The following is a 57,671-nucleotide window of genomic DNA, read 5'->3' as shown; positions in this document are numbered from 1 at the left end:
ACACAGATATATGTGGTTACCGTAGCCGACCTGGGGGGATATGACGCTTCCGATTACGCTATCCGCCTAGGCGAGAAATGGGAGATCGGACAGAGGAGCAAGGATAACGGGGCCGTCATTCTTATCAAACCTAAAATCGGGAATAGCCGGGGACAGGCATTTATTGCCACCGGTTACGGTCTGGAAGCCTATATTACTGATATCTACGCAGGGCGTATTGTACGCAATGAGATGATTCCCTATTTTATGGAAGATGATTATTTCGGAGGGGTGAATGCGGCCATTGACGCCATGATTGTCCGCCTCTCCGGAGAATATGCTGCCGATAGTGAAGAGGGTGAAGGAATTCCGGTTTTCGTCATCATCCTTATCCTGATTGCCATCTTTCTGCTAATTTCTTTCCTTTCTAAAGGAGGAGATCAACATATCGGCGGAGGTGGTCATCACCGGACAAGCAGACCTCCTATTTTCTTCCCGCCCATGACAGGAGGCCGCAGAAGCGGAGGCTTCGGAGGAGAAAGTGGTTGGAGCGGTGGCTTCGGGGGCGGTGGAATGGGCGGTTTCGGAGGAGGTGGCGGTGGTCGATTCGGTGGAGGAGGCGCCGGAGGAAGCTGGTAACATGGAAAAGAACACATTAATTACCGTACTCGGACCGACGGCAAGCGGAAAAACAGCCTTTGCCGCACAATTGGCATACGTGCTCGAAGGTGAGATCATAAGTGCCGACTCCCGGCAAATATACCGAAGAATGGATATCGGTACGGGGAAAGACCTTTCTGAATACACTCTCAACGGAACATTCATCCCTTATCACCTGATCGACATCCGGGAACCGGGTGAAAAATATACTCTTTTCAATTATCAGCATGACTTCCACAAAGCCTACCAGGATATTCTTAACCGCTGTAAGATTCCTATCCTCTGCGGTGGTACAGGACTCTATATTGAATCGGTACTAAAAGGCTACAACCTCCCTGACGTACCCATCAATCCGGAATTGCGATCTGCACTCGAAAAAAAATCGCTGGAGGAACTCACCTTGATCCTGCAAAACTACCGTCCACTACATAACATTACAGATACCGATACTAAAAAGAGAGCTGTCCGGGCCATAGAAATAGAAAACTACAAATCGAAACAGGAGAGTGGAGCCACAACATTTCCTGCTGTCGAAAGTATCATTTTAGGTCTCGATATCGACAGGGAACTTCGTAGAGAAAAGATTACCGCACGTCTGCACACACGCCTTCAGGAAGGTATGATCGAAGAGATACGGGCTATTCTCGATTCCGGAGTTACACCTGAAGATTTGATTTATTACGGCCTTGAATACAAATTTGTAACACTTTACGTAACCGGTCGAATGAGTTACGAAGAGATGTCCAATCAGTTGGAAATTGCCATCCATCAGTTTGCCAAACGGCAAATGACATGGTTCAGAGGTATGGAACGCCGCGGATTCACTATCCATTGGATAGATGCAGCCCTTCCTGTCGAACAAAAAATACAAATGGCACTTTCTTTTGTGGAGACAGGACAAGGAAGAACAAAGAGTGAGGAGTAAAAATATTTTTATCCTATAATCTGGCTGCTACAGAAGAAAAACAGGACAAACATATGCAGATCGGCGAAAAAAATCGTAATTTTGTCTTTCAAATAGAGAAAAGCACCAGGCGATAATTTCTCCGGGGAGCTTTTACCAATTCTCCATCTTTAGAAATTAACACCAAATGATTAAAGGTATATTTCCTGTTGAGAAGTTCGAACAGCTCGATACACCGTTTTATTATTACGATATAGAGTTGCTACGGTCAACCCTTGAAACAATAAAAAAAGAGACAGAAAACAAACCCTTTCATGTGCATTATGCTGTGAAAGCCAATGCCAATGCGCGTATTCTGAAAGAAATCGCCTCTTATGGGTTGGGAGCCGACTGTGTAAGCGGAAACGAGATACTGGCAGCATTGGAAGCCGGCTTTACACCAGACAGGATCGTTTTTGCAGGCGTGGGTAAAACGGATCGTGAAATAAAGATCGGACTCGATAACGATATCTTTTGTTTTAACGTAGAATCGATCCCCGAACTCGAGGTGCTCAACCAATTAGCATCTGCGAAGAGCAAAACAGCAAGGATCGCATTCAGAATCAACCCGAACGTAGACGCACATACCCACAAATATATTACCACCGGGCTGACGGAAAATAAATTCGGCATTAACGAACAGGACTTACCGCAAATCCTGGCAGTCCTGAAGGATTCTTCAAATCTACAACTTATAGGTATCCATTTTCATATCGGATCTCAGATCACCGATCTCAAATCGTTCGAAGATCTCTGTGTTAAAGCGAAGGAATTGCAGGAATGGTTCAACGCCCAAGAAATTCAATTGCCCGTTATTAACGTAGGAGGGGGACTGGGAATAAACTATCAACACCCCAATCATATTCCGATGGCCGATTTTGAATCCTATTTCCGGCTCTTTGATAAGAATCTGCAATTACAGGAAAGACAGGAATTGCATTTCGAACTGGGTCGTGCAGTGGTAGCCCCTTGTGGATCGCTTATTTCCCGTGCATTATTCGTGAAGGAGGGTCTTCAAAAGAAATTCCTGATCATTGATGCAGGAATGACCGACCTGATACGTCCGGCACTCTACCAGGCTTTTCATCATATTGAAAACATTAGCTCCGACAAAGACGCTGCGGCATACGACGTAGTAGGACCTATCTGCGAATCGAGCGATGTCTTCGCCGAAGAGATCATACTCAACAAAAGCGCCAGGGGAGACCTTATTGCCATCCGTTCCGCCGGTGCATACGGAGAAGTTATGGCATCACAATACAACTGTCGGAATTTGCCTCTTTCCTATTTTTCCGACCAAATCTAAATATATATCTTCAACTGGGATTCCGTAAAGGCATGCCCCCTTAATAGAAGATATAATAATCGTATCAATCAATATGGAAGGTCTTAATACGATATTCATCCAATTCACCCCGATAGAATGGATACTCGGGGGCACATTATTACTTTGCTTCTTGATACAACTCTTTTTTTATCTCTTTTTCTATAAGCGTCCCTATAGTTACCAGAAAAAAAAAGGAGAACTATCCGTTCCCGACAAATCACTTCCCCCCATTTCGGTGATTGTCACCTCGAAGAACAGTGCCGAAGAACTGGAACAAAACCTTCCGTTCATCATAGAACAGGATTACCCTGATTTTGAAGTGATTGTAGTGAACAGAGGATCGACTGACGATACCGATATGGTTTTAAAGGCTGCCAGACAAAAATACCCTCAACTTTATCATACCTACGTACCTGTTGAAGCTGAAGGACTTAATGAAAAGAAACTAGCCCTCACATTGGGTATCAAGGCGGCAAAGAATGAATATCTTCTATTCACCGAGGCCTATTGCAAGCCTTGCTCCAAAGAATGGATCAAAGAATTCGGCAAGGAATTCTCCCAGGGTAAGGAAGTAATCTTGGGCTTCAGTCGTTTAGAAATACCCAGAAAGACAGGTCTGAGGGGATTTATGCTTTATGACAATCTTATCCATCATCTGAAATTTCTATCTATGGCCATCCTCCACAGGTCATTCATGGGAATCGGACGCAACCTTGCCTACAAAAAAGAACTTTTTTTCAGATACAAAGGATTCTCATCCGTACTAAACATGGAAGGAGGAGAAGATGACCTGTATATCAACAGGATCGCACCCCGGGAGAAAACAGGTGTAGTATTATCCCCAAACAGCATGACGGAGACAAGTAGTGTAACACAGTTCTCCACTTGGCGCGCATTGAAATCAGGCTACCTCTATTCTAAACAGTATTATAAAGGATTTTTTTTTCGTATATTTGGCATGGAAACATTTTCCAAATATCTCTTTTATCTGTTATCGATCTGTGCTATCACATTCGGGATAATGACCCAACACTATTTCGTCGCAGCTTTTACTTTATTGCTCTTTCTGATCAGATATGCAGTTCAGTGGAGAGTGATCATACAGAACAGTAGGCTTTTCAATGCCGGTAAATACCATATTAATCTTCTATTTTACGATATCTTTCAACCACTAAACAATACCCGCTTCAGAAGGTATGCAGCCAGAAGAAACAGGGCGAGAGGATAGAGAGGAACAGTGACATGACAAGACTGACATAACCGGAATAGGTCACTAAAAAAAACCGGAATATAGACCGGCAAGTAGGAATACCGACAATCTGTCATATGAAAAAATGCTCTGAATGAACTCAATGGGGTTAAATCGGGTTAATCACTCTATGTTTGCGTTAAAAGTGTTAAAAAGGCAATCTGCAGGCAAAAAAGTTGCATATTATTTGTCATATATTTGCTGAATATAAGATAGGGCCCGGAGGTGCTCAAACAGGTTTTAGCTTGCCTCCCAGCCTTGATCATATTAGTAAAAAATAATGATAAACAACAACACGGAAAGAATATGAACACAGGTAAAAGCAAAAATGTAATCTTCATCGTATTGGTGGCAATTGTAAGCTCTGTAGTCACCTTGTTAGGTTATAATGCACTAAGTAAAAATAACGGAAAGAATCTTTTTTCCGATTCAGCAAGTGAAAAAACATCAGAACATGTAGGTGTCTATGCCGAATCATTCGATCAGGACAAGAATGTAGTTCTCACAAATCTCACTACCTCAGAGGGGTATCCCGATTTCACGGAAGCAGCTGCCAAATCGGTCGACGGAGTAGTACATGTGAAAACGAAAACTGTAACCCAACAGCAATACATCAATCCGTTCGATTTCTTCTTCGGATTTGGAGACCGTATGCCTTCACAACCACGCGAACAGGTAGGTTTCGGTTCCGGAGTGATTATCTCTAAAGACGGATATATCATTACCAATAACCACGTTGTGGCTAATGCTACGGAAGTTTCCGTCACATTGAATGACAACCGGGAATTTATAGCCAAAGTGGCAGGTACAGACCCAAATAGCGATATTGCGCTGTTGAAGATAGAAGGTGATAATTTTCCTTATCTCACTTTTGGTAATTCCGACGCCTTACGTGTCGGCGAGTGGGTATTGGCGGTAGGAAACCCATTCAACCTGACCTCTACGGTCACTGCAGGTATTGTAAGTGCCAAGAACAGAGGCAATGTGATGGGAGGAGGACGAGACGACATTCAGGCGTTTATCCAGATAGATGCGGCAGTCAACCCCGGAAATAGTGGTGGAGCTCTGGTCAATACACGTGGAGAACTGGTAGGGATCAATACGTTGATCTATTCCCGTACAGGTGATTTCGCCGGGTATGCATTTGCAGTACCCATCTCCATCGCCGGAAAAATTGCAGCCGACCTGAAAGAATACGGAACAGTACAACGGGCATTTTTGGGTATCTCTGCGCCTAATATTGATAACATCCGACGCGAGGACCCCGACAAAGCGCGTGAATTGTCACAAATCAAAGGTGTCCTGATAAGTGATTTTGGAGACCGGAGCGCCGCGAAGGCCGCTGGTATTCAGAAGGGAGACATTATTAAGGCTATCAATAATGTACCTATCCACAACTTTGCCGAATTGCAGAATCAGTTGACCAAGTACCGCCCTGGAGAAAAAGTCAATGTAACAGTTGAACGAGATGGAAGCAACCGCTCCTTTACCGTCGAATTAACGAACAACGAGGGCAGTACCGAGATTACACGCAGCACAAATGCTGTGAATTCCTTGGGCGCCACATTCAAACCAATCTCTGAAGAAAGGAAAAGAGCGCTGGGTATCTCAAGTGGTATCGAAGTGGAAAGTGTAGAGAGCAACGGACTCTTTAGAAAAGAGGGTATCAACAAAGGATTTATAATAATGAGAATCAACAATATAGCCATAAACAGTGAAAGTGACGTGGCCAATATCGTAGCCTCTACCAACAACCGCGAGCAGGACAAAGTACTGCTTGTAGCTGGCTTTTATCCGAATGGAAGAACGCAATACATAGCCATCGATTTGACAAACAAACGATGAAGCTTAGTTAATAAAAATTAATATCAGCTTTTTTAGTAACAAAAAAGCGGTTATTCGTGTTTTATAGCAAAGGGATTGGGTTTCGGACCGGATTCCTTTGTTATAATTATTGAGAAGAGTCTTTATTTCCGTATCAGAAATATTTTGTACTTTTGCACCCCCAAAAGTCACAAGATAAAGATAATTTAGAAGGATTAAGCATAAATGAGACAATTAAAGATTACAAAGTCAATCACAAACCGGGAAAGTGCTTCTTTGGATAAATACCTTCAGGAGATCGGCCGTGAAGACCTGATTACTGTGGAAGAAGAGGTAGAATTGGCACAAGCCATCAAGAGGGGTGATCGCCAGGCATTGGAAAAACTCACCAGGGCCAATCTCCGATTTGTGGTATCAGTAGCCAAACAATACCAAAACCAGGGATTGAGTCTTCCCGACTTGATCAATGAGGGCAATCTTGGACTGATAAAAGCTGCTGAAAAATTTGACGAAACGAGAGGATTTAAATTCATCAGTTATGCCGTTTGGTGGATTCGTCAATCAATCCTGCAAGCACTGGCCGAACAGTCCAGAATTGTCAGACTACCACTCAACCAGGTGGGGTCACTCAACAAAATAAGTAAAGCCTTCCAAAAGTTTGAACAGGAGAACGAGCGGAGGCCTTCTGCTGAAGAGTTAGCCCAGGAACTGGATCTCTCGGTAGAAAAAGTAACAGACTCCCTGAAGGTATCAGGACGACATATCTCTATGGATGCTCCTTTCGTGGAAGGAGAAGACAACAGTCTTTTAGACGTATTGGTGAATGATGATGCTCCTGTAGCTGATCGTACACTGATCAACGAATCACTCCAAAAAGAAATCGACCGAGCACTCTCGACCCTGACAGAAAGAGAAAGCGATATCATCAAAATGTTTTTCGGAATTGGATGTCAGGAAATGACCCTCGAGGAGATTGGGGATAAATTCCAACTTACGCGTGAACGCGTTCGTCAAATCAAGGAAAAAGCAATCCGGAGATTAAGACAGGATTCCCGAAGTAAATTACTGAAAACCTATCTGGGATAATAGGAAGGGGTTCTTAGCGAAAAGAGGAAAAAAATGAAGAAAAAACCCTTATAACGACGTTTTTTTGGTGATTTTTTACACAAAATAGAGCATATGTAAAATTTAAGTTTTATATTTGTGATCCGAAGTGAGAAAGAATTTACTTTGGTGAACATTATTTTAAAGGAAATGTTATACTTGAAATAGTAAAAAGTTGTACTGAGACAGTACTTATACTCAATCGGACAACAAAAAAAGAATATCGAGTTATTGTAATAAAATGTTTAATTAGAATTTAAATTTATGAAAAAGTTTGGTTTACTTTTATTCTCTGCTCTTGTTGCTTTTAGCATCAGTGCACAAGAAGTACAAAACGTTTCTCATGGTACAGTGTATCTGAAGAACAAAGGAAGTGATAATTGGTATATCGGTCTTGGTGGTGGAACGAACCTTTACATGACTAAAGGCGAAAATGATGCCGGTGCGAATTTCGGCGATCGTCTGGGATGGATGGGGCAAATTGAAATCGGACGCTGGAACTCACCTAACTGGGGTGCCCGTGTGGTAATTGACGCTGGCCATATCAAACATGTGGTTACAGGATTAAATCCCGAACAAAACTGGGGAGGCGCTCATCTGGATTTGTTGTACAATGTTACCAACGCATGGGGCAGCTACAATCCCGACAGGGTTTACAGCTTGGTTCCTTACCTCGGTATCGGTTACATGTATGGACTGGACGCAGACTGGAAAAAACCCAATCCCAACAACTCGTTCTTCAAAAGCCAAAATCAGACATTGACCTACAATGTAGGTTTGATCAACAACTTCCAACTCTCCAAGAGTGTTGCCCTCTTCCTCGAACTGGGATGGAGAGCATTCCAGGAAACTTTTGACGGTAGCGGATTAGGTGGTGACTTTGAATATGACAGCATGTTCACAGGTACTGCAGGTATCAAATTCGGTCTTGGTGGAAAACAAGATTTCACTCCTGCCGAACTGATGGATTACAACCTGATCAACGATTTGAACAGCCAGATCAACAGACTGCGTGCTGAAAACGAAAAACTCAGACTCAGACCGGAATCTTGCCCGGATTGTCCTGAAGTTAAGCCGACCGTTGTAACTGAAGGCGTATACGTTCCTAACGTAGTGTTCTTCCGCATTAACTCTGCGAAGATCGACAAAGGTCAGCAAGTAAGCGTGTACAACACTGCTGAATACTTGAAATCCAACCCGAATGCGAAAGTAAATATCGTTGCTTATGCCGACAAACAAACAGGAACACCTGCTTACAACTTTGCACTTTCTGAAAAACGTGCAAGAGCGGTTGCCGATGCATTGACTAACGAATACGGAATCAGCAGCAGCCGTATCTCTATCGACTGGAAGGGTGATACCGAACAGCCGTACGCAGAAAACGACTGGAACCGTGTTGCTATCTTCTTCGTAGACTAAGAAAAAGATAAAAACAAATAACAATAAAAAAATATCCCGGCGCTTCGCCGGGATATTTTTTTTACACTTCTTCTCACATCAAAAAGGCTTTTAAAATCATTGACTCCTGCTTATTCTTTAATATATACACGTTTTACACGTTGCGAAACTGAAGTCAGGATCTCATAAGGAATGGTATCGATACTTTCCGCAAGCTCAAGTACGGTCAGACCTTCTCCAAATAAAACAACCAGATCTCCTTCCCTGGCATCAATATCTGTCACATCCACCATACAGAGGTCCATACATACATTTCCCACAATAGGCGCATATTGCCCGTTAATCAGAGCTTTCCCAATTCTGTTCCCGAATTTCCTGTCCATCCCATCAGCATAACCAAACCGGATAGTAGCAATACGGGCATCGTGATCTAACTTTTCCTTCCTACCATAACCGATAGTCTCGTTAGAGGAGATCTCTTTTATTTGTAAGATAGTGGTCTTTAAGGTACAAACATTTCTGAGACCGGATAAACCACTCGCACTTATACCATACAGGCCAATTCCAAGACGTGCCATATCCCATTTAGTATCCTGGAAACGCTCCAGACCTGCCGAGTTAAGAATATGCTTATAGACCGGGTAACTGAATGCCTGCTCAATTTCTTCCGCAGCCTTTCTGAATATCTCCATCTGGCGGAGAGTAAAGTCATCGAAATGCCAACTTTCACTCGCAGACAAATGTGAAAATAGAGAACAAACCTTCAGCCCCTTTTGCCTTTTAAGGATAGATATCATCTCCGGTATCTGTTCGGGAAGGAACCCCAGCCGATGCATACCGGTATCAATTTTCACGTGAATCGGATAATCAGTAATACCCCTTCTTTCCGCTTCCTTAATAAATGCCTCCAAAATACGGAAATTGTACACTTCAGGTTCAAGATCTGCAGAGAAAAGTTCCTCAAAACCATTTACTTCGGGATTCAGGACAATCAAAGGCAATGATATACCTTCTTTCCTGAGCTGTATTCCCTCTTCCGCTATAGCCACTGCCAAATAGTCACATCGATGATATTGAAGTGTCTTTGCTATTTCCACAGCACCAGCACCATATCCATTCGCCTTCACCATGCAGACCAGCTTCATATCTGGTTGCAAACGGGATTTATAAAAATTGAAATTATGCACCACGGCATCCAGATCTACTTCCAATACCGTCTCATGAATACGTTCCTCGATAAGGTATGTGATCTGTTCAAAATGATATTTTCTTGCCCCTTTGAGTAAGATCAATTCTTCACTGAATTTTCTCCATTCTCCGGAAGAAATAAACAAATCTGTAGTCTGATAGAAAGATTTCTCGGGCATTGAAAAAAGATACTGATAAGCAGCAATATCACTGCCTATACCTATCATTTTTTCTACCCCACTCTGCTCTACCATATCGGCCAGCTTTTTATAGAGAGACTTTGGAGGTACTCCTGACTGAAGAATATCGGAAATGATCAATGTCTTCTTGAGATGACGCTCTACTTTCCGCTGTTGTTGAAAATCGAGCGCAATTTTTATGGAATTGATATCCGAGTTATAAGTATCGTTGATAATTATACAATTCTCTTTCCCTTTCCGCACATCCAGACGCATGGCAACCGGTTCAAGATTAGCCATTCTGGAAGAAATATCCGAAGGAGAGATATGGAGATAGAGCGCAACGGCAAGACTGCTGATGGCATTCTCAATGGAAGCTTCATCGGTGAAAGGGATCATGAAGGAACCATCCAAATCAAGTAAGGAATAATTAATTATAGTGTTCTCTCCTTCCTTATTGATGGCTGAAATATACAAATGCGCGTCTCTATTCTTTCTCGACCATGTAAAAGTCTTCTGGGAAAGTACCATCTGATCGACGCATTGAGAAACCAAGTCATTATCTTCATCGTAAATGAACACGTCGCAGTTGGCAAAAAGTTCAAGTTTCTCCAATATCTTCTGTTCTAAGGAATTGAAATTCTCCTGATGGGCCTCTCCTATTTTTGTCAATACTCCGATTGTCGGCCGGATAACGGGCTCCAGCTTCTCCATCTCATCCGGAAGCGATATACCCGCTTCAAAAATGCCCAACTCGGTTTCTTCGTCTAATTGCCAGACAGAAAGCGGAACACCGATTTGAGAATTGTAACTTCTGGGTGACCTTACAATGTTATAATTTCCTTCGAGTAGCTGGTAAAGCCACTCTTTCACAATAGTCTTTCCATTACTACCGGTAATGCCAATGATCGGTATATTAAATCTTTTTCGATGATAAGCCGCAACCTTCTGCAAGGCAGACAAGCTATTTTTCACTTTCAGAAAAGCCGCATCAGTAAATCTCTCCCATTCCGGTAAAAATTTGGACACCACAAAACTACGAACACCTTTCTCATACAATTCCTCCACAAAAATATGAGCATCATTATTTTTTGTTTCCAAAGCAAAAAAAAGTGTCTCGGCAGGCAACGTCAACTTACGGCTGTCAGTAAGAAGAATTGTTATTTTACCTACTTGCTTCTTACTAACCGGAACTCCTAATATAGAACCTATCTGTTGAATATTATATTGCATATTTTTTTGTTTAGAACCAAGCATTCCAGAATGTTTTCTCCACTCAAAAAATAGGTTGAAGCACTTGGCCTTTGATTTTGTTTCTTAAGAGAGTCCAGATTCAAGAACCCAGACTTGGAATAACGAATCATCACATCACTGTTTCTCTTTCCTTTCCCACTTCCCCTCTTCTCCACCTTTCCACTTTTCCACACTCATATCGTCACAGGAAATCCAGGGATAATTATGGGCAAAATCCTCCAATTTTTGGAATGTACTTTTTATGAATGCTCGATGGGCATCCGTTCCGGGGTAGAGCGGACGGTGCTCCATTGCCTTTCTGATCTCTTTCCATTCTTCATTGATCCTCATTGTCTCTTCGGAAAAGAATGTATTCCCGAAAAGTTGCCAAATATAATCTACTGCAAAAGAAGAAGGATGCATCATATCTTCATCATAGAACCTGTAATCACGTAATTCATCGATCATCACCTCATACGCGGGAAAATAGCGCACGTTTTCCGGAAAAATGCTTCCCAGATTGTCTATGGCCAGATGTAGTACCGATTTACTGATTTGATTTTCATGCGCCCCTTCCTTCCAATGACGGACCGGACTAACCGTAAACAATAATCGGACATCCGGAATAATAGCCTTGAGATCTGTGATCAACTTTTCCCACTCTTCGGTTATCTCTTCTACCGACAAACGGAATCGGTTGAACAGGCGGGATGGAAACTTGTGACAATTTCCGACAATTTCTCCGCTCTCTTTCCACTGATACACATAAGCAGAACCAAAGGTGACAAGGAAAAGATTCGTATGCTTTATATTATCGGCAGCACCATTAAAAAGCAGAGAAATATTATGCAAACAGGCATCCTTATCGGGATCCGAAAATTGTCCATGATGCATCAAACTGTGATAAATACCGTTATTCGATACAAGGTCGCCTTCCGAAAAAGGTCGTGCCGATAATAGCCTCCTGATGGAAGACAAAATGGAGAAAGGATTATATAAAATACCGAACGGATTCAAATCCACCTGAAATTTCGATTGCACCAACTTCCTGCCTATATTTTCAGAAAAGCAGGAACCAAAAAGCATCATCCGGGTAGAGTGATCTATTCGTATATCCGATACGGGAATATCTACTATTGTCCTAAAATTCATACCATTTTTCCTCTTTTTATCCTGTGAGGAATATTTTAAACGATTTCTATTACAAAAGTAACAATAATGGTACCATTTCTCTTAAACAACTGGTTTATATTTTGTGAAACTAAACAATGTTGATTGGATGAAGTGATAATTCTTCATTTTTTTCGTGGATCAATCCTAAAAATTGTGGAGAGATTTTCATGGTCTCCATAAAAAAGGAAAGGTTGTCTCACGACAACCAATCTTCATTGTTAACCTTAAATCTAATACCATGAAAAACACGTTGCAAATATAAGCGTTTTTCTGTTACTGAACATACTTTCCTGCGATTAAAATCACATATTTCATATTATTTAACCAATATATTATTGGCAAGAATGATCTAAAACATAATTAAACATATTTTCTCATTCATGAAAGAATATTACTCAATCTACCTGAAGCACCAATCCTTTCAGGTATTCACCTTCGGGATGATAAATATTGACAGGATGATCTGCCGGTTGCGTAAGCTGATGTAATATGCGCACTTTCCGAGCCGATATTGCAGCAGCGCTGAAAACAGCTAGCCGGAACTGCTCTGCTGAGATCACCTGTGAGCAGGAGAAAGTAAATAAGAGTCCTCCCGGCGCAATCTTCTCTAAAGCCTGAAGATTCAATTTTTTGTATCCCTGTAATGCGTTATTGATAGCTCCCCTGTGTTTCGCAAAGGCAGGAGGATCCAGGATAATCAGATCTTTTTCTCCATAGGGAAGCTGCTTCAGAAATTTAAAAGCATCTTCCGGACAGGAATTATGTCGTGGTTCATCACCAAAATTGAGTATGACATTCTGGTCGGTAATAGAAACCGCTTTTGCAGAGCTATCCACCGACTCCACAGAAGCGGCACCCCCACGCAACGCGTACACTGAAAAGCCCCCGGTATAGCAGAACATATTCAATACATGGCGGTTCTGGGCATAATGTTCCAGCAGTGCACGATTTTCCCTCTGATCGACGAAAAATCCCGTTTTTTGCCCCTTCAACCAATCAATGCGGAAACGTAAACCATTCTCAATGGCAATCTCATCAACATCTATTCCTCCGGAAAGATAGCTGTTTTCAGGAAAAATTCCGGCTTTATATGGCAACGTCCCCTCCGACTTATAAAAAATATGTTTCACGATATCGGCAGGAAGGACACGCTTTAATGCAGTTATCACAAGTTCCAGATCATTGTGAATCCCCACCGAATGGGCTTGTATCACTGCCGTTTCACCGTATATATCGATAATTAAACCCGGCAAAAAATCACCTTCTCCATGTACTAACCGAAAAATAGTATTATCTTTCCTGACAAGTTTCAATTCAAAGCGCATCCTGTAAGCATTAGCCAGGCTTCTTTCATAAAATGCAGCATCGATCGGCTCATCATGAAAAGACAAGATACGCACTGCAATACTGCCAATCTGAAAATGTCCGACTCCCAAAAAAGTTCCATCGGCGGCCAACACACGTACTGTCTCTCCTTCGGTCAACCCTTCCGGTTTATAAGCGATAGCACCTGAAAAGATCCAGGGATGAAATCGTTGCAGCGAAGCCTCCTTCCCAGGGCGTAATCGTAACTCTTTGTAAACCTTCATATGTCTGTTCGGATTAAATGATTATAAATACGGAGGCAAGCCCAGGCATCGATTGCTGCATAGGACTGTTGTGCTGGAGTAAGAGCTTCTGCTTCCCAATTCGAAACACGTTGATTCTTGGATATTTTTTTACCAAAAAGAATAGCATAAATTTTTTGTAAACTATTATCCTCTATGCCGAACTTATCTACAAAATCCTGCAAATCGATAAAATTCTCCGGTTTCCGTACAGAACGTTTTCTGATAGCAGCAAAATCGTCACGTAACGAAAGTCCCACTTTCCTGATCGCAGGGTCACTCATAATTGTTTCCAGTTCATGCGGATAACCAATTTTATTCAAACGGAACAAGAAACACTCCTTTTCCGTGGAAAGTTGTATTAGCGCTACCTTGTTTTCCTGTCCCCGTTTGAAAGCCGGTTTGGTTTCAGTATCGAAGCCAAGCGTACTCTGGGAAGCGAGATAGTTACAAGCTTTCCTCACTTCTTCCATATGGTCAATAACAACTATTTTACCTTCAAATATCTCTAAAGGCAGTTCGGTAATCTGTTCTTTTGAAATCGTCAATCCCACAATTCATCCTCCGATAAATCCGTATCTTCATTCTCTTTTTCGTTTTCCAGGTACAGACACTTCAACGTGTGCAGCGGACGTAATACGTTTACCAATTTTTGTCCCCAATAGAGACGAAAATTTTCCTTACACTGATACAGCGCATCATTCATTTGCCCGATAAGACCAAACTGATACACCGATACAAAATTCCGTATATCCTGATAAATATCGGCAATATTTTCTGATATATAGAGGGATACAGGGGTATCGCTATATTTCATCTCTTCCACAAATACATCGAGATATACATCCTCTTCACCCATCACTTCCGAGACACCATTCGCAACGCGTGCATAATCTTCCTCACGTACAAAAGTAGCAGGCAACTCTTCTTCCGTAGTCACGGTCTCAGGTAACAAAAGTGCCTTCACATACAGGAGTGGAAGCATTTTCAAAATCCTGTCCACCCACCCCTCACGAGGAGTAGGTTCATTCTTTTCCAAAAACACACAAATTTCCACCGCAATAGTGACAAAATCGATCACACTTTTGTCATATACGATCTTTTCAACCTCTGCTCTCTCCATAATCTCAATCCGTTTAGGGGGTATGCACTTTTTCAAAATCTTCAGGGTACATACTTTTTATGATGACAAAATTACATATTATTTTCCGATAATATCACACGGGGTGTCGCCAAACAGAAGCCCATACAACACAAAAAAAAGCACAAACATTTTGTGAATCCGTTTGAAAATAATATCTTTGCACCCGTAAAGAAGGAGGGAAGCAGGAAACACCGCTTCCTTTTTTGTTCATAAATATTAGAGTAGAGAGCCAGGAATTAAGATACGAGACACAAGACATTGTAATCACATTCTTGTATATAGACTTGAGCTCAGGATACTTCTTCGTAGATATAAATATGATCGAAAAGAAACTGATAGTCGATTTTACAGAGCAGTATCTGGAAGGTTCGCCCAATTATTTGACGGACGTTTCGGTTAGTGCAGATAATACAATCACCGTTGAAATCGATAACGATCATGGTGTAGATATTGACGATTGTGTCGCATTGAGCCGTTATCTGGAATCGAAACTCGACCGTGACATGGAAGATTTCGAATTGACCGTTTCTTCGGCTGGACTCTCGTCTCCTTTCAAGATATTACGCCAATACAAAAAATATGAAGGGAAGGAAGTCGAAGTACTTGGCAAAAATGGGCAGAAAATCACAGGCATACTTAAATCATCTGATGATAAAGGGTTTACCGTCACCCTCACAAAGAAGGTAAAACCCGAAGGAGCCAAACGTAAAATTGAAGTGGAGGAAGATATCCGCTTTGCGTTTGATGAAGTAAAGCATACAAAATATCTTATACGATTTAAATAATATATGGGTAAGAAGAAAGAAACCATCAGTCTCATCGATACATTTTCCGAATTCAACGAGCTGAAGAATATCGATAAAGCCACACTCATCAGCGTGCTTGAAGAATCGTTCCGTAATGTGATCTCTAAAAACAACGGCACGGATGAAAACTATGATATCATCATCAACCCCGACAAAGGTGACCTGGAAATATGGCGCAACAGGGTGGTTGTAGAAGACGATGAACTGGAAGATCCCAACCTGGAAATAAGCTTGTCGGATGCACTGAAGATCGATGAGGACTTCGAGGTAGGGGAAGAGGTGACCGACGAGGTTTCTCTTGATCATTTCGGCCGGCGGACTATTCTAAACCTGAGACAAACACTTGCTTCCAAGATATTAGAATTGGAAAAGGACAACCTTTACAACAAATACAAGGAAAAAGTGGGAGAAATTGTTTCGGGAGAGGTCTATCAGGTATGGAAAAAAGAGTTATTATTGCTCGATGATGAACATAATGAACTGATCCTGCCTAAAACAGAACAGATACCCACCGATTTCTTCCGGAAGGGAGAACATGCACGCGCTGTAGTGGCACGCGTTGAGAACAAGAATAACAACCCGAGAATCATCCTTTCACGTACTTCTCCTGTATTCCTTGAACGGTTATTCGAACAGGAAATTCCGGAAATTGCCGACGGATTGATCACCATTAAAGGTATTGCCCGTATCCCGGGAGAGAGAGCTAAAGTTTCAGTAGAAGCCTATGACGACCGGATCGATCCGGTAGGTGCTTGTGTCGGCATGAAAGGATTCCGGATCCATGGTATCGTGCGTGAATTACGAAATGAGAATATCGACGTTATTAACTATACAAACAACACCAACCTCTATATACAACGTGCATTGAGTCCGGCAAGAATCAATTCTATTACCGTAAGGGAAGAGGAGCGGCGCGCCGAAGTATTTCTTAATCCGGAAGAGGTCTCGCTTGCCATCGGTAAGGGGGGAGCCAACATTAAACTGGCATCCATGCTCACCGGTTATAATATCGAAGTATTCCGCGATATAGATGAGGTAGACGAAGAAGATATCTACCTCGATGAATTCCGTGATGAGATTGATGGTTGGGTTATTGACCAATTGAAAAAGATCGGATGCTCCACTGCCAAAAACGTACTTGCGATGGGGCGTGAAAGGATTATCAGAGAAGCTGACCTGGAGGATAGCACCGTAGATGAAGTACTGGACATCTTACGTTATGAGTTCGAGGAAGAAGATACAGATCCGGAAACAAATACAGATGTGGATGTGGAGGCAGAATCGGATATGAATGGGTATATGAACGAGGATGGACACGAGGATGAAGAAGGGGATGAAGAAGAGGAAGAAAACCTCTAGCCTCTGTACATTCCGGGTCAAACAATACACATACTGTTCACAACATAAAAAGAGAGTAAAGGTTAGGAGAGATATATGCCTGTAAGACTAATAAAAGTATCAAAAAATTTGAATGTGGGGATCAACACTCTGGTTGAATTTCTCCACAAAAAAGGTATTGAAATAGAAGCAAATCCCAATGCAAAAATTGAGGATGAACAGTATGATATACTTATTGCCGAATTTGGCAAAGATAAAAATATTCGTAATGAAGCAACTATCACTCGCGAGAAACTGCATCGTCGCGATGATAAACGCGAAACCATAGCCATAGAAGGTTATGAACTTCCCGAACAGTATGCCCCCAAAAAAAAGACAGAAAAAGAGACCATCGAAACAGAAATCCCGAATGAAATGAGACCTCATTTCAATGTGGTGGGTAGTATTGATCTCGATAACCTTCATAAGAAAAAAAGCGAACCGAAGAGTGAAGAATTGCTCAAGGATAGTCGTACTATACCTGAGCAACCATCTCCCGCAGAAGAGATAATCACTCCGGAGACAAGAGAGACAGAAATGCCCTCGGAGCCTAAAGCAGAAAGAATAACTTCCGTTGAACCGGAATCGGTTGAACCAGTCCAGACTGAATCAACTCCCGCCGAACCTCTCTCCGTTGAATCAGATCCTATTAAAAAGACTCCGGTCGAAGAGGTGTCATCCATTCCGACGAAAATAGAGGAGAATACAGAAGAGGAAAAAGAAAAAGTCGTACAGGAAGAAAAAACCGCTCCAAAAGAAATAAAACCGACGGTATCGGAAGAAGAGGAAACAAAATTAGAGTCCGGACGTGAATCGGAAGAACCCGAAGCGGAGATGGATAAAGATAAATCTGAAACGGAAGAAAAAATCGATGATGTAAAATCGAATACCGTATTCCGTTTACATAAGAATAAGCTTGAATCGAACATTGTTGTGAAAGGTTCTATTGATTTAGATTCTATCAATGACCGTACCCGTCCGCCCAGAAAATCAAGAGCTCAAAGGAAGAAGGAACGCCTTGAACGTGAACAAAAAGCCCTCGATACTAAAAAGCTAAAGGAGGAAAAGGTAAAACAACTGAAGAAAGAGGCTATTGATGAAAAGAAAAAACAGCCGATTTCTTCCGAGAGCGATAATGAAAGTGCAAAGAAAAAGAGAAAACGGATACGCTCCGGACAGGTAAACATAGATAAACCGACGACTTACAATCAGAGTTCCTCCAAGAGTAACAATAAAAAACTGTCACTCCGAAAACCTCTTAAACCCGAGGTTAGTGAAGAGGATGTACAAAAACAGATAAAAGAGACACTCGCACGTCTCACCGAGAAACGAGGTAAAAAAGCGGGTGCCAAATATCGTCGTGAAAAGCGTGAAGCCAGTGCGCAAAGACAACAGGAGGAACTCAAACAGAAGGAAAGGGCAAGCCATGTACTGCAATTGACAGAGTTTGTTACAGCAAACGATCTTGCCAATATGATGAACGTTCCCGTAACCAACGTAATTTCCACCTGTATGAGTCTGGGAGTGATGGTGGCTATCAATCAGCGTCTCGATGCTGAAACCATTAATATCGTGGCCGAGGAATATGGCTTCAAAACCCAATATGTAAGTGCAGATGTAATTGAGGCTATTGCCGATGAAGAGGATGCACCTGAAGACCTGATGCCGCGTCCACCCATTGTTACAGTAATGGGGCACGTGGATCACGGAAAAACTTCTTTACTCGACAGGATTAGAAGTACCAACGTAATTGCGGGTGAAGCAGGGGGTATTACACAGCATATCGGAGCATACAATGTGCAGTTGTCGGACGGACGAAAGATTACTTTCCTCGATACACCGGGACATGAAGCATTTACCGCTATGCGTGCGCGTGGGGCCAAGGTGACCGACGTAGCGATCATCATCGTAGCGGCAGACGACAATGTGATGCCACAGACAGTGGAAGCCATCAACCACGCAGGAGCGGCAGGTGTACCTATTGTATTTGCCATCAATAAGATCGACAAGCCGGGAGCTAATCCGGAAAAAATAAAAGAGAGACTGGCTGAGATGAATTACCTGGTCGAGGACTGGGGTGGAAAATACCAATCGCAGGATATTTCTGCAAAGAGTGGTATCGGTATTGATGAATTGTTGGAAAAAGTGCTGCTGGAAGCAGACCTGTTAGAACTGAAAGCCAACCCCGACCGGAGAGCTACCGGATCCATCATCGAGTCATCACTCGACAAGGGAAGAGGCTATATGGCTACCGTGTTGATACAAAACGGAACACTCAAACAAGGCGATATCGTATTGGCCGGTTCTTATTTCGGCCGCATAAAAGCGATGTTCAACGAGCGTAATCAGCGAATTGAAGAGGCTGGCCCATCGGAACCGGCATTGATCCTCGGTTTGAACGGAGCTCCTCAGGCAGGTGATACATTCAACGTGATGGAGACCGAACAGGAAGCACGCTCTATTGCCAACCGTCGTGAACAGTTGCAACGCGAACAATCGCTACGTACACAAAAGATGCTTACCCTCGATGATATCGGTCGCCGTATTGCTATCGGCAGTTTCCAGCAACTGAACATCATCGTGAAAGGAGACGTAGACGGATCGGTAGAAGCGCTCTCCGACTCGCTTATACGCCTCTCTACCGAAGAAATACAGGTGAATGTAATCCACAAAGCAGCAGGACAGATCTCAGAATCGGACGTCAGCCTTGCCGCTGTTTCCGATGCCATCATCATTGGCTTCCAGGTACGTCCTTCACTCGGGGCACGCAAAGAAGCAGAAAAGGAGGGTGTGGATATCCGTCTCTATTCTATCATCTACGATGCTATCGAAGAGGTGAAAGCTGCAATGGAAGGTATGCTTTCTCCGGATATCAAGGAAGAGATTACCGGTAATGTGGAAGTGCTTGAGGTTTTTAAGATATCTAAAGTGGGAACCGTAGCCGGATGTATGGTACGTGACGGCAAGATAAAACGTTCCAGCCGTATCCGTCTTATCCGCGATGGTATTGTGATCTTCACCGGTGAACTGGAATCACTAAAACGATTCAAGGAAGACGTAAGAGAAGTAACTTCAGGCTACGAATGTGGTGTTACCATACGCAACTTTAATGATATTAAAGTCGGTGACATCGTTGAAGCTTATGAGGAAACAGAAGTAAAGAAAAAATTATAAAAATCCCGGGGGACGGATTACTCTTGATAGAAACAGAACTCCGGGGATTAAAAAAGTAACCAGTTGACATTGTAATTTTAATTCCTACCCTGAGAGCGGCCGCATCTGCTCATTATAAAGTGGATGCGGCCACCACACACAGGTTATAGGAAAAGAAATTACAATAGCAACCAGGGTTATTCACTGAATATTCACTTTTTAAAATAGTTGACAATGACAAAAAAAGTTCTTTTCACGCTTACCCTGCTTATTTCATTGGTCGGTGGAACTGCTTTTTCACAAGTATTGCCACAAGTATCTGTTGCCTATGTAAATACAACAGAACTATTGGATCAAATGCCTGAAAAAGCTCAGGCTACACAACAACTGCTTACATTAAGTGAGAATTACAAAAAAGAGCTTGAATTGATGCAGAACGAATACAATAAAAAGTATTCCGACTATATAACTTATCAGGCTTCTCTTTCGGAAAACATCAAACTGCGCAGGATGCAGGAACTCACCGAATTGGAAAACAAGATAGGAAAGTTCATGGAGTTGGCTCAGGAAGACATCAATAATCAGGAAAAAGGATTATTGGGGCCCTTAAAACAAAAAATAAATGAAGCCATTCGTGCCGTAGGCATCGAACAACGGTACACCGTGATTTACGATCTTGCCAACCCGGGAATTGCTTTTGTGTCACCCGATGCAGTAAATGCTAATCCTCTCGTAATAGCTAAACTGGGTATCAACCGGTAAGTGATCCTCAACAGACGTGGAGGAACAAACTGACCTGACAATCCGAAAAGCGGGGCCAATTGGCATCTTCGATTCGGGTTACGGCGGCCTTACGGTACTTACCGAAATAAGGGCGCTGATGCCGGAGTATGACTATATATATCTAGGAGATAATGCACGTGCACCATATGGCAATCGTTCTTATGAACGGGTATACCAGTTCACTCTTGAAGCTGTGAGATGGTTTTTCAGGAAGGGATGCCATCTGGTAATTCTGGCATGTAATACAGCCTCAGCAAAGGCATTACGGACCATCCAACAAGTCAATCTGCCGAAAATTGATCCAGAAAAGAGAGTATTGGGTGTGATCCGTCCCACAGTAGAGTCAGTGGCATCTCTTTCACAGAGCAACCACATAGGCATTCTGGGAACGGAAGGAACTATCCGGTCAGGATCGTATGAGTTGGAGATTTGCAAGTTATTTCCTGATATAGCCGTAACCGGGGAATCCTGCCCGATGTGGGTACCCCTGGTGGAAAACCGGGAATACGACAAGCCCGGAGCCGATTATTTTGTACAACAACATTTGGATAGGCTCTTCGAAAAGGATCCTCTTATCGATACAATTATTCTGGGATGTACCCATTATCCTCTACTCATGAACAAGATAATCCAATATGTCCCAAAGAATGTGAAAATAATCTCCCAGGGAAAATATGTAGCCGAAAGCCTTAGAGACTATCTCCAAAGGCACCCCGAAATGAACAGGAATTGTACAAAGCAAGGAAGTATACATTATTTTACTACCGATTCGACGGAGAAATTCAAACAACAGGCATCTTTCTTCCTTAATGAACAGGTTGAGGCATTGCAAACCGATCTTGAACAAAAATGATGAACTGGTTCGATCTAACTGTAGGTATATTGCTGCTTATTGCCTTTATTAACGGATACCGTAAAGGGTTGATCATGCAGCTTGTGGGACTGGCAACCATTATTCTGTCAGCCATCTTCGGGGGAAGAGTGGCTCAAATCATCTTACCCGAAATAACCAGGATGATTAATCTCTCTCCGGAAATAGCCAAAGTTTTATCCTTTGTTCTGGCATTTGCAGCCATCGCTATCGTTCTTTCCCTGATAGGCCGGCTATTACAACGATTTATAGATGTGGTACTCCTCAGTTTCATAAACCGCCTGTTGGGAGCTGTTATTGCCTCCGGTACCATGATGGTATTTCTGAGTATTATCCTCAACCTGGTGTTAATGCTCGATAAGAATGAGCAGGTTATCAACAAAAAGGTAAAAGAAGAATCAATCTTTTTCGAACGGATAGAAGCAGTTGTTCCCGCCATCGTCCCCTATCTGGAACCTCAACTCTGGGATGAGATCATACCCGAAAAATATCGGGAGGAAATAGAAAAAAAGAGTGAACCTATCATAGACTCCACTTATCAACAACACCATTTTAAGGTGATGATTTGATGATGTGGATGAAGAAGTCTTGATTCTGACTTCATTTTTCACTTTTAATTTTTCACTTTTAATTTAAAAAATGAAGTTATTACGAATACATAAAGAAGGGAAATTGCCTGTGATCAGGATTGGCATTGTGTTGCTGCTGATCAATGCATTATTTTTGATCCTGTTACCCGACAATATTTTTACTGTCTTGCTGGTGGCTCTTTCAGTACTGCTATACGCCATGGCCCTCAACTTCTACCGCCATCCGGATCGTGCTTATAAAGGGGATCTACACGGATTGGTAAATGCTCCTACTGACGGTAAGGTAGTAGTTATTGAAAAGGTTTTTGAAAAGGAGTTCTTTCATGATGAGCGTATTCAGGTTTCAATCTTTATGTCATTTTTTAATGCCCATTCTAACTGGATACCGGTCACCGGTAAGATCACCCATTTTTCTCATGTAGATGGCAATTTCCATGCGGCATACCTGCCTAAGTCGAGTCATGAAAATGAACACACCAATATTCTCATTGAGACACCCAATCATGGAACAATACTTACGAAACAGATTGCCGGCGCTGTAGCTCGTAGAGTAGTCTCCTACGTGAAAGAGGGAGAGGAGGTACACATAGGGGCACCACTCGGTTTTATCAAACTGGGCTCCCGAATGGATATTTTTCTGCCGGTAGATAGTGAGATACTAGTCGAACAGGGAGAAGAAGTATATGCCAATGTGACATTTTTGGCAAGACTTACCCAAAAGTCAATATAAGTGACTATGCGAAAACAGATACCCAATATCCTTACGCTTTCGAATCTCTTCTCGGGATCTATAGCCATTACCCTGGCTTTTCAGGGTAATTTTAAAGGAGTGGTGATATGGGTTGCGATAGCTGCCCTATTTGATTTTTTCGACGGGATGGCTGCCCGTCTATTGAAAGTATACTCCCCTTTAGGAAAAGAACTGGACTCACTGGCCGATATTGTCAGTTTTGGTGTGGCTCCTGCATCTGCACTATTTATCCTTCTCCGCGATTACTCACTTTTTCCCGCCTTTGTGGAACCTCTACATCAGTTGATCCCATATCTGGCATTTCTGATACCCGTTTTTTCAGCTTACAGGTTGGCTAAATTCAATATTGATGAACGCCAAACCACATCATTTATAGGATTACCAACCCCAGCGAATGGACTCTTCTGGATCAGCTACTGTTACGGGATGGCAGAAGTCGTAACAGGCAATGAGAATATATTCTATCTAACAATAGGTTTAATCATTCTGATGTCGTTAGCGATGATCTCCGAAATTCCAATGTTCTCGCTAAAGATCAAAAAATTAGCAATAAAAGGAAATGAGAGGCAGGCCATTCTGATTATCTTGATGATCCTGCTTGTTACACTACTGGGCATTATCGGTGTCGCCTGGGGAACAGTTACTTACATCCTTCTTTCGATCTTAACCCGCAGCAAAGACGTTAAATAATACAAAGAGATTGATCGCCATTGCATGAATCATTGTATCTTTATTCCTAAATCAAATTATCACATAATAATATGGGATTCCTAATTAAATTTCTTCTGGGTTTTATGGTTGTTTATTTCCTGTTAAGATCAGTCGCGGCTTTCTTAATAGGAAAACGGGGCAAGCAATCTCCAAACTATAGGCAGCAACGTACGCAGCAAACAAAACAACCTGACAACCAACAAGATAGAATCATTGAATATCAGAAAAAGAAATTTGAATCGAGCGATGTGGAAGATGTCGATTTTGTGGAATTAAAAGACAAAAAACAAAATTAATTCAGAATAGCTATTTTTGCATAAAAGGAAAATCAAACCAATCATATTCAATCATGACAGATATTTTTGATCGGCTGAAAAATGCCGAAGGTCCGCTTGAGCAGTATCGTAAAAAAGCGGAAGGATATTTTATTTTTCCCGAATTGGAGGGTGAGATAGGACCCAGAATGAGGTTTCTCGGTAAAGAGGTGATCACCTGGAGCCTGAATAACTACCTGGGTTTGGCCAACCACCCCGAAGTACGTGAAGCAGACGCCAAAGCGGCAGCCGACTGGGGTATGGCATATCCCATGGGGGCCCGCATGATGTCGGGGCAGACGAAATATCACAAAGAACTGGAAGAAAAACTGGCCACATTCGAAAAGAAAGAGGCAGCCTATCTGCTGAATTACGGCTATCAGGGAATGGTATCGATCATCGATTCTCTGGTTTCAAGGAATGACGTCATTGTCTACGACTCCGAGTCACATGCCTGTATCATGGACGGTATATTCCTGCACAAAGCTAAAGGGGGGAAAAGCTTTGTTTATCCCCATAACGACATGGAACGATGCGATAAGATGCTTGGTTTCGCTACCAAAAAGGCGGAGGAGACGGGTGGTGGCATCCTTGTAATTACCGAGGGTGTATTCGGTATGTCAGGCGACTTGGGAAATCTTCCCGGGATTGTTAAACTCCGTGAGAAATATAATTTTCGCCTGATGATCGATGATGCACACGGTTTTGGTACGATGGGAGAAACCGGTGCCGGAGCAAGCGAACATTTCGGGCTAATGGACCAGGTAGACATCTATTTCGGCACTTTCGCCAAATCAATGGCTGGTATCGGTGCCTTTGTCGCTTCCGAAAAACCCATTATCAATTCATTGAAATACAATATGCGGTCGCAAATCTTTGCCAAATCACTCCCCATGCCCATGGTGATCGGTGCATTGAAGCGCCTCGAAATAGTGCAAACGCAACCACAATACAGGGAAAATCTCTGGAAAATCGCCAAATCTCTGCAAGAAGGATTGATCGCGGAAGGATTCAATATCGGAAACACCCAATCGCCGGTAACACCGGTTTATTTCAGTGGTTCCGTACCGGAAGGTACCAATATAGTGATCGACTTGCGTGAAAACCACAACGTTTTCTGCTCAATCGTAGTCTATCCGGTAGTACCCAAAGGGGTGCTGATGCTCAGGTTGATTCCAACAGCGTCTCATACCCAGAAAGAGGTAGATGAGACTATCGAGGTATTCAAAAAGATAAAAATAAACCTCGAAGCTGGAAAATATGTCTCTGACGAGATGAAATCGATGTCCACTACTTAAGAATCCAGAATGCTTCGTATAAAGATTCAGCACAAATACCACTTGGCTTGTACCCAATGCGGACATGTGACTCCCAATTTCTGGACCTGGTTCGAGCAGAACCAACAATGTCCTAAATGTGGGAGCAAGCATTCCGAAGTATGGTACAACCGTCGCTACCAGCGGTTATCAAGGCTCATAGCCCGCCGGAATCCCAGTAGCTTCTGGAATTATTTTACCTTTCTTCCGCTGTTACGAAGACGGCATATCATTTCGAAAGGGGAAGGTGCCATTCCGGTAGAGCGGTGGACATTCCTTGAGGAGCTCGCAAAAAAGAAATACGGTCTCGATCTCAATGTACATGTCTACAGGAACGACCTGAACGGAGGAACAGGTACCTTTAAGGATATCGCCGCTTCGCTGGCTGCCAGCCTCTTCAACGAGATCGGTATAAATCAATATTGTATCGCATCCACAGGGAATTCAGCTACCGCTTACGCCAAATACCTTTCACTTGCAAAAGTAAACTGTTCGGTATTTATGCCGGAAGATGCCATCAAAACATCGGAAGCCACGATCAGTTCCTACGGCCAACAAGTCTTCCGTGTGATGGGAGATTATGCCAAAGCTAAGGAAATCGCGGCAGGATACGCCAAACTTCACAATATCCCGATGTCGACCGGCAATATCGACCCTATCCGGGTAGAGGCAAAGAAAACAATGGTGTTTGAATGGCTCCGGCAAATGGACAAATTCCCCGATGTCTATATCCAGGCTGTAAGTGGCGGTACAGGTCCTATAGCTATCGACAAAGGTATCCGGGAAATCAAACATATCTATCCAGAGTTGAAGAATCCTCGCTTCCTGCTGGTACAGACAGACGGTTGCGACCCGATGGTACAAGCGTGGGAAGATGCCGAAGCTGCCGGATTTCCCGAAGGATTCGAGAAGAAATACCCCATTATCCAAAGCCCCCAAACAGAAGTGCCCACACTGGCGACAGGTAACCCCGCCACCTACCCCATCGTGGCAAAACTAGTAAAAGAGTCGGGGGGAAGCTTCCTGCGGATGCGGGAAAAGAAACTGGTACCTGTGGGCAAACTAACGGCTTATGAACAGAAGGTGATTCCTGGCCCGGCCTCCGCTGTCTCCATTGCCGGATTTTTCCTCGCACTCAGAAAAAACCTGATCAAAAACGGAGAGACAGTGCTTCTCAATATCGGCGAAGGGCCTAACCGTGCACCCTACTTCCTGGAGCAAATGATATATACATCCCATAATGTATACAATGTGGATGAGTGTGCCCCCCACTCCATTGAGGATTACCGGGCACAGTTGTGGAATGAGGTGATGAGGGATTAGGTTAATGTGCCAATATGCCAATGAGACTAATTAAAAAAAAGTTTGAAGAATTCATTGTCAATTATCCATTGTCAATTGTCGATTAAAAAGAAAACCATATGGATTACAGGAGCTTCGTCGGGTATCGGTGAGGCATGTGCCTATCTTTACGCACGGCAGGGAGTCAATCTGATTCTTACGGCGAGTCGAGTAAAGAAATTGGAAGAGGTGCGTGCAAAGTGTATCCGGTTGGGTGCACAATGTGTGATATTGCCTTACGACCTCTCTGACTTGGGACATATCGAAGAACTGACCGATAAAGCCATTGCCGCTTTCGAAAAAATCGACATCGCATTTTTAAATGCCGGTATCAGTCAACGCTCCACAATACTGGAAACAGGCAGTAAGGTGGATGAAAAGATTATGGCAGTGAACTTCTTCGCACCAGTAAAGATCGCGAAACGGTTACTACCGGAAATGATCAAACAGGGAGGGGGTACTATTGCCGTCACGACCAGCATCTCCGGAAAATTCGGTTTCCCGCTACGTTCGGCTTATGCTTCCTCTAAATTCGCCCTCTACGGATTCTTTGAAACGCTTCATGCAGAATACTACGACCGAAATATCCGGGTGGTGATGGTCTGTCCCGGACGGGTAAAGACAAATATATCCTATAACGCTCTGGAAGCCAACGGCAAGAAACATGGAGAGATGGACGACGGACAGAACAGCGGCATTTCTGCGGAAATAGCAGCGGAGAAAATCGTGAAAGCGATAGAAAAACAGAAACCCGAAGTGTTTATCGGCGGCAAAGAATTGATGATGGTACATATCAAAAGGTTCTTTCCCGGATTGGCGAGAAAAATGATCAGAAAGATCAAGGCAACGTAATTGTATCAAATGAGTTTATACATCTTATATCTTGGTTCTTGTGTCTTGGCTCTTGTGTCTAAACTTCAACTCATATGGAAGACAAATATATTATTGCAGGCATTCAACAGGTAGGTATCGGCGTAGAAAACCTCTACCAGGCATGGAAAGAGTATATCGACCTGTTCAATATGGATATCCGCATCCTTGAAGATGATAAAGTAGCAGAATTCATGCTTCCCTACACAGGTGGTAAACCGCAGCGGCGGCACGCCCTGATCGCCATCAACATGCAGGGAGGTGGAGGATTTGAAGTATGGCAATACTCGGAACGAAAGCCTCAACCACTCGGATTTACCCTGAATATGGGAGACTTGGGGGTATTAATCTGCAAAGTAAAAAGCAGGAACGTGGCGCGTGCCTTTGAAGAATTTTCCAAAAATCCGAAAACCAATATCCTCGGAGGACTCCATCAAAATATTGACGGTCATCAGACTTTCTATATGAGAGACAGCTACGGGAATCTCTTCCAACTGGTACAAGACGACTATCTCTTCAAAGATGAAGGAGAGCTGACCGGTGGTGCGGTCGGTGTAACTATCGGCGTGACCGATATCGACAAGGCGATGACTGTCTACCGCGATATCCTGGGTTACGATACCATCATCGCTGATGAGACCGGCTTTTTTCCCGATTTCGAAGCCCTACCCTCAGGGAAACAACAATTCCGCCGTCGTCTGCTGACACATGCACAACCGAGGAAAGGAAGCCTGAGTGAACTGCTGGGCCCTTCCTATATCGAATTGGTGCAGACATTGGAACGCACCCCCAGGAAACTCTACGAAGGACGCTTCTGGGGCGACCCAGGCTTTATCCAGGTATGTTTTGATATCCGCAATATGGATGCACTACGTAAAAAGTGTGAAGCCTTAGGACATCCCTTCACTGTAGATACCACCCAGAATATGATGAATGGTAATTCGTTCGATATGGGTGATGCCGCCGGACAATTCGCCTATATCGAAGATCCGGATGGCACACTGATCGAGTTTGTGGAGACCCACAAAATACCAGTCGTAAAAAAACTGGGCCTAAGCCTCAATTTGAAGAATAGGAATCCCGAGAAACCTCTTCCAAAATGGATGCTTGGTATGCTCCGATTTATGCGGGTAAAACCGGAAAAATTAGGGTAATTACTTTTTTATTCCCTCTTCCCGAAAATGAAGGAACAAAAAGTATATATCGTACATGGAATTCTTGGTGGAGCCTACGAGTATGGGAGCATGAGGAGATTCCTAAAGAAAAATGGCTTTGAAGCGGAGGTGTTTTCTTATAAAAGCAGAAAAACACCTATTTTAAAAGCTGGAAAAAATTTATACGATCGTATAAAAAAGGAGAATCCATCACAAATATCGTTCATTACCCATTCACTGGGAGGGTTAGTTCTTCGTGCCATGCTTCAATACTCCCTGGAAGACTTGAATTTCCCCAAAATTCATCGAATCGTGATGATTGCCCCACCCAACCAGGGAACCATCAGTGCCAATTATATACATAGATACGCCTTTCTTCGTTTTATTATAGGAGTAAATCTGAGAGATATAAAAGATGACAAAGGCTCCTTGGCAAAAAAACTACCTGTAGATTTTTCTACCGATGTAGGAATCATTGCAGGCATATCAGGCCATAAATGGGGATATAACCCCCTTATCGGGGAAGACAACGACGGAGAGATCAGACCCGAAGAAACAAAACTCGGGACAGAAAAAGATTTCATCATCGTAAAAAGCAACCATATTGGCATCTTACACAACAGAAAAACAATCAAGCTTACCGCACAATTCTTGAAAACGGGGAGATTCTAATACAAGTGGTATAGTAATGAATTTAATTGAAGGAGTTGACTGCTTCTCACATTGAAGAAGGTGATGCGAATAATATTTTTGTGTTTGTTGATTTTCACGACTAAATATATTTTACAAATCAACCAACTTACTATATATAAAAAAATTAAATAGTCAACGGGATTATAGGTTACATATAATGTGCTTTTTATCCAATAAAAGCGTTTAGCCCCTTACTCCGGTAACGATACGATGATCTCACACAATTTTTTCGCCGTTTTTCAGTTATAGATATAATGGGAAAACGGTGCTTTTTATGGATATTGCTATTCCTCTTCTGTGGCCTCTTCCACCTGCAGGCACAGTGGGATGATTCGCCCGGCCAATACTGGGCGTTAAAGAGTTATTTCAACCCTTCGTTTGCCGGAGAGAAGGAAGCAATCAACACCAACGTCCTTTATCAATATCCATGGCATGGTATAGAGAATGCACCCCGCCAACTATACCTCACCGCCACCATGCCTTTTGAATTCTTCGGCAAGAGACATGGCGCCGGATTGGCAGTGTACAACGAAAGCATCGGTGAACTCCGCAATTCATTGATGGCAGCACAATACAATTTCAAAAAGGAGATAGGAAAAGGTTTTCTGAATATAGGAATACAGGCGGGAGTATACGACCTACATTTCGATGCAGGAAGTAAACATATCTTGATGGATTCCCTCCAACTCAGGCGAGGTACAATAAGAGTGAAACCGGCTGACAAAAAGGTGATCGATTTGGGAGCAGGTATCTCCTGGACCGGAAAAGCGTTCTTCGCAAGCCTGTCGGCGATGCATGTTAACCAACCCCGATTTTATGTACACAACGACTCTCTCACGATGGATATACAGAATGATTCCACACGTTCTTCCATTCCCCGTTCCTATTATTTGATGGCCGGATACAATATTAGCCTGTTTCATTCGTTAGAAATAGAACCGATGGTATGGGTCTGCACTGATTTGAACACTACCCAAATGCACGCTACCCTTCGATTGGAATACAACAAGAAATTTTCCGGAGGTGCATCCTGGAAGATAAACGACGGATACGTGCTTTTTGCCGGAGCCGTTATTCGCGATGTAGAACTGGGATATGCCTATAGCATACATACCTCGGGGATAGGAAAAAATAGCAAAGGGAGTCATGAACTCCATCTCCGGTATAATTTCCCGTTCGACTATTTCAAACCGAAACGACAGCCACATAAGAGCATAAGGCTGCTGTAAAGTGGTTAGGTGTATAGGTGATTAGGTGGAAAAGTGGATATCTGGAGTTAATAAGCTGTAAATTAGAAATTAGATTGATAAAGATTAATTGAAAGATTGAGAAAATCTATAAGTCTTGGTTCTATAAGTCTTGGTTCTCAAATAATTGATAATTATGAAGAAATATATACTATTGGGACTGATACTGATTTTGATTGTTTCCTGTGGCAGAAGCGGGATCGGGAGCAGTATCGGCGGGGAGCTGACCGGCATACCTGTAGGAAAGGTGTGGGGAGAACCTACGCCTTATAACATGGTACTAGTATCACGGGGTGCCTATATCATGGGACCGGCTGAGGTAGACTCCCTTTGGGGGATTTCCATCCCTACACGTGGGGTATCGGTAGATAACTTCTGGATGGATGAAACTGAGATTACCAATTCACAGTATAAACAGTTTGTCTTTTGGGTACGTGACTCTATCATCCGGGAGCGATTGTCAGACCCTGCATATACGGGTGATGATCTTTACAAGATTACCGAAGATGAATATGGTGATCCTGTCACACCCCGCTTGAACTGGAGAATCCCTATTCCATGGACAAGAAATACAGAAGAGGAAGAAGCGGCTATCAACAGTATTTATGCAACGCATCCCATTACAGGAGAAAAAATGCTGGATGCCCGTCAAATGAATTTCCGCTATGAATGGTTCGATGCGGCGGAGGCTGCACGACGCCAGCATCGTCTCAATCCCTCCGAGAGGACATTGAATAGCGATATATCTATCAATCCGAATGAGGTGATCATGATATCAAAAGATACTGCCTACATAGCTCCCGACGGACGTATCGTTAATGAGACTATTACACGACCGTTGAGCAGCCTGTACGATTTCGTACACACACGTATCGTCAATATTTATCCTGATACGACTTGTTGGGTAAACGATTTCCCAAATGCCGACAACGAACGCTATTTACGCAATTACTTTTCCCATCCTGCATACGCACATCATCCGGTCGTAGGAGTATCTTGGGAACAGGCAACTGCTTTCTGCGAGTGGCGTACCCTGTTCCTGCGCCGAAGCATTAACAAGACAGGGGTTACCATAGAGAAATATAGACTTCCGACCGAGGCGGAATGGGAGATGGCTGCCAGAAATGCCAATTCCGACAACAGATATCCGTGGGATTCCAATGCCACGACAAGTGAAAGTGGCTGTTTTCAGGCCAACTTCAAACCGGGTGATGGAGCCTATGGCGCCGATAATCATCTCATTCCTGCCAAGGTGAGGAGTTTCAAGCCCAATAACTCCGGCCTATACGATATGGCAGGAAATGTGGCGGAATGGACCTCCTCTGCTTATACCGAGTCGGGGAATGAACTGATGGGGGATCTCAATCCCGAATACAGTTACAATGCCACGACGGATGACCCCTATGCGTTGAAACGAAAAGTGGTGAAAGGAGGCTCCTGGAAGGATATATCCACCTTCATCCGTTCAGATATGCGTGACAGCGAACATCAGAACCGGGGACGATCTTACATCGGATTCCGGTGCGTCAGGACACAGGTCAGCTCGGGAAAATAGATTCAAGAGCACCAAGATGCAAGACTTTATCAATTGACAATGGAAAATGGATAATGAGTTCTTAACTTCTAAAAGAAATGAAATGAACGCCTACAAAAGATATAAAAACAGACTTGAACGGTTCCTTCAGACCGAACGGGGAAAACGATTCGTCAACTTTGCCTACAGCTTCGGTGCTGCCGTCGTCATCCTCGGCGCAATGTTCAAACTGCTGCATTTCCCATTCGGTAACGAAATGCTCTTCATCGGTATGGCTACCGAATGTATTGTCTTTATCCTTTCCGCATTCGATACACCGATACGCGACTACAACTGGGAACAGGTGTTTCCCGTGCTTTCCTCGGGTAATATTGAAAATGGGATAGGAACCAATACCGGTACCTTACACCAAACAGAACCAATATCAAATCAACCAACTTATCCCGGTGGTATTGTTACCAATAACACAGGGAAAAAAACAGTTTCGTCCATAATTCAAACCAGTTCACCTGAGGGAGGCGGATATGAAATTCCCTCCGGTTTATCGTCGCACACAGAAGAATATGGTCGACAGATGGAAAATCTGAACCGTACCTTATCGGGACTTAACTCAATCTACGAAGTACAACTCAAAAGCGTAAGCAGTCAGCTGGCGACTATTGAACAAATCAATCAGGGATTAAACCGCCTTAAAGATGTATATGGTGACACCCTCCCCGATGGATCTGCCATTAAGGTAGAGACCGGAAAAATGGCAGATCAGCTTAAGGAATTAAATCAGGTCTATTCCCGTATGTTACATGCCATGACAATCCACAGCCAGGATAACCCAGCCAATCATCATTCATAATCCTATCGCATGGCAGTCAACAGTCCCAATTCCCCCAGGCAGAAAATGATCAACCTGATGTATCTGGTCTTCATTGCGATGCTGGCACTTAACGTGTCGGTTGAAGTGCTTGATGGATTCAAACTGGTGGATAATAGCCTGGGAGATTCATCCGGCACGATGCTGGAACGGAACAGACTTATCATGGATGAATTGGAGACATACCATATACAAAATCCGGAGAAAGCGGACGAATGGTACCACAAAGGGATCAGGGTGCGTTCCATGAGTGATTCTCTGATCCGATATATAGATGACCTGAAACTGCGGATGGTACGTGAAGCTGATGGCAGAAAAGCAGATATCAACGATATCAGGCACAAAGACGATCTGGAAGCCGCTTCCGTGATCATGTTATCGCCAGTTAACGGCGAAGGGAAGAAGTTCAGAAATGCCATTGATACTTATCGCCATTCCATCACGCAATTCGTAACAGACACTACCCGCCGGGCCATTATCGAAAAGAATCTCAGCACACAATCACATTCAGCCAATAAAAGTTGGGAAGCTTCTCTTTTCGAGCAGATGCCATTAGCTGCCGCTATCACTATGCTGACAAAAATAGAAAACGATATCCGATCTTCGGAAGGGGAGGCGCTGGCCAATATCCTGCACAATGTGGATATAGGGGATTTCCGTGTAAACCGGCTGAATGCCTATATCATTCCCGAATCCGATATTGTGATCCAAGGTAGCTCCTATAATGCACGCATAGTGCTTTCTGCGGAGGATTCCACACGGCAACCCCATATTAGAGTCAACGGAGAGGCTCTCAATATGAAGGGGAACGGTTATTTTTCGGTCAGAGCCGATCATACCGGCACATTCCCGGTAGAAGGGTATTTGGAGGTGGCAGGTAACGACGGTAACATAAACCGTCATTCGTTCTCGAGCAGCTATACCGTAATCGAGCCAATAGCCACTATCGCATCTACACTGATGAATGTGCTCTATGCGGGCATCGATAACGAGATCGGTATTTCCGTCCCGGGCATTGCTCCACAGGATGTCAGCGCAACCATCTCCAATGGTACGCTTAACCGTCAGGGCAGCATGTGGATTGCCCGCCCCACAACCATAGGACAGGAGATTACAATAACAGTATCAGCCCGTACGGGAGGTGGAGATATTCGTCGTGTGGCCGTGAAAGAGTTCAGGGTGAGAGCTCTTCCTGATCCTTCTCCCTATATTGAATACAGAGATACCAACGGAAATCCTGTGATGTTCAAGGGTGGAGGATTACAGAAGGCAGCCCTCATGAATGCCGGAGAGATCAAAGCTGCCATCGACGACGGGATCCTTTCCATTCCCTTCAGGGTAATCAGCTTCCGTACTGTCTTCTTCGACTCCATGGGAAATGCCATCCCCGAAATATCCGACGGAAACCGTTTCTCTGAAAGGCAAAAAGAACAGATAAGACGACTGGCGCGGGGAAGCTATTTCTATATCTCGGGAGTACGGGCTACCGGACCCGACGGTACGGAGCGGGAGATTGCAGTGATGGAAGTGAGAATAATGTGACTAATGTGACTAATATGCCAATGAGACTAATTAGAAAAGAAGTGGAGAAGTCATTTTCAATTGTCAATTTTCAATTGTCAATTAATAAAGTCTTGGCTCTTGGTTCTATCTGAAAAATATGAAAACAAAACTATTTTTGATATTGATCCTTTTCGTGGGGGAGATTAGTGCTCTAACCGCTCAGGAGACAGCGAGGGAAAGAATAGAAAGGCGTCGGCAGCATACGGTGCAACAGCAGGAAGCCGGAACAAATATCCGCATGGAACAGAAAAACCGTCATAACGATGAAAGTATAGAAAATGCCAAATGGTCACGTATCATCTACCGTTATCTCGATCTCACCAAGGAGGCAAATGCCCCACTCTATTACCCTGTCACACCAACAAATGGGAAAATAAGCCTGTTTACCATGCTTTTCAACCTCTTGCAAGAAAACAGTATCCCGGCTTATGAGTATCTGGACGGACGGGAAGAGTTCACGGAGGATTACCGGGTTAATTTCAAGGAACTGCTCGACAGATTCGGTATCTATTACGAAACAGTCGATGGAAAGATCGTAATCAATGATATCGATATTCCGGGAAATGAAGTAGAAGGTTATTTCGTAAAAGAGGCCTACTATTTCGACACGGCCAACTCCTCTTTCAGGGTGAGGCCACTCGCTATCTGTCCCGTGTTACAACGCCGGGACGATTATGGCTCTTCTACCAGATATCCACTCTTCTGGGTTTCATATGATGGCGTGGCTCCCTATGCCCGGCATATAACGGTCATGGGATCTTCTCTGAATAACAGCATGGGGGGTAGTATTGATGACTTTTTTCGTATGAGAAAGTACGACGGGGAGATATACAAAGTCCAGAACCCGCGTAATTTATCCATCTCGCAGTACACCTCCACTCCCGAAGAGATGAAAGCTGAACAGGAGAGGATTGAACAGGAATTGATCGATTTCGAGAAAAACCTCTGGAAACAGGAGAATCACTCTTTCGTGCCCCAGCAACGGGAAGTAAAAAGCCGGGGAAAAAGAAAATCCCCGGCAAGCTCATCCGGTATCTCCATGAGAGACCGGAGATATTGATTTTCTGAATTTACTTCTGACCTATTCCGCTATAAGCAAACCCGTAGGATGCAAGTTCTTCCATGCTGTAGATATTCCTACCGTCGATGACTATATGGTTGTTCATAATCTTTTTCAGGATACTCCAGTTGGGGAGCCTGAACTCTTTCCACTCGGTGGGCACAATCAGCGCGTCGGCACCATTGGCAGCATCATAAATATCGGTAGCGTAATAGATGGAGTCATTCAAATAATGGCGTACTTCCTGCATGGCTGCCGGGTCATAAGCCCTTACATTTACGCCGGCATCAAGAAGTCTGTTGATAAGAGAGAGTGAAGGAGCCTCACGTACATCATCGGTTTCCGGTTTGAACGATAATCCCCACACAGCGGCCGTCTTTTCTTTCATCTCACCATTGAAATAGGACTCGAATTTTTGAAAAAGAATATCTTTCTGCCGGTTATTCACCTCTTCCACCGCTTCCAGCACCCTCATCCTGTAACCGGCATCTTCCGCCACCTTGATAAGTGCACGGATATCCTTCGGGAAACAACTGCCGCCATAACCACAACCGGGATAAAGAAAGCTCCTGCCGATACGGGAATCACTCCCCATTCCCCGGCGGACCATATTCACATCAGCTCCTACCCGTTCGCACAGGTTAGCGATATCATTCATAAAGCTGATGCGGGTAGCCAACATGGCATTGGAGGCATACTTCGTCATTTCGGACGAAAGGATATCCATAAAGATCACCCTGAAATTATTCAAAAGGAAAGGACGATAGAGTTTTGTCATCAGCTCCTTTGCATTCTCACTTTCTACTCCCACAATTACCCTGTCGGGACTCATAAAGTCATTCACGGCAGCTCCTTCTTTCAGGAACTCGGGATTGGACGCCACATCAAAATGGAGATCATCCAGCCCCCTTTCATCGAGCTGTTGTTTCACCAAATCCCTGATACGATATGAAGTACCTACCGGAACGGTACTTTTGGTAACAATCAACAACGGTCTGGACATATAATTTCCAATGGTATTCGCCACCGCCATCACAGACGAAAGATCTGCGGTACCATCCTCGCCGGAGGGAGTACCTACGGCAATAAATACAATTTCCATCTCATTCAGAATGGAGGGTAAGTCTGTCGAGAAATGAAGTCGATCCGCTTCATAATTGCGCATCACAATATTTTTCAATCCCGGCTCATAGATAGGAATAATTCCTTCTTTCAGTTTATCGATTTTTTCGATGTCGGTATCGACGCAGGTCACGTCAATTCCCATCTCGGCAAAACAAGCCCCGGAAACTAATCCCACATACCCTGTTCCAACAATTGCTATCTTCATATTTTTTATAGATTAAAGCCCACTACACCTGTCCACCCCTTAATTCCTGATTTTTTTCCTCAAGTTGTTAACCGGGTAAAGTACCGTCAACAGACTTATCAGGCTTACCACCACAAAGGCAATCATAACATCCAGTGCTTCCACGATCACCGGATAGGCATCAATGATATAAGCGCCGGGGACATCGCTCAAGCGAAGAAGTCCGAAATGTTGTTGTAATAAACACAATACCAACCCCATAGCTATTCCAATAATGATACCGATAAAGGCAATTAACCATCCCTCATATAAAAATATACGCGATATCAATTGGTCTGAAGCACCCATATTTTGTAAGCTTTTGATATCATCCCTTTTCTCCACTATCAACATTGAAAGTGAACCTACTAAATTAAATACAGCGATCAAGAGGATAAACACCATGATAAGGAAAGCAACCCATTTTTCCATCTGTAACATCTGGTACGATTCCTTTTGTTGTTCAAATCGGTCTTCCACAAGAAAATTATTTCCCACGATACGTTGTATCTCACGCTTCACCCTGTACACAGAGGCGTTGGCATCTAATTTGATATCCAACGATGTCACCTGGTTCTCATACCCAAAAAGATCACGCGCCAGTTGAATAGGAATGATTGCCATCTGATCGTCGTATTCCGGAGAATTAAGGGTGAAAATACCTCCAATCTGAATGTATGCAGGGGTGAAAGCTGCAGCCGGATTTGCCAGGTTTACCTTTACATCACGTTTGGGGGCATATATTTTAATAGGACTGATAAAATTGGAACGTGCACCCAGAGTGATTGCCAATCCGGACCCCAACGTAGTGTAATCCACCACATCTTCATGTAGTTTGAACGATCCCTCCAGTAATAACTTTTCCATATCGGTCATCAACCTGAACTCCTCGGATACTCCTTTCATCAGCACCGGAACCTGGCTCTCATTAAAGATAAAGAGTGCATTCTCTTCGAGCGATTCGGAAATGAGTTGTATTCCCTTTACCTGCAACGCCTTTTCAAATTCCGGCGTATGATAATCGAACACTTTACCCTCTTTTACCGTGATCTTCAGATCGGGGTCGAAGGCATTGAACATACTTTCCACAATACCTCCAAAGCCATTGAAGATAGAAAGCACGCAGACTATGGCTGCAGTAGCAAGAGCAATACCACACACTGATATAGTAGAGATCACATTGACAACATTATGTGATTTCTTTGAGAAGAGATATCTACGTGCTATGAAAAAAGAAATATTCACCCGCGGGATTTTACTGGTCTTTCAACAGCCTTTCTATATTTTCAATGTAATCGAGCGAATCGTCCACATGAAATGTCAGTTCAGGGATCACACGTAATTGATTTCTCAATCTCTTACCCAAATCATAACGGACTGTCTTCACATTTTCATTGATATTTTTAATCAATTCATCTGCCTTTTCTGAAGGGAATATACTCAGGTAGGCATGTGCAATACCTAAATCGGGAGATACTCTTACGTTGGTTACCGATATCAATATCCCTTGCATTTTTTTTGCATCCAGCAGAAAGATCTCACTTAGTTCTTTCTGGATTAGCCGGTTTACTTTCTGTTGTCTGTTCGTATCCATGCTGTTTATTTCTTTCTTATCAATGTCAATCCGTCACGCAGGGGCAAAATCACCTTCTCCACCCTATCATCATCTGCCACTCTCCTATTAAAAGAGAGAATGGCCTGGGTAGCCCAATCATTACTCTTCACCTCTTCCACCACTTTCCCGTACCAGAGAGTATTGTCGATCAGGATAAAACCTCCCTTTCCGATCTTTGGCAGTATCGCCTCAAAATAATCCCAATAAGACTCTTTATCGGCATCGATAAAAGCCATTTCAAAACTCTCATCCGGAAAGCGGGAAAGGATATCCAATGCATCGCCTATGTATAAGCGAATTTTGAATCCATGCTCCGATCTGCCAAAATTATTGCGAATCCTTTCTTCCAATTCATCATCAATTTCGATGGTATGGAGTTCTCCTTCTTCTTCAAGTCCCTCTGCTAAACAAAGAGCCGAATATCCTACAAAAGTACCAATTTCCAATACCCGCTTCGGGCGGATCATCTGGGTGATCATTTTCAGAAAACGCCCCTGCAGATGTCCGGAAGTCATGTTACCGCGCAAAATATTCACATGTGCATCCCGATCAATCTTTCTCAACACCTCCGGTTCCGCATCTATATGGGATAGTATGTACTCTTCTATGCTACTCAAATGTTTACTCTTTGAATATTAAATTGTTAAATCGTTGAATCGTTAAAAATCAAACTTTCCCTTTCCAGTTAAACAGTTAAACATACCATTACATTGGCACATTCAAACGTTACATCGTATAATCAGGCAGGTTATATTTCTCTTTTGCTTCGAGAATTCTCCATGCATCTACAACTTCCAGATAGGTAGTTCCACCGGTTTCACCGAAACTACCACCGAGATAAGCCACCCTATCCTGCAATTCGATCATATTTTTGTCTATGAGTTGCTTGATGGCCTCGGTGAAATAAGCCCTGCGGCTCTCCTTGGTATTACCATCACCTTTCCCTTGTTGGTATTCCGCCCATATACCATAAGACATGGCCAATTCCCGTGCCAGTCTTTTGGTGGTGGTAATAGCATAAACCGGGCTTTTTGCGCGGAATGCAGCCAATACCCGGGCTGTCCGGCCGGTGTGACTATCAGTCACGATCGCCTTTACATTGAGTATGGCACACGACTTCACTGCCTGTTTGGCTAGAAATTCCGTAACCTCACGGTTATCATCCGGATCATAAGGTACACGGATATCATTTTCCGACAACTTCGTCAATTCAGCTTCATAAGCTGTCTTTGCCATAGTACGTACAGCCTCCACCGGATATTTTCCATAAGCCGTTTCACCACTAAGCATCACGGCATCGGTACGATAATAGATCGCATTAGCGATATCCGTGATCTCCGCACGCGTAGGACGCGGATTATTGATCATGGAATGCAGCATTTGAGTGGCTACAATGACCGGTTTCTTATGATGAATGGCTTTTCTGATCAGCACACGCTGTATACCTGGAATTTTCTCCTGTGCTACTTCTATCCCCAGATCTCCACGTGCGATCATGATGCCGTATGCCGCTTCCAGTATCTCGTCGGCATTATCCACACCCTCCTGATTCTCTATCTTGGCAATGATTTTGATAGGACTTTTCAAGCTATCGAGGATTTCTTGTACGGCTTCCACGTCTTCACGGCTTCTCACAAACGAATGAGCCACAAAATCCACATCATACTTGACGGCTAATTCAAGGAATCGTTTGTCACGTTCGGTAATCGCAGGAAGGTTAATACGTACACCGGGAATATTTACACTCTTACGGCTACCTATCACACCATCATTTTTGACTCGACAGAGCAGAGAGTCATTCTCTACCTCAATTACTTCCAGATCAACCTCTCCATCGTCAATCAGAATATCATCGCCAACATGCATCTCTTGTGTGATATTCCGATAGGTGATATATATGGTTTCTCTTGATGAGAGACCTTCAGGATTTCCCACGATCCTTATATTATCTCCGATTTTCAGTTCAATAGGATTTTCCAATACTGTGGTGCGGATTTCCGGACCTTTCGTATCTACCAATATCGCTATCTGATCAGAAACTGTGCGTACATTGTTTATAATACTCAGGAATCCTTCCTCGTCGAGATGGGCTGAATTAAGTCTTACCACATTCATTCCAGCTTCGAACAATTGCTCTAAAAAAGGCACATCGCAGCGTTTATCGGAAATGGTGGCTATAATTTTCGTATGTTTATACATATATTTGTTATATAGAGCCAAGATTCAAAAACCAAGCATTCAAGAACGTTTTTCTCCGTTCAAAAAATGCGTTGAAACATTTTGTTTCTTAAGAGAATCAAGACTATGAAGAGTGAATAATTAATTTCATTACCATTGCCTTCCGACAAGTCGGGATAAGTTATCCCGATTTATCAGGATTGGCTCATTAGCATATTTTTTGGACCAAAGCGCTCAGAGCCAATCGGTATGAATCTGTTCCAAACCCGGCGATCACACCGAGGCAGACAGCCGAAAGCATGGAGTGATGACGAAACTCCTCCCGCGCATATACATTGGAAATATGTACTTCTATCACCGGAGCTGGAACAGCTTTGATGGCATCACGAATAGCAACAGAAGTATGAGTATATCCCCCCGCATTGAGTATGATGCCGTCACATTCAAAACCGGCCTCCTGTACCTTATTGATGATCTCACCTTCCACATTCGACTGGAAATAATCGATCTCAATTCCGGGATTATCGGCATGCAACTGCTCCAGATAGTCTCCAAACGACTGTCTTCCATATACTTCGGGTTCACGCACACCCAGCAAGTTGAGATTTGGACCGTTGATAATCTGAATTTTCATAAATATTTATCTATTTAGAGTGCAAAGATACATATTATTTCAGAGTTTTTATTTGAAACGACCGAGGGCATCACAATAAGTAATGCCCCCGGAAAATATAACAGTTATATATACTACTTAGTTCGCTTCATCGGCTTCCCCCGTGGCAGGACCTTCCGCAGTGGCGAGTTCGGCAAACGATGCTTGCGCCATACGTTTGTAAGAACGGTAACGCCATTGCGCGTTCTCTTTCGCAGCGGCAAAAAGTTCATCGGCTTCATGCGGGAAAGACTTTATCAACTGGGTATAACGTACCTCTCCCATAAGGAAATCCTTAAACCTATTCCAATCAGGCTCCTTGCTATCGAGTTGGAACGGATTCTTGCCCTCTTCCTCAAGGCGTGGGTCATAGCGCCATAAATGCCAGTAACCACATTCTACAGCAGCCTTTTGTTCAGACTGAGCATGCCCCATTCCTTTTCTCAGACCGTGACTGATACAGGGAGAGTAGGCGATCACAATAGAAGGCCCATTGTATGATTCCGCCTCTTTCAACGCTTTCAGGGTTTGTGCCTGATTGGCACCCATCGCTACCTGTGCCACATATACATATCCATAGGTAGCAGCGATCATACCGAGGTCTTTCTTACGGATCCGCTTTCCGGCAGCAGCAAATTTAGCCACAGCGGCAGTAGGGGTTGATTTGGACGATTGACCACCCGTGTTGGAGTATACCTCCGTATCGAGCACCAATATATTGATATTCTGTCCGCTTGCCAGTACATGGTCGAGACCACCGAAGCCGATATCGTACGCCCATCCGTCACCACCGAACACCCAGATCGACTTTTTGGAGAGATATTTTCTCAACGAAAGAATCTCCGTTGCAATTGAATTATCCACCCCTGCAAGAGAGGACTCGATTTTGGGAGCCAATGCTTTCGACAGATCAGGATCCTCACCATTTTCGAGCCATTCGTTGAACAGACCTTCCTGTTCTTCGGTAAATATTCCCATCATAAGCGCTTTCTGCATCAGATCACGGAGGCGTTTACGCATACTCATATGAGCGATGGCGAAACCATATCCATATTCGGCATTGTCTTCGAAAAGCGAGTTAGCCCATGCCGGCCCTTTACCTTCTTCATTTTTCCTATAAGGCGTAGCGGGGGCAGAAGCGCCATAGATAGAAGAACAACCGGTAGCATTGGCGATCATCATCCGTTCGCCATAGAGTTGAGTAATCAGTTTCACATAAGGTGTTTCACCGCAACCGGAGCAAGCGCCGGAGAATTCAAACAACGGCGTAGCGAACTGGGTATTCTTCACGTTCAGCTTCACATCCACCAGATGCGCTTTACTGGTCACATGATTCACCATGTAATCCCAGTTTTTCTGGTTGTCGTACTGTGTACCGATGGGCACCATCTCAAGCGCCTTCACCCCTTTCTTACCGGGACATACATCCACACAATTTTCACAACCGAGGCAATCGAGCACATCCACCTGGATACGGTAAGCCATATTATCAAACTGCTTACCTTGTGCCTTCAATAATTCCACACCTTCATCAACACCTTTCTGCTCTTCTTCAGTGAGCACGAACGGACGGATAGTAGCATGAGGACAAATATATGCACATTGATTACACTGGATACATGCTTCGGGATTCCATACGGGCACCTTTGCCGCTACCCCACGTTTTTCGTAAGTAGTTGTACCCATCTCCCAGGTTCCGTCTTCACGTCCGGTGAAGGCAGATACCGGCAAGCCGTAACCGCGTTGCGCATTGACTGGTCGTACCACTTTGCGGATAAACTCGGGTGCATCGTCAACGATATCGGCAGCGATCTGAATTCCAGCCCACTCCAGAGGAACTTCCACCTGCTCCACATCACCTCCACGATCTACCGCAGCATAATTCATTTTCACTACTTCTTCCCCTTTTCTTCCGTAGGATTTCACGATGAATTTCTTCATCTGTTCCACCGCCAATTCATAAGGAATTACATTGGATATTTTGAAAAATGCCGATTGCAGGATGGTATTGGTACGATTGCCCAATCCGATCTCGTTCGCAATTCTGGTAGCATTGATGATATAGAGCCTGATATTGTTTTTGGCAAAATATTTCTTGATATGATCGGGAAGATGATTGGCTACCTCTTCCTTAGACCATACCGAATTAAGCAGGAACGTTCCATTTTTTTTCAACCCCTTGGTCACATCATACAGATGCAGATAAGCCGGCACGTGACATGCCACAAAATTGGGTGTATTCACCAGATAGGTCGAACGGATAGGATTGTCTCCAAAACGGAGATGTGAACAGGTAAATCCACCCGACTTCTTGGAGTCGTAGGCAAAGTAGGCCTGTACATATTTATCCGTATTATCACCGATAATCTTGATGGAGTTCTTATTGGCTCCTACCGTACCGTCCGATCCCAATCCATAGAATTTGGCTTCGTAAGTAGTCTCATCGATGGTAATCTCTTCTTTCAAAGGAAGCGATTTGAACGTCACATCATCTACGATACCAATGGTAAAGTCGTTTTTCGGTATGTTCATCGAGAGGTTTTCGAACACCGATACTATCTGAGCAGGAGTTGTATCCTTGGAAGAAAGACCATAGATACCGCCCACGATCTCGGGAGCTTCTTCTTTTCCATAGAAGCAATCCTTCACATCGAGGTAAAGTGGCTGTCCGGCAGCACCAGGTTCTTTGGTACGATCGAGTACGGCAATGCGTTTTGCTGTTTTGGGGACGACCGACAAGAATGCTTCAGCCTTGAAGGGACGATAGAGATGAACAGCTACCATTCCCACTTTTTCTCCTCTTTCGTTGAGATAGTCCACTGCTTCACGGATGGTCTCGGTTACAGAACCCATCGCTATCACCACTCTTTCTGCCTGCGGATCGCCATAGTAATCGAATAAACCATATTTACGGCCTGTCACTTCAGCCAGTTTTTCGAGATATTTCTCCACTACACCCGGTACGGCAGCGTAGAAAGGGTTGGATGCCTCACGCGCCTGAAAATAGATATCGTCGTTCTGTGCTGTCCCTCTAGTTACGGGATTTTCAGGATTCAATGCCCTTTCGCGGAATTCCCGTAAAGCCTTCTGGTCTACAAGCGGTGCCAGGTCATCATTCGACAACGCCTCTATCTTCTGGATCTCGTGGGATGTGCGGAATCCATCGAAGAAATGAAGGAAAGGAATACGACTTTCAATTGCTGACAGATGTGCTACAGCTGCAAGGTCCATTACCTCCTGTACTGACCCGGTCGCAAAAAGAGCAAAACCGGTGGGCCTTGCAGCCATCACATCCTGGTGGTCTCCAAAGATGGAAAGAGCATGTGATGCCAGCGCACGTGCTGACACGTGAAAAACACCGGGGAGCATCTCTCCTGCTATTTTATACATGTTGGGAAGCATCAACAGCAGACCCTGAGAAGCTGTGAAAGTGGAGGTAAGTGCACCCGCCTGCAAAGAACCATGCATAGCTCCGGCAGCACCGGCTTCCGATTGCATCTCCTGTACCAGCACCGGCTGTCCGAAAATATTCTTTCTTCCGCCAGCCGCCCATTCATCCACATATTCGGCCATCGTGGAAGAGGGGGTTATCGGGTAAATCGCAGCCACCTCGCTGAACATGTAGGCGATGTGAGCGGCGGCCTGATTACCGTCGCAGGTTAAGTAAGTTTTTTGTTTTGCCATAATTTATATGATAATATTACTAAATAATCCTAACTTTAATTAATATAGTATTAATCACTTGCAATCTGAATCACGAAATTACTACAAAAAAGTGGAAGCAACAAACCATAGTGATTTTTTGTTCATGTGTATATAGACAAAATAAAGCCCTAAAATTAAAATAAAAGTTAAATTTAAATCTTTCATAGCATTATGATGTTATAATTAAAGTGGGAAGGTGATTAGGTGCCTGGGTGGTTGAGTGCTTTAGAAATTTAATTGGCACATTATTCACATTGGCGCATTAATTCCAGTCTTGGTTCTTGACTCTATAAGTCTTGCATAAAATATGAAGATAATTATAATTGCCAACAGATTACCTGTCAAGATTGAAAGGGAAGAGGGAGGGTTCTCTATCGTCCGGAGTGAGGGTGGGCTTGCCACCGGTCTTGGATCACTAAAGATTGATTCTGAAATATATTGGGTCGGTTGGCCAGGGATTTATACTGATGATGAAGAAGAAAAACTGCAGATTAGCGCACAATTACATAAAATGAATCTCCATCCTGTTTTCCTCTCTACGGGTCAAATTGAACATTACTACGAAGGTTACAGCAACAGTACCATCTGGCCGCTTTGCCATTATTTTTTCTCCTACATGGCATACAGGGCGGAGTATTGGGAAGCATATCAGGAAGTGAATAGTCTGTTTTGCAGGGAAACTATTCCTTTTATCGAAAACGATGATATTATATGGATCCAGGATTATCAACTGATGTTACTACCCCAAATAATACGTTCTGAAAAACCGGACGCAAATATCGGTTATTTTCATCATATCCCTTTTCCTTCTTATGAACTCTTCAGAGTTCTTCCGGAAAGAGAGGCAGTATTGGAAGGGTTACTCGGCGCCGATCTTATAGGTTTTCATACTCACGATTACATGCGCCATTTTATCAGTGCGATTTTTCGTGTACTCGATCTGAACTGCAGCCTTGATGAGATCAACCTGCAGGATAGGATCGTACACGTAGATGCTTTTCCGATGGGTATCAATTATGAACAATATTATAATGCACCTGCATTGCCTGAGGTAAAGGAAAAGTCGGAAATGCTACGGAATGAATTAGGCGATACGAACGTGATACTTTCTGTAGACCGTCTTGATTACAGTAAAGGTATCCTGCACCGTTTACAAGGGTTCAAACAATTCCTGGAAAATCATCCCGAATACCACGAGAAAGTGTCACTGGCAATGATCGTGGTTCCTTCACGCGATAATGTTGATATTTACGCAGACCTGAAAACAAAGATCGACCAGTCTATCAGCGAGATTAATGGTCAATATTCCAGATTAGGATGGACTCCCATCTACTATTTTTACCGTAGTTTTTCGTTCGAAGAACTGATTACCATGTATAGTATCGCAGATATCGCCTTAGTAACACCTCTGCGCGATGGAATGAATTTGGTTGCCAAGGAGTATCTGGCATGTAAAGGTAAAAATAGTGGAGTACTCATTCTCAGTGAGATGGCGGGTGCCGCCATCGAATTACAGGATGCGATCACCATCAATCCAAATGACAGCGACGAGATTGAAGGAGCTATACTGGAAGCGTTGCTTATGCCGGAACAGGAAAAGAAAGAGAGGCTGCAAAATATGCAGAAACGAATATCCAAGCAATCGGTAAAGAAATGGGCAAACGATTTTGTGAAAGAACTACAATCGATTAAAACCCAGAATAGAGAAATCTTACAAAAAATTGTAGGAAAAAGACAGCTTAATCAGATCAAGACCGCCTATGATAACGCCAATGCACGCCTAATACTGCTCGATTATGATGGGACTCTGGCCCCATTTGTCAAGAAGCCTGAAAATGCCATTCCTTCCGAAGAATTGGTCACGCTTTTACAAAAAATGACTGCTGACAGGAAAAACAAGGTAGTGATTAACAGCGGCAGAGATCGTCAAATCCTTGACAAATGGTTTGAAGGGTTGGGACTTGATTTTGCAGCAGAGCACGGTATATTTTACAAGGAAAACGGACAATGGCATAAAAATATAGAGGAGAAAGTGGAATGGGACGATGAGATCATCAATATTATTCAACATACAATAGATAAAACTCCACGCTCCTACCTCGAGCAAAAGGATGCATCACTGGTATGGCACTATCGCAAAGTAGATGTCTGGCTTGCAGAATTGCGAGCTCAACAACTAATCAATGCCCTTATAGGTCCCTGCTCCAGATTGAATCTACAAATCGTCCCTGGCAATAAGATCGTAGAGATTAAGCCGCCCGATTTTAATAAGGGAAGTGAAGTAATACGCCGACTCGAAGATGGATCGTATGATTTTGTGCTGGCCATAGGCGATGACACCACCGATGAAGATATGTTCAGGGCATTACCCTCAGGAGGAATCAGCATAAAAGTCGGTAATTTCTCTCCTGCCGCAAAATACCGTATTCCCCTGCAATCGTCTGTAGTCCCATTTTTAACGAACCTAATTCAATAAACACGCCTCCTGATTCATTTTTATTCGACCTTAGTCATCGAAATATTTTGTCGTTACGGACGAATAAATTGTGAGAGTCTTTTCTCTTCAGAGAATAATACTGCAGTATTGATAAGAGCAAGGTGTGAATAAGCCTGCGGGAAATTACCCAACTGACGCTTGCTCTGAAAGTCGAGATCCTCACTGTAGAGACCCAGGTGGTTTGAATAGGAAATCATCTTCTCAAATATTTCACGTGCCTCTTCTGTCTCTCCGATCTTAAAAAGTGCCTCGATCAGCCAGAAGGTACAAATAGTAAAAGAAGAGGTAGGTACTCCGAAATCATCCTCTGCCTTGTAGCGATACATCAATCCTTCGTGATAGAGGTGCTTTTTGATAGTTCTCACGGTTTTTACATACCGTTCATTATCGGGTTCGATAAAATCATAGAATTGCATAAGCAATAATGAAGAATCGTAATCGGTATTGCCATAGGCCTGGGTGAAGCATTGCAGCTCCTCATTCCACCCTTTTTCATGTATCTCCGCCTTGATGATATCTGCTTCACGGCGCCATAACCCGGCATAATACTCTTTTTGTAAGAGTTCTGCGATCAACGATGCCCTGTCGACAGCTACCCAACTCATTACTTTAGAAAAGACAAAATGCATCTTTCTCGTACGGAACTCCCAGATGCTTCTATCCGGCTTGCGCCATGATGCCAATACAGAACGCACCAGATTTTTGATGATTTCCCATATCTCCTCTACCTCATCCAGTGTTCCGGGAAAATAGAGATAGTATTTGTAAATGACATCCAGCAGATAGCCAATGGAGTCGTTCTGCTCCTGGTAATAAGCAGCATTCCCGATCCTTACGGGGCGTGAGTTTTCGTAACCGCTCAAATGGGTCAACTCTTCCTCCGTCAGCTCCCGCTCACCACGGATACCGTACATGATCTGGATCGTTTCGTTACGGGACGATTTCAGGATACGTTTTACAAAGCTGATAAAACGTTCAGCAGCTGTCCGCTGCTTCATGAACAGCAAGGTATCTATCGACATGGAAGCATCGCGCAACCAACAAAAGCGATAATCCCAGTTCCTGTTCTCCCCGATACTCTCAGGCAGACTGGTGGTTAATGCTGCCAATATGGCGCCCGAATGCTGGTAAGACAGCAATTTCAGTACAAGCAAGCTGCGCTTGATCATATCATTGTATTGCAGATAGTCTCTGGAACGGTTTACAAAATTGAGCCAATACACTTTCGTCCGTTCATATTCCAACAAGATGCGGTTTATATCCACCGTCACTAATTTCTGGTTATAGGATAAAAGAAAGAAATGGTGACCGGTCAGTTCAATCTCCTTACGCTCAACTATGATTTCCGGATCGAGACTGGTATAAAGGTATACCTTATCTTCAGGATCTTTTGTAGAATAGGTTCTGATATAACCGTCCACTATTTCGTGTCGGGCCTCCCCGCGGGCGTAATTCATCTTCGGATCATATATTATCCTGACCAGAGGTCGTCCTCTGGTGACCCGAATATAACGATGAATCTCCGGTGGCATATAGTAGCGGTTTGTTTCGGTCTGATAACGGGGCATATAATCAAATACGATAAATCCGTTTTCAGGCGATTCAAACCTTGTCAAAAGCATATTGGTATGACCATGATAACTTTGGGTAATAGTATATTCATCCGACACCTCGAAATGAAAGCTACCCCCTTTTTCTTCGTCTAACAGTTTTGCAAAGACAGACGGAGAGTCAAAATCAGGGAGACAGAACCAATCGATACTCCCGGTTTTCGATACTAACGCCGCAGTGCGGCAATTCCCGATTATTCCGTAATCCAAATTTTTCATTCCAATCAATTTTACGGTTTTCAATCTTCTCTGTAAAAACAAAGATAGGAATTCCAACTTAGAAAAAAGAAAAATTAGGAATAGTATAAACTTTCCGAGCCCGTTAAATTGAAAAACGATACTTTATCCTATTAAAGAAGATTGCCCCTGTCCAACCTATGCCTTTGCTTTTATCCCATTAAGCGTGCGATGCAATCCTATTGCCGGCAAACCTACATGGTTGGAGTAGAGGTTAGGGGTGTCGGGGCAATCTCCCAAGATATTACAATCTCCCCGTTACTCTCAAAAACTCCACTTCACTGATTTTATATTGTACCCGGGCATCGATCATATTGCTATAAGCTTCCTGCCATTGCGTTTGTGCATCGAGGACATCCAAAAGGGTACCCATCCCTACCTCATAATTATCCCGTACGCTCCTCAAGTTGGCCTTGGCTTGCTCAAGTGCTGTTTCTGCCGTGTTGATCAGTAGCGTAGCATCCTGTAAATTCCGCTCGGCATGTTGTATCTCGATGGTTAGTTGCTTACCGGTCTTATTGAATTCCTCCAACTGTATATCCCTTGCCTTTCTCGCGTTCTCGATCTTTTTCGATCCTTCCCCGAAATTGAAAATAGGAACGCTTACGGAAAGTATTACCGAAGCACTCGGCCTATTCATCCGCATCGAAATTCCCCCCAAGTCTATTTTACCCAAATAGCTATATCCTGCCATTAAACCGACAGTAGGCAGATAATCGCCACGTACGTTTTTTATATTCAACTCTTTCAACTCTACTTGCTTCTGGAGCATACGATATTCGGGGCGCATGCTCAAATCATAAGAGTAATCCGGCCTTTGGGAATCCTCTTTGGGAACACTGTCTGTCAGTATGATTTTTGTATCCAGGTCAACCCCGATGATCCGGCAGAGTTCCATCCGGCTGAGCTCCATACCATTTACTGCTTTTTGCATTTGGTACCGGATATTGCTCTTCCGGGAAGTGATCTTCAACAGATCGTTCTCTGTGGCCATTTTAACAGAGACCATATCAGATACGCTTTGATGGAGGGTATCGAGCAAAGCTTCGTATTGTCTCAACAGATTAATCTTGTCATTCACCGAGAAATAAGTCCAGTATGCTTTTTCAGCCTCGGCAATGACACTCATACGCATCATAATTTTATTTTCTTCGGTAATCTCTATCCCTTTTTCCGCCATTTTATTTCCCGTGATAATCCTTCCACCCGCATATATAGGTTGTTGCACGTTTGCACCGATCATGTATATATCGGTATTTGTACCCATATTTATTGTTTCGGGGATCATGTCGCTGAGGTCTACTTCGTTTCCCATAATCGGGATTTTCAGGTCCATTTCAGGTAATCCAATGTCAATATCGCTATTCATATAAGCATAGGTTCCTGAAGCCGAGAATTTAGGCAAACCTGCAATTTGGGCAATCCGTTTTTCGATCCTGGCCTGTTCGTTCCGGTAACGGGCTATCTTCATATCTTCACTGTTCTCAAGCGCCATTTCACGGCATTGCTGTACAGATAGGCTTATCTGTTGCGTTTCATATTGTCCACCCTCTGTTTTGTAAGTATTCGTTTGAGATTTATCCTTACTTGCAATAGCTGTAACAGGATAACTTGTTTGTGAAAAACAGAAGGTTGTTATGATGACTCCCAAAAGAGATATGATCGTTATTTTCTTCATACGAATTTTATTAAGATGTGTAAATGGTTCCCGCACTCGTTTCATACAATTATTTTGCTTCCAGTGGACTTTTGATCCTGAATAAGAGAGCATAGAAAATGGGTAGAAGGATCAACGTGATGATCGTTCCGAAAGTCAGACCGCCAATTATCACAACGGCCAGACTACCATACATCGGGTCAGGGATAAGCGGGATCATCGCCAGGACAGTAGTCGCCGAGGCCATCACTACCGGGCGTACACGATTAATAGTCGACTCGATAATAGCCTTGTAAGGTTCCATTCCTTCTTTTGTCAACCTTGTGATCTCATCAACCAGCACAATTGAATTTTTCACTAACATACCTATCAACCCTATCGCGCCTATGATCCCCATGAATGTAAACGGTGTTCCTGTAAGTAACAATGACAAGACAACTCCTACAGCGGCGAAAGGCAGACAAAACAGTATCAACAACATCTTCTTGACGCTGTTGAACAATAGTAATAGTATAGCCAGAATGATAATCATCACTAAAGGCAAATATCCCAGAATATTGGAAATGGCTGTACTCTGCGTTTTCCCTTCACCTATCCACTCCATGGAATATCCAATTGGAAGTTCAATAGCTTCAATCTGCTCCCTGATATCATTTTTTGCGACCGAAGGAGTTGAGTTCAATGCGGGATCGCATTGTACCTCAATGGCCCGCTGTCCACCATAGCGATAGATATGCGCCTCTTCCCAGCCAATTCGGAAACCATTGCTCGCCTGGCTAAGTGGAACGGCACGGAAAATGTCATCTGTCAATTCATCCATTGAAAAGTTTCCTTGTAACAGTCCTCCCAAATTAATATCGTCAATCGCTATATTCGGGATCATACTCCAGACCGGGATATCTTCCAGGTCGGTCATACTCTTTCCTTCGTTATCACGTACTTTGAGGTAAATAATCAACCGTTTATCGGCATCATAGAGTAAACCGGCCGGCAGTCCTTGCGTGGAGGCCTGTAAGGCTTTAGCCATATCACCGCGTTCGATACCGCTACCCTTAGCCTGTTGTTGCGCGTACTCCACATGGATATTTTTTGCATAAGTATCCCAGTTATCACATACCGAATAAGCGTCTACCATCGGGGACCTCTTCATGATCTCCTGTGCCTGTTCCGACAGATTGCGTAAAACTGCAGGATCGGGACCGGTAAACATAACCTCAACCGGGTGGCTTGTATTTATGGATAAGGAATATTTCCGGATACGTATATAAGCATCGGGGTATTCGTCACGAAGACGCTGCTGAATTTCCGGGAGAAGACGGTATGCATCTTTATAATCTTCAAAATTAAGGATGATTTCACCATAACGATCTCCTCCGGAATTAGTGGCGCGTGCCAAAGAGTAACGGGCAGGGGTTTGGCCCTGACTCACTGCAATTTTTGCAATCTCCTTATATCCGGATAACTTTTCAGTTATTTCCAAAATATCGTGCTTCACCCGCTCGGAACTGGTGGAAGGTGGCAATGTATATTCCACATACAACTGATTGTAATCAAAATCAGGGAAGAATTTTACTTTAATGAGGCCAAATCCCCAAACGGATAATACAAGAAGAGCTACACTTATCGTAAAAGTGGTTAGTTTCCTTGTCATAAACAAATTGAGCGACCTGCGAATAAACCGGTGTATCGCCGATTCGCCGTTCGGACTTGTCTTTTTTCTTATCTTTTTATTTTCTGAATAACGTATCGGCAGCATTTTACTCGCAAAAATAGGAACCTGTGTAAGAGCAAATATCCAACTTATAAATAATGATATGGCCAACACGTAGAATAAATCGCTTGCATACTCACCTATAGTGTCGGGGGATAAACCTATGGGAAGAAAAGTGACGATTCCTATCAACGTGGCTCCCAATAGGGGCATCGAAGTATTTTTTATGGTTCTGAAAAGCGATTTTTTAGGCGGAAGTCCCCGGGCCCTGTCCACCATGATTCCGTCCATCACTACCACCGCATTATCAACCATTGGCCCCATGGCAACGATAAAGGCTCCCAGTGATATCCTTTGCAGGGTCCCACCCAGTGAGAGCATAATCGGAAAAGTACCCAGCACGGTCAGGATAAGACCGACACCGATAATCACTCCGCTACGGATTCCCATTGTGAGCATCAAAGTGCCGATGATTATTATCACCGACAATACAATATTCCAGATAAAGGAACTCATGGCATTGGAAACCCTGTCGGGTTGGAAATAAACCTTGTCGTAGTGGAATCCTGCGGGGAGATCTTTTTCCAGTTCTTCCATCCGCTTATCGGTACGTTTGCCCACGTTGGGAACGATTGCTTCCGGTTCCATGGAGACCAGAATAGCGATTGCCGGTTCGCCATCAACCCAAAATCCATTGGTCTGTGGCTCGGCATATTCCCTGGTTACCTCCGCAATATCCCCAAGTTTAACCTGCTGGCCGGAAGGCATTTTGATCATCATTTCCCGCAAGTCATCTTCCGATTCCACCTTTCCCCCTATTGTCAACCTTAGTTTCTCTTCATTCCCGGTATAGTAATACCCGGCATCCACAGGTTGATTCATAGCATTGATGGCATTCATGATCTGCATAGGGTAGATACTGTTACGGGCAAGCATTTCACGGGCAAGTGATATATTGATCACTTCTTCCCGTGTGCCGAAAAAGGAAACCCGTTTTACACCATCTACTTTTAGCAGTTCGCGGCGGATCATTTCGGCATATCTCTGCATTTCCGCGTATGAATAACCATCGGCAGTTATATAATAAAACATACCGTAGATATCGCTCACATCATCTATTACTATAGGTTGCATAGCTCCTTGCGGTAATTTCATGGAAGCCATCTGCACCTTCCGGCGCAGGATATCCCAGCGCTGTTCCATTTCTTTCGGAGGTACGGATAATTCAAGTTCAAGATTTATTACGGACATATTATCCGACGAAGAGGAAGAGATGCCTGTAAGATTACTCAACGTCTGCAATTCCTCTTCCAATATGGAAGTAACTTCCAGTTCTATTTCATGCGCCGAAGCGCCCGGGTAATAGGTTACTACTGCGGCTTGCTTGATGGATATCGTCGGGTCTTCCAACTTGGGCATTACCGAATAGGCAAATACCCCGCCAAGAACTACCATTACCAACACTGCCCAGAAAAGAGTCTGATGTTTGTAGAAAAATTCGGAAAGTCTCATAGAAGTCCTCCTTTATTCGTTTCGGCAGGTGCAGGAATGATATTTACTTTGTCGTTCTCCTCTATAAATCTCAATCCGGCTTCAATTATCATATCTTCTCCGGAAATTCCCGATAAAATAATGATTCTGCCAGCACTGTCCACGCCTCCTGTTTTTATCTCTTTTCTTTTTGCTATATTGTTTTCAACAGCCCATACATAGGTTTTACCCTCTTTCCTAAAGACTGCTTTTGCCGGAAGAGTATATTTTTCGCTGACGTCCCTATCCTCATTCACAGTGATCATCACTTCCACATTCATTCCCGGGGCAAGTCCCGACGCAGGGGATTCAGGGACGAAATTCATCTTATATAATTGACTGCTATTCGATTTCTTATTTATCCCGATAAATTTTAACGGAATATTTTTATCGGGGATCAGGTTTGTCCGGCATGAGAAAACTGTAAACTCTTCCTGCCTGAGAAACAATGATGCGGGAAGTTCCGTCTCAACCCTCACGGAAGAGACATCGATTAATGTGACAACTGGTGTACCGGCATTCACCATTTCTGACTTTACAAAATTTACTGATTGAATATACCCGGAAACAGGAGCCCTGAGCGTTGTATAATCCAATGTATTTTTATTGGCCTTTAACTGAACTTCCAATGCTTTACGTCCGGCAACCGCTTTCTCATAATCATTCCCCGGAATATTATTCCTTTTGTATAGATGCTCCAATCGTTCGACCTCAGTTTTCAATTGGTCATACTGGATCTGGGTACCTTCGAGTTGAAGCATGTAATCTTTTTTGTCGAGTTCGGCAATAACAGAGCCTTCTCGCACATAATCCCCTTCTTTCACCAAAATATGGCTGATCTGTCCGGCTGTCTTGAATCCAAGATTTATTTCATTGGCTACTTTTACTACCCCCGGAAAAGTCCGGACACTTACATCCTGTACCAAAGCCGGAGACACCACCTTTACATTCTTAACTGTAGCTTGGCTTTGATCACCCCTGTTTCTTCCACAGCCCGCCAATATGCCAAGCAGAAGCAATGACACTATAACTGATTTACTTTTCATTGATTTTTGTTTCGAGATTACTATTAAGCGATTTTTCCCGGCAAATTTCAGGCTTTTTAAAGTTGCAAAAAAGCCTTATAAGTAGACATAATTGTTCACTTTGTCGTTTTTATATTTTAATATCTAAAAAATATCTTAATTTTGTGTTTATAAAGTCGAATTTCATGAAACGAGCATGAACATCATTACACTCAAGACAATGATTAAAAGCGAGTTGCCTCCAGTTAATAATTTTAAAGGAAGTCGGCGATTTCGCTTCGCTCAATTGTCATATGATACCTTTGAACTATTTGCATTAAACCAGACGAGCATAAGACAAGCAAGCTTGTCTTATGCCGTGGTGAGCAAATATCTAACTTTAGTGAAAATATATATTTTAATCATATGAAACGGGATATTCAGTTTTACGACTATTATTCACTACATGGTTCGGTAAATTCCAAAAGCTATGTGGAGAATTTTTTTATTTTTGATGATATAAATTCTTTCACTGGAGGTTTTCATTCCAATACTATTATTAATTACCCGATACGACTTGGCATGGCAGTGGCCATTATTTGCAGAAAAGGGCACATGAAATTACGGATTGGTTTGGAGGATTTTGTGGTAGAAAAAGATATGGCCTTAATTATCCTTCCTGAACAGATTTTTCAACTGGCAGAAATAAGTAGTGATTTTCAATTGAGTTGTATCTTATTCGAAAATAGCTTTTTCGATATTCAGAATGACTTTAAAATAGCTTTGGATCTACAGAATTATTTTTTCAGACAGCCTTGCATTAAATTGCCGGATAAAGAGATGAAAGAAATAATGACTATTTTTGAATTAATAAAAGAAAAAATAGAAGAAAACAGGAACTTATTCCTGAAAGAAATCGTACAAACTTATATCCGCATTCTTTTTTATAATGTTTGCAATATTCTTTTCAAATCGAAGGAAAAAGGGATAAAAACACGAAAAGAGGAAATCTTTGAAGAGTTTATTTCCTTACTCAGTCAAAATTTCCGTAAAGAGCAAAATATAGGATGGTATGCTGGAAAATTTTCCCTTACGCCTAAATATCTTTCGAAGTTAATTTATGAAGTGAGTGGCAAACATGCCGGTGAATGGATCAGGGATTATGTGATTCTGGAAGCGAGAGCTTTATTGAAGTCAAGTTCTCTCACTGTCCAGCAAATCAGCGATGAATTGGGTTTTTCCAATCAATCGCATTTCGGAAGTTATTTCAAACGTTATACGGGCGTTTCACCGAGAAAATATAAATATATCAGGAAAGAATAAAAGGATTGTAAATTTACGTATTAGGTGCGATATGAGGCCGACTAAGCAACTCTTCGGCGAGCAAGACTGCAAGAAATATAAAAAAATATTTGCTCTTGTCGATAATGGGTATTATTTTTGACCCATAAACTTAAATGGTCAATTGTTATGGTTGAAGATAAAGTAAAGAAAACGATAATAGAATCAGCAACTATTTTTTTCTCCAAATATGGTTTTTATAAAACCACAATGGATGAGATTGCGCAGCATATACATAAAGCTAAAGGCGCTATTTATTATTACTTTAAAAGCAAAGAAGAACTTTTTAATGAAGTCCTGAAGCAGGAGTTGAGTACCATTAAAGCTACATTACTAAAGATTGTAGATCGGGAAGTTGAACCTATGGAAATGTTCAAGGAGTATATGCTCCACCGGTTCGAATTGCTCAACAATTCAACAAATTATCATGAGACATTGAAAGGTAATCTTTTTGACAAATACAAATTTGTGAAGGATGTGCTGGATGATTTTCATTCCTTCGAGAGAAACCAAATCACAATTATTCTTGAAAAAGGGAAGAACGCCGGTTATCTCGAAATTGCAAATATTAATTCT

45 protein-coding genes (1 of these 45 running past the window's edge) are annotated in these 57,671 nt (G+C 43.1%); 29 read left to right on the top strand and 16 right to left on the bottom strand.

Annotated elements, in window-relative coordinates; translation table 11 throughout:
* The 7 genes from VB073_RS13880 to VB073_RS13850 all read left to right on the top strand — a co-directional run.
* Positions 1–618 carry the 3' portion of a TPM domain-containing protein gene (locus tag VB073_RS13880; RefSeq protein ID WP_323404789.1) on the top strand. It extends 189 nt beyond the left edge of the window, so the window shows 618 of its 807 coding nt (coding positions 190–807); the start codon falls outside the window, past its left edge; its stop codon occupies positions 616–618.
* 1 nt (position 619) lies between these two features.
* Complete coding sequence (miaA, locus tag VB073_RS13875) at positions 620–1,564, top strand: tRNA (adenosine(37)-N6)-dimethylallyltransferase MiaA (protein WP_323404857.1); 945 nt, start codon at positions 620–622, stop codon at positions 1,562–1,564.
* Positions 1,565–1,730: 166 nt separating this feature from the next.
* The gene (gene lysA, locus VB073_RS13870) at positions 1,731–2,888 is read left to right on the top strand and encodes a diaminopimelate decarboxylase (RefSeq protein ID WP_323404788.1); all 1,158 of its coding nucleotides are present in this window, start codon (positions 1,731–1,733) and stop codon (positions 2,886–2,888) included.
* Between the two features lie 73 nt (positions 2,889–2,961).
* Positions 2,962–4,137, top strand: coding sequence for a glycosyltransferase (locus VB073_RS13865; RefSeq protein WP_323404787.1), 1,176 nt, complete (start codon positions 2,962–2,964; stop codon positions 4,135–4,137).
* A gap of 327 nt (positions 4,138–4,464) precedes the next feature.
* Positions 4,465–6,003, top strand: a complete 1,539-nt coding sequence (locus VB073_RS13860; protein WP_323404786.1) for a Do family serine endopeptidase — start codon at positions 4,465–4,467, stop codon at positions 6,001–6,003.
* Positions 6,004–6,207: 204 nt separating this feature from the next.
* Complete coding sequence (locus VB073_RS13855; protein ID WP_019538504.1) at positions 6,208–7,068, top strand: sigma-70 family RNA polymerase sigma factor; 861 nt, start codon at positions 6,208–6,210, stop codon at positions 7,066–7,068.
* A 282-nt stretch (positions 7,069–7,350) separates the two neighbouring features.
* Positions 7,351–8,505: an OmpA family protein gene (locus tag VB073_RS13850; protein ID WP_323404785.1), complete on the top strand. Its 1,155-nt coding sequence runs from the start codon at positions 7,351–7,353 to the stop codon at positions 8,503–8,505.
* A gap of 110 nt (positions 8,506–8,615) precedes the next feature.
* Here the strand turns inward: VB073_RS13850 and VB073_RS13845 are convergent, their stop codons facing one another.
* The 5 genes from VB073_RS13845 to VB073_RS13825 form a co-directional block, all read right to left on the bottom strand.
* Positions 8,616–11,084: a bifunctional UDP-N-acetylmuramoyl-tripeptide:D-alanyl-D-alanine ligase/alanine racemase gene (locus VB073_RS13845; RefSeq protein ID WP_323404784.1), complete on the bottom strand. Its 2,469-nt coding sequence runs from the start codon at positions 11,082–11,084 to the stop codon at positions 8,616–8,618.
* A 135-nt stretch (positions 11,085–11,219) separates the two neighbouring features.
* A complete protein-coding gene (locus VB073_RS13840) occupies positions 11,220–12,236 on the bottom strand; it encodes a GSCFA domain-containing protein (protein WP_323404783.1) in 1,017 nt (338 codons plus the stop codon).
* A gap of 416 nt (positions 12,237–12,652) precedes the next feature.
* A complete protein-coding gene (locus VB073_RS13835) occupies positions 12,653–13,846 on the bottom strand; it encodes a class I SAM-dependent rRNA methyltransferase (protein ID WP_323404782.1) in 1,194 nt (397 codons plus the stop codon).
* Positions 13,843–14,418: a 3'-5' exonuclease gene (locus VB073_RS13830; protein ID WP_323404781.1), complete on the bottom strand. Its 576-nt coding sequence runs from the start codon at positions 14,416–14,418 to the stop codon at positions 13,843–13,845. The genes VB073_RS13835 and VB073_RS13830 overlap by 4 nt, the downstream gene beginning before the upstream one ends.
* Positions 14,409–14,987 carry a DUF5063 domain-containing protein gene (locus tag VB073_RS13825; RefSeq protein WP_323404780.1) on the bottom strand — a complete coding sequence of 193 codons (579 nt, stop codon included), beginning with the start codon at positions 14,985–14,987 and terminating at the stop codon, positions 14,409–14,411. The genes VB073_RS13830 and VB073_RS13825 overlap by 10 nt, the downstream gene beginning before the upstream one ends.
* 338 nt (positions 14,988–15,325) lie before the next feature.
* On the opposite strand from VB073_RS13825, the gene rimP reads away from it, so the two are divergent.
* The 19 genes from rimP (at position 15,326) to gldN (ending at position 36,010) form a co-directional block, all read left to right on the top strand.
* Positions 15,326–15,793: a ribosome assembly cofactor RimP gene (gene rimP, locus VB073_RS13820; RefSeq protein ID WP_323404779.1), complete on the top strand. Its 468-nt coding sequence runs from the start codon at positions 15,326–15,328 to the stop codon at positions 15,791–15,793.
* A 3-nt stretch (positions 15,794–15,796) separates the two neighbouring features.
* Positions 15,797–17,173 (top strand): transcription termination factor NusA, encoded by a 1,377-nt coding sequence (gene nusA / locus VB073_RS13815; RefSeq protein WP_323404778.1) that lies wholly within the window; start codon positions 15,797–15,799, stop codon positions 17,171–17,173.
* A gap of 555 nt (positions 17,174–17,728) precedes the next feature.
* The gene (gene infB, locus VB073_RS13810; RefSeq protein ID WP_416349551.1) at positions 17,729–20,365 is read left to right on the top strand and encodes a translation initiation factor IF-2; all 2,637 of its coding nucleotides are present in this window, start codon (positions 17,729–17,731) and stop codon (positions 20,363–20,365) included.
* Positions 20,366–20,578: 213 nt separating this feature from the next.
* A complete protein-coding gene (locus tag VB073_RS13805; protein WP_323404776.1) occupies positions 20,579–21,106 on the top strand; it encodes an OmpH family outer membrane protein in 528 nt (175 codons plus the stop codon).
* A 16-nt stretch (positions 21,107–21,122) separates the two neighbouring features.
* Positions 21,123–21,980, top strand: coding sequence for a glutamate racemase (gene murI, locus VB073_RS13800; RefSeq protein ID WP_323404775.1), 858 nt, complete (start codon positions 21,123–21,125; stop codon positions 21,978–21,980).
* Positions 21,977–22,567: a CvpA family protein gene (locus VB073_RS13795; protein WP_323404774.1), complete on the top strand. Its 591-nt coding sequence runs from the start codon at positions 21,977–21,979 to the stop codon at positions 22,565–22,567. Before murI ends, VB073_RS13795 begins: the two co-directional genes overlap by 4 nt.
* A 70-nt stretch (positions 22,568–22,637) precedes the next feature.
* Positions 22,638–23,318 (top strand): phosphatidylserine decarboxylase family protein, encoded by a 681-nt coding sequence (locus tag VB073_RS13790; RefSeq protein ID WP_323404773.1) that lies wholly within the window; start codon positions 22,638–22,640, stop codon positions 23,316–23,318.
* Positions 23,319–23,324: 6 nt separating this feature from the next.
* Complete coding sequence (gene pssA, locus VB073_RS13785; protein ID WP_323404772.1) at positions 23,325–24,029, top strand: CDP-diacylglycerol--serine O-phosphatidyltransferase; 705 nt, start codon at positions 23,325–23,327, stop codon at positions 24,027–24,029.
* Between the two features lie 71 nt (positions 24,030–24,100).
* Positions 24,101–24,346: a hypothetical protein gene (locus VB073_RS13780; RefSeq protein ID WP_323404771.1), complete on the top strand. Its 246-nt coding sequence runs from the start codon at positions 24,101–24,103 to the stop codon at positions 24,344–24,346.
* 53 nt (positions 24,347–24,399) lie between these two features.
* The gene (locus tag VB073_RS13775) at positions 24,400–25,662 is read left to right on the top strand and encodes a pyridoxal phosphate-dependent aminotransferase family protein (RefSeq protein ID WP_323404770.1); all 1,263 of its coding nucleotides are present in this window, start codon (positions 24,400–24,402) and stop codon (positions 25,660–25,662) included.
* Positions 25,663–25,671: 9 nt separating this feature from the next.
* A complete protein-coding gene (locus VB073_RS13770; RefSeq protein WP_323404769.1) occupies positions 25,672–27,003 on the top strand; it encodes a threonine synthase in 1,332 nt (443 codons plus the stop codon).
* Between the two features lie 42 nt (positions 27,004–27,045).
* A complete protein-coding gene (locus VB073_RS13765; protein WP_323404768.1) occupies positions 27,046–27,873 on the top strand; it encodes an SDR family oxidoreductase in 828 nt (275 codons plus the stop codon).
* A gap of 74 nt (positions 27,874–27,947) precedes the next feature.
* Positions 27,948–29,045: a VOC family protein gene (locus VB073_RS13760; RefSeq protein ID WP_323404767.1), complete on the top strand. Its 1,098-nt coding sequence runs from the start codon at positions 27,948–27,950 to the stop codon at positions 29,043–29,045.
* A 27-nt stretch (positions 29,046–29,072) separates the two neighbouring features.
* Entirely contained in the window at positions 29,073–29,717 is a 645-nt protein-coding gene (locus VB073_RS13755) for a hypothetical protein (RefSeq protein WP_323404766.1), read from the top strand.
* A gap of 275 nt (positions 29,718–29,992) precedes the next feature.
* A complete protein-coding gene (locus tag VB073_RS13750; RefSeq protein ID WP_323404765.1) occupies positions 29,993–30,967 on the top strand; it encodes a PorP/SprF family type IX secretion system membrane protein in 975 nt (324 codons plus the stop codon).
* Positions 30,968–31,121: 154 nt separating this feature from the next.
* Positions 31,122–32,540, top strand: a complete 1,419-nt coding sequence (locus tag VB073_RS13745; protein ID WP_323404764.1) for an SUMF1/EgtB/PvdO family nonheme iron enzyme — start codon at positions 31,122–31,124, stop codon at positions 32,538–32,540.
* A gap of 82 nt (positions 32,541–32,622) precedes the next feature.
* A complete protein-coding gene (gldL, locus tag VB073_RS13740; protein WP_323404763.1) occupies positions 32,623–33,369 on the top strand; it encodes a gliding motility protein GldL in 747 nt (248 codons plus the stop codon).
* Positions 33,370–33,378: 9 nt separating this feature from the next.
* Positions 33,379–34,929 (top strand): gliding motility protein GldM, encoded by a 1,551-nt coding sequence (gene gldM / locus VB073_RS13735; protein WP_323404762.1) that lies wholly within the window; start codon positions 33,379–33,381, stop codon positions 34,927–34,929.
* A 118-nt stretch (positions 34,930–35,047) separates the two neighbouring features.
* Positions 35,048–36,010 (top strand): gliding motility protein GldN, encoded by a 963-nt coding sequence (gldN, locus tag VB073_RS13730; RefSeq protein ID WP_323404761.1) that lies wholly within the window; start codon positions 35,048–35,050, stop codon positions 36,008–36,010.
* Positions 36,011–36,020: 10 nt separating this feature from the next.
* On the opposite strand, the gene VB073_RS13725 is transcribed toward gldN, so the two are convergent.
* From VB073_RS13725 to nifJ, 7 genes are all read right to left on the bottom strand, one after another.
* The gene (locus VB073_RS13725) at positions 36,021–37,340 is read right to left on the bottom strand and encodes a UDP-glucose/GDP-mannose dehydrogenase family protein (protein WP_323404760.1); all 1,320 of its coding nucleotides are present in this window, start codon (positions 37,338–37,340) and stop codon (positions 36,021–36,023) included.
* Positions 37,341–37,379: 39 nt separating this feature from the next.
* Entirely contained in the window at positions 37,380–38,603 is a 1,224-nt protein-coding gene (locus tag VB073_RS13720) for an FtsX-like permease family protein (RefSeq protein ID WP_323404759.1), read from the bottom strand.
* 10 nt (positions 38,604–38,613) lie between these two features.
* Complete coding sequence (rbfA, locus tag VB073_RS13715) at positions 38,614–38,952, bottom strand: 30S ribosome-binding factor RbfA (protein WP_323404758.1); 339 nt, start codon at positions 38,950–38,952, stop codon at positions 38,614–38,616.
* A gap of 5 nt (positions 38,953–38,957) precedes the next feature.
* Positions 38,958–39,590: an O-methyltransferase gene (locus VB073_RS13710; RefSeq protein WP_323404757.1), complete on the bottom strand. Its 633-nt coding sequence runs from the start codon at positions 39,588–39,590 to the stop codon at positions 38,958–38,960.
* A 109-nt stretch (positions 39,591–39,699) separates the two neighbouring features.
* Positions 39,700–41,172 (bottom strand): pyruvate kinase, encoded by a 1,473-nt coding sequence (gene pyk, locus VB073_RS13705; RefSeq protein WP_323404756.1) that lies wholly within the window; start codon positions 41,170–41,172, stop codon positions 39,700–39,702.
* A gap of 187 nt (positions 41,173–41,359) precedes the next feature.
* Positions 41,360–41,785, bottom strand: a complete 426-nt coding sequence (gene aroQ, locus VB073_RS13700) for a type II 3-dehydroquinate dehydratase (protein ID WP_323404755.1) — start codon at positions 41,783–41,785, stop codon at positions 41,360–41,362.
* A gap of 117 nt (positions 41,786–41,902) precedes the next feature.
* Complete coding sequence (nifJ, locus tag VB073_RS13695; RefSeq protein WP_323404754.1) at positions 41,903–45,487, bottom strand: pyruvate:ferredoxin (flavodoxin) oxidoreductase; 3,585 nt, start codon at positions 45,485–45,487, stop codon at positions 41,903–41,905.
* Positions 45,488–45,815: 328 nt separating this feature from the next.
* Here nifJ and VB073_RS13690 point away from each other — a divergent pair, with 328 nt between their 5' ends.
* Positions 45,816–47,984 carry a bifunctional alpha,alpha-trehalose-phosphate synthase (UDP-forming)/trehalose-phosphatase gene (locus tag VB073_RS13690; RefSeq protein ID WP_323404753.1) on the top strand — a complete coding sequence of 723 codons (2,169 nt, stop codon included), beginning with the start codon at positions 45,816–45,818 and terminating at the stop codon, positions 47,982–47,984.
* Between the two features lie 53 nt (positions 47,985–48,037).
* Here VB073_RS13690 and VB073_RS13685 read toward each other — a convergent pair whose 3' ends face one another.
* The 4 genes from VB073_RS13685 to VB073_RS13670 form a co-directional block, all read right to left on the bottom strand.
* Positions 48,038–49,834, bottom strand: a complete 1,797-nt coding sequence (locus VB073_RS13685; protein ID WP_323404752.1) for a glycoside hydrolase family 15 protein — start codon at positions 49,832–49,834, stop codon at positions 48,038–48,040.
* 262 nt (positions 49,835–50,096) lie between these two features.
* On the bottom strand, positions 50,097–51,530 hold the full coding sequence (locus VB073_RS13680; protein WP_323404751.1) for a TolC family protein: 1,434 nt from the start codon (positions 51,528–51,530) through the stop codon (positions 50,097–50,099).
* Between the two features lie 49 nt (positions 51,531–51,579).
* The gene (locus VB073_RS13675; RefSeq protein WP_323404750.1) at positions 51,580–54,732 is read right to left on the bottom strand and encodes an efflux RND transporter permease subunit; all 3,153 of its coding nucleotides are present in this window, start codon (positions 54,730–54,732) and stop codon (positions 51,580–51,582) included.
* Positions 54,729–55,796 (bottom strand): efflux RND transporter periplasmic adaptor subunit, encoded by a 1,068-nt coding sequence (locus tag VB073_RS13670; RefSeq protein ID WP_323404749.1) that lies wholly within the window; start codon positions 55,794–55,796, stop codon positions 54,729–54,731. The genes VB073_RS13675 and VB073_RS13670 overlap by 4 nt, the downstream gene beginning before the upstream one ends.
* Before the next feature lie 384 nt (positions 55,797–56,180).
* Between VB073_RS13670 and VB073_RS13665 the strand changes: the two genes are divergently transcribed.
* Both VB073_RS13665 and VB073_RS13660 read left to right on the top strand, forming a co-directional pair.
* Positions 56,181–57,077: a helix-turn-helix domain-containing protein gene (locus tag VB073_RS13665; RefSeq protein ID WP_323404748.1), complete on the top strand. Its 897-nt coding sequence runs from the start codon at positions 56,181–56,183 to the stop codon at positions 57,075–57,077.
* A 147-nt stretch (positions 57,078–57,224) separates the two neighbouring features.
* Positions 57,225–57,671 (top strand): helix-turn-helix domain-containing protein (locus tag VB073_RS13660; protein WP_323404747.1); only part of this gene is annotated, 447 nt, incomplete at its 3' end.

This window comes from Proteiniphilum sp. (assembly GCF_034927365.1).
GTDB lineage: Bacteria > Bacteroidota > Bacteroidia > Bacteroidales > Dysgonomonadaceae > Proteiniphilum.
The sequence above is the reverse complement of the archived record's forward strand: the minus strand, read 5'-3'. Positions and strand labels throughout refer to the sequence as shown.

Bases quoted from the DNA above. Each gene is read 5' to 3' on its own strand.
- miaA (WP_323404857.1), top strand. From the start codon at position 620: ATGGAAAAGAACACATTAATTACCGTACTCGGACCGACGGCAAGCGGA.
- lysA (WP_323404788.1), top strand. From the start codon at position 1,731: ATGATTAAAGGTATATTTCCTGTTGAGAAGTTCGAACAGCTCGATACA.
- VB073_RS13865 (WP_323404787.1), top strand. From the start codon at position 2,962: ATGGAAGGTCTTAATACGATATTCATCCAATTCACCCCGATAGAATGG.
- VB073_RS13860 (WP_323404786.1), top strand. From the start codon at position 4,465: ATGAACACAGGTAAAAGCAAAAATGTAATCTTCATCGTATTGGTGGCA.
- VB073_RS13855 (WP_019538504.1), top strand. From the start codon at position 6,208: ATGAGACAATTAAAGATTACAAAGTCAATCACAAACCGGGAAAGTGCT.
- VB073_RS13850 (WP_323404785.1), top strand. From the start codon at position 7,351: ATGAAAAAGTTTGGTTTACTTTTATTCTCTGCTCTTGTTGCTTTTAGC.
- VB073_RS13845 (WP_323404784.1), bottom strand. From the start codon at position 11,084: ATGCAATATAATATTCAACAGATAGGTTCTATATTAGGAGTTCCGGTT.
- VB073_RS13840 (WP_323404783.1), bottom strand. From the start codon at position 12,236: ATGAATTTTAGGACAATAGTAGATATTCCCGTATCGGATATACGAATA.
- VB073_RS13835 (WP_323404782.1), bottom strand. From the start codon at position 13,846: ATGAAGGTTTACAAAGAGTTACGATTACGCCCTGGGAAGGAGGCTTCG.
- VB073_RS13825 (WP_323404780.1), bottom strand. From the start codon at position 14,987: ATGGAGAGAGCAGAGGTTGAAAAGATCGTATATGACAAAAGTGTGATC.
- rimP (WP_323404779.1), top strand. From the start codon at position 15,326: ATGATCGAAAAGAAACTGATAGTCGATTTTACAGAGCAGTATCTGGAA.
- nusA (WP_323404778.1), top strand. From the start codon at position 15,797: ATGGGTAAGAAGAAAGAAACCATCAGTCTCATCGATACATTTTCCGAA.
- infB (WP_416349551.1), top strand. From the start codon at position 17,729: ATGCCCTCGGAGCCTAAAGCAGAAAGAATAACTTCCGTTGAACCGGAA.
- VB073_RS13805 (WP_323404776.1), top strand. From the start codon at position 20,579: ATGACAAAAAAAGTTCTTTTCACGCTTACCCTGCTTATTTCATTGGTC.
- VB073_RS13795 (WP_323404774.1), top strand. From the start codon at position 21,977: ATGATGAACTGGTTCGATCTAACTGTAGGTATATTGCTGCTTATTGCC.
- VB073_RS13790 (WP_323404773.1), top strand. From the start codon at position 22,638: ATGAAGTTATTACGAATACATAAAGAAGGGAAATTGCCTGTGATCAGG.
- pssA (WP_323404772.1), top strand. From the start codon at position 23,325: ATGCGAAAACAGATACCCAATATCCTTACGCTTTCGAATCTCTTCTCG.
- VB073_RS13780 (WP_323404771.1), top strand. From the start codon at position 24,101: ATGGGATTCCTAATTAAATTTCTTCTGGGTTTTATGGTTGTTTATTTC.
- VB073_RS13775 (WP_323404770.1), top strand. From the start codon at position 24,400: ATGACAGATATTTTTGATCGGCTGAAAAATGCCGAAGGTCCGCTTGAG.
- VB073_RS13770 (WP_323404769.1), top strand. From the start codon at position 25,672: ATGCTTCGTATAAAGATTCAGCACAAATACCACTTGGCTTGTACCCAA.
- VB073_RS13760 (WP_323404767.1), top strand. From the start codon at position 27,948: ATGGAAGACAAATATATTATTGCAGGCATTCAACAGGTAGGTATCGGC.
- VB073_RS13755 (WP_323404766.1), top strand. From the start codon at position 29,073: ATGAAGGAACAAAAAGTATATATCGTACATGGAATTCTTGGTGGAGCC.
- VB073_RS13750 (WP_323404765.1), top strand. From the start codon at position 29,993: ATGGGAAAACGGTGCTTTTTATGGATATTGCTATTCCTCTTCTGTGGC.
- VB073_RS13745 (WP_323404764.1), top strand. From the start codon at position 31,122: ATGAAGAAATATATACTATTGGGACTGATACTGATTTTGATTGTTTCC.
- gldL (WP_323404763.1), top strand. From the start codon at position 32,623: ATGAACGCCTACAAAAGATATAAAAACAGACTTGAACGGTTCCTTCAG.
- gldM (WP_323404762.1), top strand. From the start codon at position 33,379: ATGGCAGTCAACAGTCCCAATTCCCCCAGGCAGAAAATGATCAACCTG.
- gldN (WP_323404761.1), top strand. From the start codon at position 35,048: ATGAAAACAAAACTATTTTTGATATTGATCCTTTTCGTGGGGGAGATT.
- VB073_RS13725 (WP_323404760.1), bottom strand. From the start codon at position 37,340: ATGAAGATAGCAATTGTTGGAACAGGGTATGTGGGATTAGTTTCCGGG.
- rbfA (WP_323404758.1), bottom strand. From the start codon at position 38,952: ATGGATACGAACAGACAACAGAAAGTAAACCGGCTAATCCAGAAAGAA.
- pyk (WP_323404756.1), bottom strand. From the start codon at position 41,172: ATGTATAAACATACGAAAATTATAGCCACCATTTCCGATAAACGCTGC.
- aroQ (WP_323404755.1), bottom strand. From the start codon at position 41,785: ATGAAAATTCAGATTATCAACGGTCCAAATCTCAACTTGCTGGGTGTG.
- nifJ (WP_323404754.1), bottom strand. From the start codon at position 45,487: ATGGCAAAACAAAAAACTTACTTAACCTGCGACGGTAATCAGGCCGCC.
- VB073_RS13690 (WP_323404753.1), top strand. From the start codon at position 45,816: ATGAAGATAATTATAATTGCCAACAGATTACCTGTCAAGATTGAAAGG.
- VB073_RS13685 (WP_323404752.1), bottom strand. From the start codon at position 49,834: ATGAAAAATTTGGATTACGGAATAATCGGGAATTGCCGCACTGCGGCG.
- VB073_RS13680 (WP_323404751.1), bottom strand. From the start codon at position 51,530: ATGAAGAAAATAACGATCATATCTCTTTTGGGAGTCATCATAACAACC.
- VB073_RS13675 (WP_323404750.1), bottom strand. From the start codon at position 54,732: ATGAGACTTTCCGAATTTTTCTACAAACATCAGACTCTTTTCTGGGCA.
- VB073_RS13670 (WP_323404749.1), bottom strand. From the start codon at position 55,796: ATGAAAAGTAAATCAGTTATAGTGTCATTGCTTCTGCTTGGCATATTG.
- VB073_RS13665 (WP_323404748.1), top strand. From the start codon at position 56,181: ATGAAACGGGATATTCAGTTTTACGACTATTATTCACTACATGGTTCG.